The sequence below is a fragment of the Rhizobium sp. GR12 genome (genome assembly GCF_036596185.1).
Classification (GTDB): domain Bacteria; phylum Pseudomonadota; class Alphaproteobacteria; order Rhizobiales; family Rhizobiaceae; genus Agrobacterium; species Agrobacterium nepotum.
On sequence record NZ_JASXTH010000015.1, the window covers coordinates 1 to 55324 of the forward strand.

A 55324-nucleotide genomic window follows, 5' to 3' on the forward strand; every position below is an offset into this window, starting at 1 on the left:
CCATCAAACAATCCTCCGTCGATAAAGACAGTGAATCATAGTTCAACGGTTTTGCAACAGCCCCCGCCGGGGAGAAGGTCGCGGCAGCGGGATGAGGGGGCGAGGCCAGAGATATACGGAGGGCTTGCCCCCTCATCTACCCCTTCGGGGCATCTTCTCCCCGGCGGGGAGAAGAAAATAAGCGGCAACGTCTCATATCAAGCGTGAGGCTTGTCGTCCCGATCTTCGTCACGGATCGCGTCGTCGTGATACCAGGAGCCAAAGTCGATATGCGGCGCTTTCGCCTGTTCCTCGAGATCGCTCTTGCGGAACTTGGGAACGCCAGCGCGCCCGCCGACCGGGAATTGGTAGATCGTTGCCGTTTCGCGATGAAAGCCAGTTGCCATATCGAACATCTCACTTTGTTTGCATCGAAGCACTTTGGTCTTGAAGCAAACCCGCAAAGATCGGATTCGCTCCATCTGATTAAAAAAAAATCACGTTGCGAAAAATATAGGCATTAAATGGTCGTTCGGCAAGGAAAACCATTCCGGAAGCGCCGGTTTTTGGGGCAAATGCCGATCCGTCGCTCGCAATCGAAAACATTGCACCGCAACAGGGCATTTTAGGCGATGCTACCCGCTATCTGTTAGGAATCACTGACGAAACATTGGGGTTCGATTTGTCTGCCGCAGCGCAGCACGAGTGGACGACGGCCATATCGGCCCCATTGGCCCCACGCGCGCCTGAAAGATTTTTCGAAGAATTCGCAAAACATCGCCAATCTGGCACGCGGCATGCATCTCACCCGTCAGCCCTTGAACGCGAAAGCGCTTCCGGCGGCGAAAGCCACCGGGGCCTCAAGGCTTCGCATCTTTACCTATGAGAGGTTCGTAATGACTAAGTTCAAACTCGAGTACATCTGGCTTGACGGTTATAAGCCGGTCCCTAACCTGCGCGGCAAGACACAGGTCAAGGAATTCGACGAATTCCCGACGCTCGAGCAGCTGCCGCTTTGGGGTTTTGATGGCTCGTCCACCCAGCAGGCCGAAGGCCACTCGTCGGATTGCGTGCTGAAGCCCGTTGCGATCTATCCCGATCCGGCCCGCACCAACGGCGTTCTCGTTATGTGCGAAGTCATGATGCCTGACGGCGTCACCCCGCATGCATCGAACAGCCGCGCGACCATCCTCGACGACGAGGACGCATGGTTCGGTTTCGAACAGGAATATTTCTTCTACCAGGACGGCCGTCCGCTCGGCTTCCCCGAGCAGGGTTACCCGGCTCCCCAGGGTCCGTATTACACCGGCGTCGGCTTCAAGAACGTCGGCTCGGTTGCCCGCGAAATCGTTGAAGAACATCTCGACCTCTGCCTCGAAGCAGGCATCAACCACGAAGGCATCAACGCCGAAGTGGCCAAGGGTCAGTGGGAATTCCAGGTATTCGGCAAGGGCTCCAAGCGCGCCGCCGACCAGATCTGGATCGCCCGCTACCTGCTGGTACGTCTTTGCGAACAGTACGGCATCGATGTCGAATTCCATTGCAAGCCGCTCGGCGATACCGACTGGAACGGCTCCGGCATGCATTGCAACTTCTCCACCAAGTTCCTGCGTGAAGTTGGCGGCAAGGAATATTTCGAAGCCCTCATGGCCGCTTTCGCCAAGAACTGGCAGGAGCACATCGACGTTTACGGTCCGGACAACCATCTGCGCCTGACCGGCAAGCACGAAACCGCTCCGTGGAACAAGTTCTCCTACGGCGTTGCCGACCGTGGCGCTTCGATCCGCGTTCCGCACTCCTTCGTCAACAACGGTTACCGTGGTTACCTCGAAGACCGTCGTCCGAACTCGCAGGGTTGCCCTTACCAGATCGCTTCCGTCGTTCTGAAGACGATTGCAGAAGTGCCGCTCGCAAAGTCGGCTGCTGCCTGATAAACCAAGACATGGCGTCGCCCCGAGCCGGGCGACGCCATTTTTGTGTCCACCGAACCACCGGACCGGACAGGTGACCTTTCGCCATCTGCCCAGCGCGGCATAGTCTTCCCTGTGCGCAAATTCAAATGTTGCGTGGCTTTGAGCAACCGCATCGGCTTTTGCGAAAACCGCTACACGCTTTTCGATCCGATGCTCTAAAGCAAGAAGGTGAGCGATGGGCATTCTCAACAAGTTCTCTCTCGAAAACCGCATCGCCGTCATCACCGGCAGCGGCCGCGGCCTCGGTTTCGAAATCGCCAGCGCCTTTGCCGAAGCTGGCGCCCATGTGTGGCTGACCGGCCGTAATGCGCAGACGCTGGAACAGGCGGTCGGCATTCTTCGGCAAGCGGGCGGAAAGGCCGACTATGCGGCCTTCGATATCGCCGATACCGCCGCTGGAAGCGCCCTTGTCCGCCGCATCATGGACGAGTTCGGCCATCTCGACATTCTCGTCAACAATGTCGGCGCGCGCGACCGCCGCCCGCTTGCCGAATTTAATGACGAGGACGTGCTGGACCTCATCCGCACCGACCTCACCTCCTCCATCTCGCTGTCGCGCGACGCGGCTGAAGCGATGAACACCAACGGCTACGGCCGCATCATCACCATCACCTCCATTCTCGGCCATATCGTCCGCCCGGGCGACGCGATCTATCCCGTTGCCAAGCAGGGGCTGACCGGGCTGATGCGCGCCATCGCCGTGGAATATGGCGCGCGTGGCATCACCAGCAACGCAATCGCCCCCGGCATGTTCGCCACGGAAACCAACGCCGCCCTTTCCGAAAACCCTGAGATGGTCGCTTTTGCAAAGCTGCGCGTGCCGCTGGAGCGCTGGGGCAGGCCGGATGAAATCGCCGGTGCAGCCCTGTTTTTGGCCAGCGACGCGGCATCCTTCGTCAACGGCCATGTGCTGACGGTGGATGGCGGCATGTCGGTGCGGCTATGAGGATAACGAGACCCATTTTGCGGAAAGGCGCTGGATATTAGGCATGGCCGCACGGCAACGCATCATCCCCGTCAGGCGCGAATATAACCGCTGGGTCGCCAACCAGACGCTGGAAGATTATGCGCTGCGCTTCACCGCCAAAAGCGCCCGGCAATTTTCTTCGAACCGCATTTCCCACACCGCCATCGGCGCGATTTCCTTTCTGGCGCTGGAAGCCATCGGCGGTGCGATCACGCTGTCCTACGGCACCACCAACGCCTTTTACGCCATCATCGTCGCGGCCGTCGCCATGCTTGCCGTCGGCCTGCCGATCAGCCGCTATGCCATCCGCCATGGCGTCGATATCGATCTTCTGACGCGCGGCGCAAGTTTCGGTTACATCGGCTCCACCATCACATCGTTGATCTACGCCTCCTTCACCTTCATGCTCTTCGCCATCGAGGCGTCGATCATGTCCGGCGCGCTGGAACTGGCGCTCGGCATTCCCCTGTGGATCGGCTACATCATTTCCGCCGTCATGGTCATTCCGCTCGTCACCCATGGCGTGCGCCTCATCAGCCGCTTCCAGATCATCACCCAGCCCTTCTGGATCGTTCTGAACGTGCTGCCCTTCATCTTCATCGCTTTGATGGACTGGGAAAAATATGATCTCTGGCGGGCCTTTTCCGGCATTCATCATGCCTCCGGCCCGCCCGGCACGGTCGCGGATTTCAATCTGGTGGAGTTCGGCGCGGCTTCCGCCGTCATCCTCGCGCTGATGTCGCAGATCGGCGAACAGGTGGACTTCCTGCGCTTCCTGCCCGCCGAAGGCCAGAGCAGGCTTCGCCACCGCATCGCGGTCTTTCTGGCTGGTGCGGGCTGGGTCGTCGTCGGCGTGCCGAAGCTTCTGGCCGGCTCCTTCCTCGTGGTTCTGACCTTCAGTTCCGGCGTCTCGGTGGACCGCGCCGCCGATCCGGCGCAGATGTATCTGACCGCCTTCGGCTACATGATCCCCAACCACACGGCCGCCATGCTGCTGATGGTCGCCTTCGTGGTCGTGTCACAGCTGAAGATCAACGTCATGAACGCCTATGCGGGCTCGCTCGCCTGGTCCAACTTCTTCTCGCGCCTCACCCACAGCCACCCCGGCCGCGTCGTCTGGCTGGTCTTCAATGTGGCGATCGCGCTGCTGTTGATGGAACTCGGCATCTACCGCCTGCTGGAAGAAACGCTCGGCATCTTCTCCATCATCGCCATGGCGTGGCTCTGCACCATTTCCGCCGATCTTTTCATCAACAAGCCGTTAGGCCTTGCCCCACCCGGCATCGAGTTCAAACGCGCCCATCTCTACGATATCAATCCGGTCGGCGTCGGCTCCATGGCGCTTTCGGCCACCATCGCGCTGATGGCGCATTTCGGCACCTTCGGCGCACTCGCCGCCTCGCTCGCACCCTATCTGACCCTCATCGTCGCCTTCATCGCCTCGCCGCTGATCGCCTGGGGCACGAAGGGCAAGTTCTATCTGGCCCGCAAGCCGCGGCAGAAATGGCGCGAGCTGAGCGCCATCACCTGCTCGATCTGCGAACACCCGTTCGAACCGGAGGACATGGCATGGTGCCCGGCCTATGCCGCGCCGATCTGTTCGCTCTGCTGCTCGCTGGACAGCCGCTGCCATGACATGTGCAAGCCGAAAGCGAAGCTGAATTATCAGGTCGCGACCGTCGCGAAATCCTTCCTACCCCATCAACTGGTGGCGAAGCTCGCCACCCGGCTCGGGCGTTACGGCATGGCGGCGGCGATTGCCGTCACCGCCATCGGCGGCATATTGGCGCTGATCGCCCATCAGGTCGGCACCGCCTCGCCGGAAACCGCTGATGTGGTCAACCGCACCATCCTCGTCGTGTTTTTCGTCTTCGCCGTCATCGCCGGCATCGTCTGCTGGTTCCTCGTTCTTGCCCATGACAGCCGGGTGGTGGCGGAAGAGGAATCCTCGCGCCAGAATACGCTGCTCCTGAAAGAAATCGCGGCCCACAAGAAGACCGACGCCGCCCTTCAGGACGCCAAGGAAACGGCCGAGGCCGCCAACCGCGCCAAGAGCCGTTACGTGGTCGGCCTCAGCCACGAATTGCGCACCCCTCTCAATGCCGTGTTAGGTTACGCCCAGATCCTCGAACGCGACGAGACCATTCCGCCGCCCCGGCAATCGGCCATCAAGGTCATCCGCCGCTCCGCCGACCATCTCTCCGGCCTGATCGACGGGCTTCTGGATATCTCCAAGATCGAGGCGGGCCGGTTGCAGGTCTATTCCAACGAGATCAACATTCAGGATTTCCTCGACCAGATCGTCGACATGTTCCGCCCGCAGGCGCAGGCCAAGGGACTGGAATTCCGCCATGAGCGCACCCGCGCTTTGCCGCAATATGTGCGCACGGACGAGAAGCGCCTGCGCCAGATACTCGTCAACCTGCTTTCCAACGCCATCAAGTTTACCGATGAAGGCAGCGTCACCTTCGATGTCGCCTATCGCAGCCAGGTCGCGAGCTTCACCGTGTCCGACACCGGGCGCGGCATCGCCGAGAAGGACCTTCCCCGCATCTACGAGCCCTTCCAGCGCGGCGAGGCCGAAAGCGTGCGGCCCATGCCGGGTCTCGGCCTCGGGCTCACCATCACAAGGCTTCTGACCAATACGCTCGGCGGCGAGATTTCGGTCTCCAGCGAAAAGAACGAGGGTTCCACCTTCCGCGTCCGCCTCATGCTGTCCGCCATTCACCGGCCAAGCACCGCGCCCGCGCCGGAAAAGACCATCCGCTCCTATTCCGGCCCACGCCGCACCATCGTCGTGGTTGATGACAATGAGGATCACCGCGAGTTGATGCGGCAGGTACTGGTGCCTTTGGATTTCGTGGTGCTGACCGCCCAGAGCGCACCGGAATGCCTGACCCTGATCGAAGGCGTGAAGCCGGATCTCTTCCTCATCGATATTTCCATGCCCGGCATGACCGGCTGGCAGCTGGTGACGAAACTGCGCGAAGCCGGCCAGACGGCCCCGCTCATCATGCTCTCCGCCAATATCGGTGACGGCGCTGTTGCCAGTGGGAGTGGAAGTGCTGGCGAAGACAATCACAACGACGCCATCGCCAAACCGGTCGATATCCGCCAGCTTTGCGACAGGCTCGCCGTGCATCTCGGCCTGAAATGGATTTACGACACGGACCTGCCTCCGGCACCCCCACCGCAGCCACCGGCGCAGATCATCCATCCGGGCGTAATCCATATCAAGGATTTGCAGCGGCTCGGCGAAATAGGCTACATACGCGGCATAGAGGCGAAACTCGCCGATCTTGCCCGCAACACGGATAACCTACCCTTCACGCAAGAGCTTGGCGCCTATGTCCAGGCCTTCGATCTGGCCGGTTACGCCCATTTTCTCAAGCGGTTTGAAGATAGCGACAGGGGAGACGGCAAGGCATGAGCGGGCCAGGTGCGGCACTGCCGAGAGACATCGTATTGCTGGTGGATGACAGCCCCGAAACGCTCGGTTTCCTGACCGAAGCGCTGGAGCAATCCGGCTTTTCGGCGCTGATCGCCACCTCGGGTCAGGCCGCACTCAACATTGCCGAACGCATCACCCCCGATATCATCCTGCTCGACGCCGTCATGCCGGCCATGGACGGTTTCGAGACCTGCCGCCGCCTGAAGGCCAATGCGGCCGTGGCGCAGGTGCCGGTGATCTTCATGACCGGGCTGACGGAGACCGAACACGTAGTGCGGGCGCTGGAATCCGGCGGCGTGGATTATCTGACCAAGCCGATCAATATCGACGAGCTGCGCGCCCGCATCCGCGTCCACCTCTCCAATGCCCGCTCGGCGCAGAGCGCCCGCGTGGCGCTCGATGCCGCCGGCCGCCACCTGCTCGCCGTGCGCGCCAATGGCGCCATCCACTGGTCGACACCGCAGGCGACGAGGCTGGTCAACGCCGCCACCGGCCGCGATGATGGGCTGGAGATCGTCGTTGCCCATATTTCCGGCTGGCTTGCAGACAGGGCGTCGGTTGATGCCGTCCGTGACGCGCCGCTGACGATCACAGAGGCCGGGCGTCCCGCCCTGCAACTCTCCTTCCTCGGCGCGATGGGGCCGGACGAATACCTCTTCCGCCTGACCGCCGCCAACGAGAAATCCGACGACCATCTGCTCAAAAGCCATTTCGCCCTGACGACGCGGGAATCGGAAGTGCTGCTATGGATCGCCAAGGGCAAATCCAACCGTGATATCGGCGACATTCTCGGCCTTTCCGCCAGAACCGTGAACAAGCACCTGGAACAGATCTACGTCAAACTCGGCGTCGAAAACCGCGCTTCGGCCGCCGTCAAGGCCGCGCATATTTTGCATCAGGGGTGACGGCTGCATCTGATGTGATACGGTTCGGAAACATATATTTTCCGCTTCAGCGTAGAGCATCAACTTATTAGCGGAGCGAGTGCCGCATATTTCTTCTCCCCGTCGGGGAGAAGGTGGCCCGAAGGGTCGGATGAGGGGGCACCCTCACCGAATATCGCCGACCTCGCCCCCTCATCCCGCTGCCGCGACCTTCTCCCCCTCGGGGAGAAGAAACAAGCGGCGACGCCGCAGACCATTCCTCGAATATCCCCCTAAAACCCGACCAAGGAGGACGTCCCATGGACCGTTTCATCATTCTCTCCGGCTGTTCCGGCGGCGGCAAGTCCACCCTTCTTGCCGAGCTTGCCCGGCGCGGCTTTGCAACCATCGAGGAGCCGGGACGCCGCATCGTCGTTGACGAGACCCGAAATGGCGGCACCGCTCTGCCCTGGATCGACATCGAGGCCTTCGCCCGCCGGGCGATCGCCATGGCCCTCGAAGACCGGCAGAAAACACCATCAGACGGCCTCGTCTTTTTCGACCGCGGCCTGATCGACGCGGCCTCTGCGCTTCACCATGTCAGCGGTGATATTTTCATCGAGACGCTGCGACACACGCACCGCTACAACAGGCTGGTCTTCCTGACCCCGCCCTGGCCGGAAATCTACCGGGGCGACAGCGAACGCAAGCATGGTTTCGATGCTGCGGTCGAGGAATACCAACGTTTGGTCAGGGACTATGAAGAGCTTGACTACGACATTGCCACGCTTCCGAAATCCGGCACGGAGGAACGTGCGGACTTTATCTTGACGCGGATAGGCTGAATTGCATTCAGCAACGAGAATCGCTCTCAGCGATTTTCAAGCAATTGCGAAACGGTGACAAATTCAAACCCACGTTGGCGTAAACCGTCGATAATCAATGGCAGGGCCTGCCGGGATATTTCACGGCTTCGATACATGACGTGCATGATGATTATGGAGCCGTTTTTTGTTTGCTCGATCACATGCCTGGCAAAGGCAACCGTATCGGCGGCGACATCAGGAAACGATTCCGGCTCGACATCCCACATGATCGTTTTCCGGTCGTGCCGGGAAAGATACCAGGGCAAAGTGAGCAGCTTTTTGCCATAGGGCGGGCGGAACATGATCTCACCTTCATAGCCCGCAGTTCGGATAGCCATATCGGTGCGCTCGACTTCCTCCCTGACCCGCGCCGGCCCCATGAGCGTCATATTGGAATGCGCGTAGCTATGGTTACCGATCTGATGACCCTCGCGCACGATCATGCGTGCCTGCAGCAAGTTTTCTTCAGTCTCCTTACCCGTCAGAAAAAAAGTCGCTTTCACTCCGCGATCCTTCAGGATCGTCAAAACACTCTGCGTGAAGCCCGCCGAAGGCCCGTCATCGAATGTCAACGCCACCACCGGCCTGTCCGTTTCGACCCTTGCGATGATGGTCCCGAATAATTGCATCGTCCGGGACTTGCTGAAGAAATGCAGACCGAGGAGCACCCCCACCAGCACAGCGAGAATGAGGAATAGAGATATGACCCGCTTTATTGCCATTGCCACCCCTCATTGCAGTTTTCATGAAAGGCTTTTGTTTCCCGCTTTGTTGTCTCCATTGTGGCAAGACACAGCCGCAAAGCGTCGCCAAAAGTAAAAAAGCCCGGCATCGCTGCCGGGCTTCGATAAGTTGCGATCCAGTAAAACTTACGTCCCCTGCTGGATGTAGGTGAACTTGCCGTCCGGACCCTTCTTCCACTCGTACATAACGTAGCCGGGAAGCTTCGGGTCGCCCTTTTCGTCGAAGGAGATTTCGCCGAGCGCGGTCGGGAAGGAGCCCTTCTTCAGAGCTTCGGCAACCTTTTCCGGTTCAACGGAACCGGCAGCCTTTGCCGCACCTGCGATCGCCTGCAGCGCTGCATAGGAGTAGAGCGTGTAGGCTTCCGGGTTGAAGCCGGCGGCCTTGAACTTCTCTACCAGTTCCTTGTTTTCCGGACGCAGCGTCGGATCGGGACCGAAGGTGTTGAGCGTGCCTTCGACGGCGTCGCCAGCGATGGAGGCCAGTTCATTCGAGACGATACCGTCGCCCGAAACGAGCTTTGCCTTGAGGCCCTGATCGGCCGCCTGGCGGATGATCAGACCGGCTTCGGTGTGCAGGCCACCCCAATAGATGACCGTGACGCCGGCTTCCTTCATCTTCGAGATCAGCGCGGAGAAGTCCTTGTCGCCGACATTGACGCCTTCATACATGGCTTCCGTCACGCCGGCCGCATTGGCTGCCTTCTTGGTTTCATCGGCAAGGCCCTGACCATAAGGAGTCTTGTCGTGAATGATGGCGACCTTGGCGTCCTTGAAGTGGTCGGCCAGATACTTGCCGGCGATGCCGCCCTGCTGGTCGTCACGACCACAGGTGCGGAAGGTGTTCCACAGGCCGCGCTCGGTAAAGACCGGGTTGGTCGCGGCCGGCGTCACTTCCAGAATGCCGTTTTCCGCGTAAACTTCGGAAGCCGGAATGGAAACGCCGGAGTTGAAGTGACCGATGACGAATTTCACGCCGTCAGCAACGAATTTGTTGGCGACCGAGATACCCTGCTTGGGGTCGGATACGTCATCGCCGAGGACGATCTTGATCTGCTCGCCATTGATGCCGCCGGCGGCATTGATGTCTTTCGCAGCCTGTTCGGCACCCTTCTGGATCTGAGCGCCGAAAGCAGCATTCGGGCCGGTCAGCGGTGCGCCGACAGCGATCACGACGTCGGCCCAGGCCGAACCGCCAAACGCGACCATGGCGGTCAGCGCAACAGCGGAAAGAAGAGACTTCTTCATTATTTTACTCCCAGTTCCTTGGATGGGTTGATTGCAAGGACCTGTTCAGTACCCACCTTCACCGAACAGAAATCGTTCCACTTTAACGAGTATTTTGCAGCCGGAAGAATCCGCCTGTCAATCTTTCTTCTTGTAGGAGAATGCCGACGTCCTGTCGTAAAGCCAATAGTAGTTATTGACCATCTGGCTCGTCCGGCGCATGCGGAAACCGATGCTGGAAAAGGCCAGAAGAAGCACGACGTCAAACACGTAGTAAAAGCCGTTGATGAACGGCCCGTTGAAGAGCGCGTAATGCAGAAACCGCATGACGCACCCTAATGCCAGCGTGTAGATGACCACACGCGGATAATCGCCCCAGCTATCGGCCACGGATTTCCCCGTGCGCCACGCCGTCCAGAAACCCAGAAGAACAACCAGTGCGCGCAGAATATAACGCACGCCGCTATCTGTTTCGAAAAAAAGGCCCTGCATCGCTTTCCCCATCAGCGCCGGGCGTGAATGCCCAGACCCTGCCTTGTCTGTCGTCCCGCCGTTCTCCCGGCAGGCATTTTATTGTTTGCATCCCGCCACTTGCCCCCAGGGCCGACAGGACACCGTTTGCAGTCTTGCGCCGCAAAATCCCCGGCGCAAGTAAAATCTTTCAGTGCCGTCCGCCTTCCAGATAAGCGGCGCGCACCTGTGGATCGGCGAGCAGTTCCCTGCCCGAACCGCTCATCGTCACCTTGCCGTTGACCATCACGTAAGCGCGGTCGGAAAGCTTCAGCGCGGCAAAGGCGTTCTGCTCGACGAGGAAGACCGTCAGCCCCTCCTCCTGGTTGAGCTTCTTGATCGCCTCGAAGATGCCCTTGACGATCAGCGGCGCGAGACCCAGCGAGGGTTCGTCGAGCAGCAGAAGCTTCGGCCTTGCCATCAGCGCGCGGCCGATGGAGAGCATCTGCTGCTCGCCGCCGGAAAGCGTGCCGCCGCGCTGGCTCTGGCGTTCTTTCAGCCGCGGGAACATGACGAAGATTTTCTCGACGTCCTCTTTGAAATATTTGAGGTTGTCGAGATTGGCGCCCATCTGCAGGTTTTCCAGCACCGTCATGCGCGGGAAAATCCGGCGGCCTTCGGGAGACTGGGCGATGCGCCTGCGGGCGATGAGATGTGTCGGCAGATGGGTGATGTCCTCGCCATCGAAGGTCACCTGGCCCACCCGCGCCTGCGGGCTGCCGCAGATCGTCATCATCAGCGTCGACTTGCCGGCGCCGTTGGCGCCGATCAGGCTGACGATCTCGCCCTTGTTGACCTCGACATCGACACCGGCCAGCGCCCGGATGTTGCCATAATAGGTTTCGACACCCTGTACTTTGAGAAGCGGTTCACCGGACATCAGGCCGCTCCTCCGTCGAGTTCTTCCGCAATCACGTCTTCCACTTCATCATCCTCGACACCCAGATAGGCGGCGATGACCTTCGGGTCGTTCTTCACATGGTCCGGCGAGCCGTCGGAAATCTTCTGGCCGTATTCCAGAACCACGACGTGGTCGGAGATCTGCATCACCACCGACATGTCGTGCTCGATCAAAAGCAGCGACGTGCCTTCGTCGCGGATGCCGCGCAGCAGCGCGTTGAGCGCCAGCGATTCCTTCGGGTTGAGACCGGCCGCCGGTTCGTCGAGGCACAGAAGCTCCGGCCCCGTGCACATGGCGCGGGCGATTTCCAGACGGCGCTGGGCGCCATAGGGCAGATCGCCGGCCGGATCGTCGGCGCGGTCGGTCAGGTCGGCCTTGTCCAGCCAGTATTTGGCTTTCTCGATCGAGGCATCCACCGCCCGCCGGTAGGTGGGCAGGCCGAGAAGGCCGAGAATGGTGTAGCCGGAGGCCCTCATCAGCGCATTGTGCTGCGCCACCAGCAGGTTTTCCAGAACCGTCAGGCCTGAAAACAGGCGGATATTCTGGAAGGTGCGCGCCACCTTCGCCTTCTTGGTGATCTCGAAATCCGGCAGGCGCTCCAGAAGATGCGCCTCGCCAGTTTGCTGACGCATGGTGATCATGCCCATCGTCGGCTTGTAAAAGCCGGTGATGCAGTTGAAAACCGTGGTCTTTCCGGCCCCGTTCGGGCCGATCAGCGCGGTGATCTCGCCACGCTTCGCCTCGAAGGAGAAGTCGTTGATGGCCATCAGGCCGCCGAAGCGCATCGAGAGATGTTCAACCTTGAGGATCGTGTCAGTTGTCATTGTTGTCGTTCCGGAAGCCATCAACCGTGACCTTCCTTGGTAAAGCTGCCGGAAACGGCCTTGCGTTTCTTGAGGAAGGCCGTGGGTTCACGCGAGCCGACGAAACCGCGCGGCTTGAACAGCATGACGATGACCATGGCGAGGCCGAAGAGCAGCATGCGGTAGAGTTCCGGCGTGAAATCCGGTCCGAAGACATGTTTCAGGAACTCCATTTCGCGCAGAAGCTCCGTACCGCCGACCATGACGAGGGCGGCAATGGCGATACCCGTCAGCGACCCCATGCCGCCGAGAACGACGATGGCAAGGATGACGGCCGATTCCAGGAAGACGAAGCTTTCCGGCGACACGAAACCCTGGCGCGCGGCGAAGAACGAACCGGCGAAACCGCCGAACATCGCCCCCGTAGCAAAGGCGGTGAGCTTGGTGATGACGGTGTCGATGCCGAGCGAACGGCAGGCGATCTCATCCTCACGCAGCGCTTCCCACGCCCGGCCGATCGGCATGCGGCGCAGCTTGATGGTGACATAGGCCGTCAGCATGCAAAGAAGCAGGATCACGTAGAACAGGAATATCTTGTAATAGGCCGACGACATTGGCAGGCCGAAGGCCTTGGCGAAATTGTTCGGCGCGCTGACATCGAAGGACCAGATGCCGAAGACCGAGGCTTTGGCGATGCTGGAAATGCCGAAAGTGCCCTTGGTCACGGCCGTCCAGTTCAAAAGCACGAGACGGATGATTTCACCGAAGGCAAGCGTGACGATCGCCAGATAGTCACCGCGAAGCCGCAGCACGGGAAAACCGAGGATAACGCCCCAGAAGCCCGCCAGAATGCCGGCAAGCGGCAACAACACCCAGAAGGACAGGCCGAAATAGCTTGACAGCAGCGCATAGGAATAAGCGCCCACCGCGTAGAAGGCCACGTAACCCAGATCGAGCAGGCCGGCCAGACCGACGACGATGTTGAGGCCCCAGGCCAGCATCACGTAGATCAGGATCTGGATGCCGAAATTGTCGACGAATTTCAGGGAACCCTGAAAGCCGAACAGCTGAACGGCGATAATGGGATAAAGCAGCAGCAGAACCAGCGCGATTTTCAGGAAGTGCTTGTGGAAAAAGCCCTTTTCCTCGGAGATTTCCAGAATGCCGCTTTTTGCCTTGGCAAGCCGGCGACGATCCAGAGACGGCTTGATGAAGCCGACCACGAGGAAGCGGCCGATAGCGGCGATGGCGACGAAGATCGCCAGAAGCCCCCAGCGGGTGCCCCAGATGAGCTGGTTGTTGATATCCTGATAGGTGACGATGCCGACGTAAAGAATGAACATGCCGAACGAGACAACGCCCGCAATCAAGCCTTCTTTCACGGCCGCCGCCATCGGGCTTGGGCTGGAAGTATCGGTTTCGGAAGCGATATTGGTCATGGGATCACACCTTCTCGACTTCCGGACGACCGAGAATACCGGTCGGTTTGAAGACCAGCACGAAAGCCAGGATGCCGAATGCCGCAACATCCTTGTAGGCGATGGAGAAATAGGCCGACCACAGGGATTCGATGAGACCGATCAGCAGACCTCCGAGCACAGCGCCCGGAAGCGAGCCGATGCCGCCGAGAACGGCTGCGGTGAAGGCCTTGACGCCGGGGATGAAGCCGTCGCTGAACGAGGCCACGCCATAATACATCAGATACATCGAACCGGCCACGGCGGCGAGCGCCGCGCCCATGATGAAGGTAATGGAAATCGTCTTATCGACATCCACGCCCAGAAGCGCCGCCATCTTGCGGTCCTGTTCGGTGGCGCGCTGCGCCCGGCCGAGCGGGGTCTTGTTGACGATGTACCAGAAGGCGAAGAGCAGTACGGAGGTCACCACCATGATGATCAGCTGCTTCAGCGAGACCGTGACGGAGCCGAAATGATAGTTTTCCGTCACCATGGACGGGATCGGCTTGTTGCGCGGACCCTGCGTCACCTGGATGAAGTTGGACAGCGCGATCGACATGCCGATGGCGGTGATCAGCGGTGCGAGGCGGAACGAACCTCTCAGCGGACGGTAGGCGACGCGTTCGATGACCCAGTTCCACAGGCCGGTCATCAGCATGGCGACGACCATCATCAAAAGCAGGAGAAGCGCCACCGGAATACCGGCAAAAAACGATGTTGCGATCAGAAAAACGATCAGAGCGGCGAAACCGCCAAGCATGAAAATATCGCCATGGGCAAAGTTGATCATGCCGATGATGCCGTAGACCATCGTGTAGCCAATTGCGATGAGGCCGTAGATCGATCCAAGAGTCAGCCCGTTGATGAGCTGCTGGATAAAATACTCCATGTCTTTCCCCTGGGCATGACCTCAAATGAGCCACGCCTCGTTTATGTTAATTATAGAGGGAACCCTTTCAGGCAGCCCCCCACCTGCAAAATCCATATCGTGTTCGCTAAAAATGTGAAGTCAAAAACGGGCGATCCTGCACAAAATTTGGAATTTCCACATCCGCTGCCCTTTTCCCCATCAAATAAGCCATGATTTTAGCAGGAAGTGCTAAAAAAACGGCGTCCGAACCCTATTTAAGCATTGCCTGACGCATTGTACGCCGCATTGTTTGACGGACGGCGGGCAAAGGAGTAGCGACATTGAAGATCGCAATATTCCGTCACGGGATGACAACGGCACAGAGATGATCGACATATTGACGAAAGCGGCGCTGGACGCCGGACAGGCGATCATGGCGGTCCATCGCGCTGGCCCGCACGTGTCCTACAAGGATGATTGCTCGCCGGTGACAGAGGCCGATCAGCGCGCCGAGACGATCATTCTCGAGGCGCTGGCCGCCCATTTTCCCGAAATCCCGGTGATAGCCGAAGAAGCGGTCTCGAACGGCATCCTGCCGGAGACGGGCACGGAATTCTTTCTGGTCGATCCGCTTGACGGGACCAAGGAATTCATTTCCGGCAAGGATGATTTCACCGTCAACATCGCCCTGATCAGAAACGGCGTTCCTGTCGCCGGCGTCGTTTACGCCCCCTGTCGCGGGCAAGCCTGGACCGGCAAGGACGACAGCGCCGAAAAGCTCGCAATCTCCGGCGAAGGCGCGATCCTTGCGCGCCACCCCATCCGTGCACGCCGGCGCGGCGCATCTCCGGTGGCGCTGATCAGCCGCTCGCATTGCACCGCGAAAACGGAAGCCTTCGTGGCCGAACACGGCCTGAAGGACTGTATTTCCGTCGGTTCCTCGCTGAAATTCTGCATGCTGGCGGAAGGTGTCGCCGATATCTATCCCCGCTTCAGCCGCACCATGATGTGGGACACGGCGGCCGGCGACGCCGTGCTGCGCGCCGCCGGCGGCCGAACGCTCGATTGTGAAGGCCGTCCGCTTACCTATGAGGTGAGAGGCGACGGTGAGGACGCGCTGGCCAACCCGGATTTTATTGCCGAGGGTGCGATGGCGGCCGTGGAAATCGCGGGATAGGGCGGCGGCGACGCTGGGATGTTTGCTTGGGTGATTGGGCGTTTTTAGACGTTCGCCTCGGTGTATGCGGCTTACCCCCCTCTGCCCTGCCGGGCATCTCCCCCACAAGGAGGGAGATCAGCAAGATGCGCTACCACCGCTTCGTTCTCAAACGTCGAGATTGGCGGGACCTCGCCACGAGTCGATCTCCACCCTTGTGGGGGAGATGCCCGGCAGGGCAGAGGGGGGTGAAGCCGCATACACCGAAGCAAAGACATCGCCTCTCCCGCTCGCCCACAACCACTAAACACACTCCCGCCGAAGCCGCCAAAAATAATTTCATCCCCGCTCATCCCCGCCGCATCACAATCGCCGGCGAACAGCAAATCGAGCGCGGAAGAGACATCATGACGGAACAGACGGCGAGACTTCGGCTTCCTTACATCCTGCCCTCGCAGGCGCAGAAACACGTCACCCATAACGAGGCGCTGCAAAGGCTGGACGCGATCGTGCAACTGGTCATCAGGGACGCGGTCGCCGCACCGCCTGAAAATTCCCCGGAGGCCGACTGTTTCCTCCTGTCCGTGGACGCCGCCGGCGACTGGGCCGGCAAGGGCGGAAAGCTCGCCTTCCGGCAGGATGGCGCGTGGCTGCTGATCACGCCGCAGCCCGGCTGGACGGCGTGGTTTGCCGCTGAGAACAAACACCGCGTCCTGCGGGACGGCGCATGGCGGGACATGCCGCTGCCCGCCACAGGCGCGTTCGAAAGGCTCGGCATCGGCACGCAGGCCGATGCCGCCAACCGTCTGGCGCTTGCCTCCCCCGCCAGCCTCTTCAGCCACGGCGAGGACGATGGCAGCCACCGCATGACGATCAACAAGGCGGCGAAGGCCGATACCGCATCGCTGCTGTTCCAGTCCGGCTGGAGCGGACGCGCGGAAATGGGCCTTGCCGGCAATGACGGTTTTTCGATCAAGACCAGCACCGATGGCATTTCCTGGCGCACCGCCCTTGTCTGCGGCAGCGACGGCAGGGTCTCGATGCCCAACCGGCCCGTGGTTCTGGCGGGCCTGCCGGCGGGCACGACGAAGCCGGCGAACGGTTCGGCGGCTGGCTTTTCCCTGCTCTTCATCGATGAGGGTGGTTTTAGTCTGGGCGATCCGGTCGGAACCGGCGGTGGAAAGGAACTCGTCGTTCCCGCAAAGGGCCTCTATCTGGCCATCCTGTCGCTTGCCTTGGTGTCCTCTTCCGGCCACCGGGTATCGCTTGCCGTGAATGGCGCAGCAGGTGACCTCAGCGTGGCCGGCAACGCATCCAATGCCGGCGCCTCGCAGTCGGCCACCGTCATCCTTGCCCTCAATGCCGGCGACCGCCTGAGGCTGCTGCATGGGGGCGTGGCGGAATTTACCCAGGGCAGTGGAAAAACGTGCCTTTCGCTTGCGGCGCTGTGAGGCAAACAACCGATGGGCGATAAAAAATGCGATTTTTGGAAAAAAATTTTCCCGGCAAAATAAGGCGACTCGAACAAATCAGGCGAAACCGTTCAAATTCTTAATAAATTGTCACGAGCTGCTTAGTCAATTTTTAAAGGTACCGGGATAAAGTTCCCGTCATATGGTCTTGAGTTTGTATAGAGTGTCCAATGACCGAAATGATACGCCCACGAGTTAAATATGTCATCGGCCCCGATGGCAGCCCTCTGACGATTGCGGATCTTCCGCCTGCCAATACCCGTCGCTGGGTCATTCGCAGAAAGGCGGAGGTGGTTGCAGCGGTTCGCGGAGGACTGTTGAGCCTCGAGGAAGCCTGCGAGCGTTATACGCTTACTGTCGAAGAGTTCCTGTCCTGGCAGTCTTCGATTTCCGATCATGGCCTTGCCGGCCTGCGCACCACGCGCATCCAGCAATATCGTCACTGATATCGCACTCGCGCGCCAACGCGCCGAAGCCGGATTTTCAAAAACCCCGCCGGACCATCGACGGGGCTTTTGGATTGATGTCGGGTCTTCCCGAAAGAAGCATGTCCGCCCACTTTGGTAAAAACCATTGTCGCCGGTTTGTGTCCGCTGCGTTTACATTCCCGCTGTTTCAATTCAGGCGCGAGCCGTTACAGTGGCGAATACGAGCAGCAACAAGGAGGCGCAAACCATGGACATCCTCAGCACAGAAACCGGATCGCGCGGCGAATATTCGGCAACCGTCGACGGCCATACGGCGGAGATGACCTATTCCCGCACCTCCCCTTCCCTTGTTATCATCGACCATACCGGCGTGCCCGATGCCCTGCGCGGCAAGGGTGTCGGTCAGGCGCTCGCGGCCCACGCGATCGACGAGGCCCGCAAGGGCGGCTGGAAAATCATTCCGCTCTGCCCCTTCTTCAAGGCCCAGACACTGCGCCACCCCGAATGGGCGGATGTTATTCAGGGGTAACTCCCAGGCGAAGGGACGCTTGGGGCAGAACCTCACGAGTATTTTTGACGAAAACGGAGCACCCACACTCCGTCACCCCGGCCCTGAGCCGGGGTCCAGCCAGCTCAAGTCATTGAGCTGAAAAGACTCTTTTCGCCGCGCAGACGCGCGTCGGCTGGATGCCGGATCGGGTCCGGCATGACGGCGGAGAGCTTTTCCGGTTTACCAGCAATCACGCCGCCTTCAACGGCGGCATCCCGGCATGCATGCTCCTGCGGATTTCCTCGCGGAATTCAGGCGTATCCTCTGCGCCGTGCACCGTCATCGCATGTTGCACGGCCGCTTCCATAAGCTCCTCCGGCGTATCGGCGGAGATGGCGATCGAGCATTTGCTGTCGCTCGGGAATTCACGGCAATCGATATATTGGCGGGCCATTTGTTTTCCTCCCTGCGTCTGGCCCACCCGCGTTCGCGCGGAACGCGCGTGGGACAAGCCTCCGGCTCTCGGTCGGAACCCCGTTTAATTACGCCTTTCCCCAACCCCGGACAATCGAAATCCCGGATGCCCCCGGCCCCTTGTCACTCTGGGGAAAATCTTGCCTGGAAAAGGTTGGCGGTTCGCCAAAGTGAAAGGCCGCCACAAAGGGCGGCCTCTCAAAAAAACACATGGCATCCCGTCATTGAAAGACGCCTCCTGATCCACTGGCAGCCGTCAATGAGGACGATCATATCTGATCTTGCGCCGATATTCAGGCGCGGGCGCGGATTGCTCCGTCGCGGTTTTCCAGTGCCGCCGCCTTTTCATATTCGGCCTGCACCTCTTCCAGAGAAGCCTCCGCGGCCTCCTGCTGGGCCTTCAGTTCCCGGATCGAGACCTGAAGATTGTCCGCCCGCTGACGCGCGGCCTTGGCGAAGGTCGGATAGGCAAAGTGTGTCGGATCGGTAATTCCAGACTTGGTCTCCTCAAGAGAGATCTGATGCACCAGTTCCTTTGCCATCCGTTCAAACTCGGACATCATCTGCTGCAACTGCTGCAATTGCCGACGTTTTTCGTTGACCTGAAATTCCTTCAGGCGAACCAGGCTGTCACGCGACTTCATACGCAATACTCCATGGATAGCGAGACCCGGATCAAAAAGGCACTATGCCCCCTGATCGGCCCGTTTAACCCGCCCGTTCAACCGGCCGGGTTAACCCGTTGTGCCGGAATGATTCCCAAAAGTTACCGGGCGTTAATAAAAAAACGCCGCCGTTAACCTTTCGTTTACGGGCATCGTTAATGATAAACACGATCATTTAAGGGTCGGTAAATGCCAGGTCCAAAAAACGGGCCAGACGATGTAAGAGTCGATTGAATCACTTAGCGCGATATCCTCACGTTAAGCTTCAATTTTGGCGATGGTGGATTCACGTGCAAAAACAGCAAAATGCCTACTTTGCTTAATAAATTCGATACACCTTGCCAAAGGTAATTAGAATTTGTTAACCATTTGGTGGCAGCCTGCAAATCAGGCAACGTCTGGATCCGCATCGCGCGAGGCAATGATTTACCAATCTGCGGGCGGCAAAGGGGATAATTATGCGGGTTCTACTTATTGAAGACGACAGCGCAACAGCGCAGAGCATCGAACTGATGCTCAAGTCGGAAAGTTTTAACGTCTACACGACCGACCTCGGTGAGGAAGGCGTGGACCTCGGTAAGCTCTACGATTACGACATTATTCTTCTCGACCTCAACCTTCCCGACATGTCGGGTTACGAGGTCTTGAGAACCTTGCGTCTTTCCAAGGTCAAGACGCCGATCCTCATCCTCTCCGGCATGGCCGGCATCGAGGACAAGGTACGCGGCCTCGGCTTCGGCGCAGACGACTATATGACAAAGCCCTTCCATAAGGACGAGCTTGTTGCCCGCATTCACGCCATTGTCCGCCGTTCCAAGGGCCATGCGCAATCGGTCATCTCCACCGGCGAGCTGATCGTCAATCTCGATGCCAAGACGGTTGAAGTGGGTGGCCAGCGCGTTCACCTGACCGGCAAGGAATATCAGATGCTTGAGCTGCTTTCGCTGCGCAAGGGCACGACGCTGACCAAGGAAATGTTCCTGAACCACCTTTATGGCGGCATGGACGAACCGGAACTGAAGATCATCGACGTCTTCATCTGCAAGCTGCGCAAGAAGCTCGCAAACGCCGCAGGCGGCGCGAATTACATCGAAACCGTCTGGGGTCGTGGTTATGTGCTGCGCGAGCCGGATGGCGCTGCGGAATTTCTCGAAACCGCCTGATCCTTTTCAGGGTATGGCAGTTTTTAAAAAACCCGCTGGTGACAGCGGGTTTTTTCTTGCGATTTCATGATTGGGTAGTGCCATGGATCATTCTATCCCCACTCTCAGGACCGAACGCCTGACTTTGCGCCCGCAGGTCATGGCGGATTTCCCCGCCTATCGGGATTTCATGGCCTCCACCCGCTCCATCGGCGTCGGCGGGCCATACGATCTGCCCTCGACCTGGGGTGTTTTCTGTCACGATCTGGCCAACTGGCACTTTTTCGGCCACGGCGCGCTGATGATCGAACTTGGCGAAACAGGGCAATGCATTGGCCAGGTCGGCATCAATCACGGCCCGCTGTTCCCGGAAAAAGAACTGGGCTGGCTGCTTTACGACGGCCAGGAAGGCCACGGCTATGCTGCGGAGGCAGCATCAGCGCTGCGCGACTGGGCGTTTGAGACCCTGAAACTGCAAACGCTGGTCAGCTATGTCTCGCCGCACAACAGCAAATCGGCAGCAGTTGCGCAGCGCCTCGGCGGCATTCTCGACCCATCCGCACCACGTTCCGACCCCGAAGACCTTGCCTATCGGTATCATCAGATCAACGCAGCTTGAAGGATCGGGACGTCGCGCGACGTCTCAAACACCCATCTTAATGCATTTCCACTTTCAGGAAGCCGACAATCGCCTCCGCGATCTGCCGGTGGATGGTTGCGCGGTCCCTGCCGCCGCCATCACGGCAGACGAAACCTTCTCCCGGCGAAAGCTCCTCGACGATTTTTTCGCCGTTTGGCTTGCATATCTGCATGAAGCTGAAGTGGCTGGCATCCGGTATTTCCCGATAGACGGTCTTCGCCTTTGGCAGATGCCGGGCGATATATTCCGAATCGGCCTTGATGGCGGCAATCTCGGGCGTTTCCACACCGGCGGCCAGAACCAGAACCGGCACGCCCACCCGTTTTAGCGTTTCCGGCAGAAAACCGGCAGCCGGGCCAAGGTCGAGCGCAACCACCGCGTGGATGCGAACATCGCTCAAATCCATCGAAAGGCGTGGGTCGGCCTTGCCGTCGTTAACGATTCCGACCTTGCCCAGCATCCGCGGCGCCTTGCATTGCGGCGGAAGTTTTTCTCCATCGCAATCTTTTAGAGCGAGATCGGCGCTGTAGCGGGCGCCGGCCAGTTCCATCGCGGTCCAGCCTCCAAGGGAATGGCCAATCACGGCGATGCGCGTCCTGTCGATTGTGCCGGCGAGTTGGTCATTTTCAAGCAGCGCCGTCAGCGTTCTGCTGATATCGCGCGGCCGCTCCCACAACGGGACGATCTCCGCCGCATCCTCTTCGGTGAATGATTCGCCGGCGTGATCCGGCGCGGCCACGACATAACCCTGCTGCACAAGCTCTCCGGCAATCCAGTTCAGATTGCGCCAGCTTCCGCCGAAACCGTGAGACAGCAGCACGAGGGGGCGGGAACCGGCCAAAAACGACGCACCAGATTGGACCTCGAGACCATAAAAGGCCGCGTTTTCACCCACGATCTCGCTTTTCCCGGACGCCGCAGCCGGATACCACAATGACAGGTTCAGCTTTCTCGCCCCGGCATCATCGGGCAATTCAAGTTGTTTGAAACCAACGGCGGTTTCCGCCATTGCGGGCGCAGCGGTGGAGAGGATGGCGATTGCGACCAGAAAAATATAGCGCATGTGAAGCTCCAGGAGTTGATCTTGGACCAACCCTTGGTTCAAACCGCCACCGCCCGAGACCTCAAACAGGTTTCAGGTCGTCCTGAAACGCGATCGAGACGGCCGTCCGCGAGCCGCGCTAAATCTCCACCACCCGCTCGAAAAGCCGGACCGGACTGTCCCTGAACGTCGTGTCGCGAAACGGGCGAAAGCCGAAACGGGCAGCGATGGCGAGCGAAGGGGTGTTGAGCGGATCGATCATGCAGACGGTGCGCTGCGAAATCCCGCTGCCATCGAACCACTCCGTTGCTGCCGCCACCGCTTCCGTCGCCACGCCCTTGCCGGTCAGTTTCGCGTCGATTTTCCACATCGCCTCGGGCACGCCATCAAAATCGGTCCCGTTTCCACGGCGCATATGGGCGAAACCCACCTCACCCACGATACGTCCGGTGCTTGCCTCCTCCACGACAAAGGGGCCGAAGCCGAAAGCGGACCAATGGCCGATGAAGCGTAAAAGCCGGGCAAAAGCGAGTTCAGGGTCGAGCGGAGCAATCGATCTGACCCCTTCGATGGGGTGAACGTCCGCGCTCCAGAAAGCGCGATAAAGCGCTTCATCCGTGATGACGTGCGGCCGCAAGACGAGGCAAGCGGTTGTCAGACGTGTCATGAACCTGTTCCCCGGACAGAAAAGGTCGGCGCACCGACAGATGCGGGCCCGACCTTTCGAAAACTCACCTCTGCAATTGAACGATCACGCGGCAATCGTCTTTGCGGTAAACACGATGCGATCCTCATGCACCTTGTATTCCACCGCCATATCGGCCTCTTCCGCCAAGAGCAGCGTGTAATAGGGCTGCACGGAATGAGCGTCGACCGCCTCTTCCAGCCTGCCTTCGTAAATCTCGGCGAATTTCGCCGGAATACGCATCATCTTTCCCTTGACGGTGATTTCGAACTTGGCGTCACCCTCCGGGTTTTCCAGCACCACATCCACATTGCCGCCGCGCGGGATGGCGCTGTAGGAAACGAGAAAGAGGTTGAGCAAAAGTTTGACACGATTTTTCGCAACGATGGCGCGTGGGCCGTTCCAGCTCACTTCGGCCTTCTTTTCGGCGGCGGCGAAATCCTTGGCGGCCTTTTCGGCCTCGCCGGTGTCGATGGAAGCGCCGGCGGAACCGGAGGCGCCGAAAGCCAGCCGTGCGAACTTCAGCCGCACGGATGCGTTAAGGGCCGAAGTGCGGATGAGATCCATCGCATCGTCATCGGTGCCGCCCTCGTCCAGCAATTCGAGGCCGTTATTGATGGCGCCGACAGGAGAGATCACGTCATGGCACACACGACTGCACAGAAGAGCCGCCAGATCGGGACCGGACAGCGTGATATTGAGTTTGCTCGTCATAAAATTCTCTCCTGCGCAAGGGAGGCGCGGACGGTGTGGAAATTGTTAAGCCATAATGACACCATATTTGGTAAACCGATTGTTAATAGGATGGTTTCAAAATGCCAAATGCCTTAACAGGCCACCCTGGAGCGCCCCGCATCCGTTCGGACGGACAAGGAATGTTCCAGCACTTTGAATCTGCGCATCGGTCCTGTCGAAAATCGAATCCGGATTTTCGGACTGATGCACCAACGAACAGACGGACGGACATGACGATGCGCCTTACGAAAACCCGCACCATTGCACGCCTCGGACTGGGAAAGATTTTTGCGCTCCTTGCCAGCCTCCTGATGTGGGTCGCGCCGGCCTCGGCCCAGAACAGCGATCAATATTCTTTCCAGGAAGTCGTGGATGCAGGCCACGGATTCTTTGGGGAAACCACCGGCGGCCTCGCCAAGGTGGTGGAACGCGCCTTCCAGCAATACGGTCTTCCGAACGGTTATATTCTGGGTCAGGAAGGCTCCGGCGCTTTCGTCGCGGGCCTCACCTATGGCGAAGGCACGCTTTATACCAAGAATGCCGGCCAGCATCCGGTCTTCTGGCAAGGCCCTTCGCTCGGCCTCGATTATGGTGGCCAGGGCACCCGTGCCATGATGCTGGTCTACAACCTGCCTTCGGTCGATGCGCTTTACCGCCGTTATGGGGGCGTCAGCGGCTCCGCCTTCATCGTCGCCGGCGTCGGCATGACCTATCTCAAGAGCAGCGATGTCACGCTGGCGCCCATCCGCACCGGCATCGGCGCGCGCCTCGGCATCAATGTCGGTTACCTGAAGCTCACCCAGCAGCCGACCTGGAACCCCTTCTGATTGACCGGCACCTGAGGGATTTGACCTAGGGCAAGACGTCGCGGCATGTTTCTTCTCCCCGTGGGGGAGAAGGTGGCCCGAAGGGTCGGATGAGGGGGCACCCTCTCTGGATTTCGGAACGCTCGCCTCCTCATCCCGCTGCCCTCTATCAACGCCTTGGCGGAGCCCCCTCCCCACGGTTGCAATAATAGCGTAACGTGCGTTCGCGCCCTCTTTCCGAATGCGCGCGTATCTGAGTTTCGGAGACTGTCTCGCGTGATTGAATATGCCATTCTTTTCGGATTGGGTTTTCTCACCGCAACCCTGCTGGCCTTGCTGATCGCGCCCGCGATCCATCGCCGCATCGTCGCCTATACGGAAAACCGCCTGCGCGCGACGATGCCCATCAGCCCGCAGGAAGTCCGCGCCCAGAAGGACATGGCCCGCGCCCTCTACGCCGCCGAAAACGCCAAAGCCCGTCAGGAACTGGATACGGAGCGGGAAAAAAACACCTCGCTTCGCCTCGCCAACGAGGCCGCTTCCAGCGATGCCTACCGCCTCGGCGAACAGAACCGTGGCCTTTTGCTGAAAATCGAGGAGCTGACGCTGGAGATCGGCGACTTGCGCGCCGCCCTCGACACCAGCGAAGAACGCGCCGGCGTGATACAGGCAAGTCTTCTGGAACAGGAGAAGGCCGCAAACGAGCGCGCCGGCCAGATGTCGGAAATCACCGCCCGCCTCACCAATCTGACGCGCGAGCTGGATGATTCGAAAATCCTCGCCGCCACCCGCGATCTGGAGGCCGAGCAGGCAAAACAGAGCGCTTCCCGTTTCCGCAAGGAAGGCGAGACGGCAAGCCGCGAATTGCAGGACGTGGCAGCCCGCAACAAGGAAGCCATGACAGCGGTTGCACGCGAGAGCCGCAAGGTTACCCGGCTGGAGGACCAGCTCGCCGGTCTCATGGCGAAAAACGCCGATCTCGACACCATGCTGACGCTGCGCAATCAGGAAGTCGCCCGCCTGAAAGAACAGCTTGCGGCAACCGGCGGCCGCGCCAACGACATGATCATCCGCCTGCCGAACCCCGCCGTGCCGGTTGAAAAAACCGCAACGCCGCTGCAAAAGGCAGCCCCTGCCCCGGAAATCGCGCCCGTCGTTCCGGCAGACACCTCCCCCATCGTGGAACCGGCGACACCGCCGCCGGAAGGTCTGGCGCAGGAGATCGAGGATATCCGCAATCAGGGAACGGCGCTCACCGAACGCCTGCTGAACGTGCGCGGCACCGGCAATGACGAACCGATCCGCCGCGAAATCGCCCGCATCGCCGCCCAGATGATCGCCCTGACAGCCGCCCAGGAAGGCGACAAATCGCCGATTCCGGGGCTGCTTGCCAAAGCGTCTGCCGCATCCGGTCGTGAGAGCCTTGCGACGCGGGCTGGTGAGTTGATGGGCAAGCGGAAGGGGTGATCAGGCGGAAATTTTCCCTCTGCGTGTGAGGTTTACCCCCCTCTGCCCTGCCGGGCATCTCCCCCACAAGGAGGGAGATCGGCAAGAAGCTTTACCGTCACTTCATTCTCAAACGTCGAGATGGGCGGGACCCCGCCTCGGGTCGATCTCCCTCCTTGTGGGGGAGATGTCCGGCAGGACAGAGGGGGGTGAGCGGCATTCGCTAAGGGATAACCCCTCCCCCACAAACGCCGCAAGATTTACACCCGCCCGATCGCCCCCGCCATCTGATAAAGCGCCAGCCCCGAAGCCGTCCCCGCATTCAGACTGTCCAGCTGCGGCGACTGCGCAATCCGGGCGGTATGAAAACGCGACAGCACCGATTGCGGCAGCCCCTCGCCTTCCGTGCCGATGACCAGCGCCATGCGCTCGGAACGGGGAATGTCGCGTATCTCGGTCGTTCCGTTGGGCGAAAGGCTCCAGATCGCAAAACCGGCGGCAGCGAGCCGCTCCAGCATTTCCACCGCGCCGCCGCCGCGATGATAGGGAACCGACAGGACGGAACCGACGGACACCCTGAGCGCCTTGCGATACAGCGGATCGCATGAGGTCTCGTCCAGAAACACCGCATCGGCGTAAAAAGCCGCAGCATTGCGGAACATCGCACCCAGATTGTCGTGGTTGGAAATGCCGCAGCCTACCAGCACCAGCGACGAGACGGGAAGCGTGTCCGTCAATCCGTCCAGCGTCATGTCACGCACCCGGCGGCCGTGCGCCAGAATGCCGCGATGCAGGTGAAAACCGACGATACCATCAAGCACCTGTGCTTCCGCCACATAGACCGGGACATCGGGTGGAAAATCAGCAAGGATATCGGCCACACCGGAAAGCCGGTTTTTGAGGATGAGGATGCTTTCCGCCGCAAAGGCGCCGCCCGTTTTGTGGGCGGCGGCCAGCATGCGCAGCACGACCGTGCCTTCCGCGATGAAGCGGCCCTGCCGGCCGGTCAGGTCACGCTCGCGAATGTCGCGAAAGGCGGCAATGCGCGGATCGGCCGGGTCTTCGACCGGGATCAGCGTCCGCCCGTCGAGCAGCGCCGGAGCGCCCGCCGGATTAATACCCTCACTGGGCATCGACCGTCACATCGGCCAGGAACCGGCCGGTCGCGACGTTGAAGACCAGCGCCTTGCGGGTGCCGTTGGCAAGCTTGCCGTAAAACAGCATGTCGCCGCCGGAATAGCTGACATTGTCGATCGTAAAGCCCTGTGGCAGGCTGGCGGTCACGGCAAGCGGTCCATTGCCGGTGGGAACGCCCAGATTTTGCGGTACGCTCTGCGTCGCAACGGTTTTCGACGGCCCCACCGCCTTGTAGACAACCGCGCCGAACACGGCCATAAGGCTGATAAACATCACGGAGCCAGACACGATCTGCAAACGGATCATCTTGCGGCGAACTTTATCCATGGCCGGATCAAGCGGCTTGTCTTCCTGTTCGTCTTGCTCGATCTGCGTCATCGGGTTCCCTGAAATGCTGATTGATCGGAAAATAAGAATGAACGACCCCTTTAAACAAGGCGGAGACGCAAGGAAAGTCCTGATTGCCGGGGAAGACGCCGAAGGCCGCCTCGATTCCTGGCTGGCGGGCGAAGTTGGCGGCGACCTGTCGCGCAGCCGCCTGAAGGCGCTGATCGAGCAGGGCGCGGTTTTCCTGAACGGGACGCCGGTGACCGAACCGAAAAAGAAGGTGCACCCGCAGGACCGCATCGAAATCGTGATGCCGGAACCGGAAGACCCCGAACCCAAGGGCGAGGATATCCCGCTCGACGTGGAATACGAGGACGAGGACCTGATCGTGCTCATCAAGCCCGCCGGTCTCGTCGTGCATCCGGGTGCCGGCAACTGGACGGGAACGCTGGTCAATGCCCTCATTCACCATTGCGGCGACAGCCTCTCCGGCATCGGCGGCGTGAAGCGGCCGGGCATCGTGCACCGGCTGGACAAGGAAACCTCCGGCGTCATGGTCGTGGCCAAGAACGACAACGCCCATCGCCATCTCGCCGCGCAATTTGCCGACCATGGCCGCACCGGCCCGCTGGAACGCGCCTACAAAGCCGTGGTCTGGGGCCGCCCGCGCACGCTGCGCGGCACTATCGACGCAGCACTCGGCCGCGGTGCCGACCGCACCAAACGTGCCGTCAAGCGCGAGGATACCTACGATGCCCGCGAGGCGATCACCCATTACGAGGTGATGGAGCGCTTCCATGAAAGGCCGGATGCATCCTGCCTCGCCTCCATGGTGGAATGCCGCCTGGAAACCGGCCGCACCCACCAGATCCGCGTGCACATGGCCCATATCGGCCACCCGCTGATCGGCGATCCGGAATATGGCGCGGCCTTCCGCACCAAGGCGAACCTGCTGGAAGAACCGGCCAGAAGCACCGTCAACGCCTTCCCGCGACAGGCGCTGCATGCCTATCTGCTCGCCTTCGAACATCCCCGCACCGGCGAGGTGATGGAGTTCGAAACCGACATGCCTGATGACATGCAGGAACTGATCACCGCCCTGCGCGGCTGAAAAAGCCGCATGGCGCAGCAAAAAAACCGCGCCATGCATCTTGCCGGAAGCCCCGGATAATAAAAAAAGATTAGCGGATAGCGATATTCCGCGAATGGTCCTTTTTGTAGACCGCCCCAATTCCGCTTCAATCATCTCACCTCCTCGACCCCCGGCCCGCTTGAAATCGTCCCCGCAAATACCGTGGCCGCACAACGAGCTTGCCGAATACAAACGCCGCAAGGGATGCTTTTCGTTCGATCCGCAGAGCTGAACGAAACCGGCATGATGACGGGATCTATCGCGCATGAATATCGATGAACGCCGTTTTATATTTCAGGATCTACGCAGCGTCGAAGGCTATATCGACCCGCCCGACGCCCTCGTCTTCAAGGCGCTGCTGCAGGCGCAGACGAGAGACGGCCTTGAGGGCGGCATGGCGGAAATCGGCGTCTATTATGGCCGCTCCTATTTTCTGCTGCGTAAATTCGCGCATTTGCAGGAGAAGGTACTTGGCGTCGACCTGTTCGAAATGGACCCGCCGGAGGATGGCAGCCTCGACCAGTATGACCGTCTGATGGAAAACGGTCGGCGGCTGGGTTTTGCCATGGACAAGGACCTGATCATCAAGGCTGACAGCACCCGGCTCGCACCCGCCGACATCACCTCGAAGATCGGCCCGGTTCGGTTCTTCAGCATCGATGGCGGGCACCACCTGCATCATGTGCTGGCCGATGCGAAACTGGCGATGGAGGCGATCGCCCCGCACGGCGTCATCGTCTTCGACGACACCTTCAACCCTGCCTGGCCGGAAGTGACTGTTGGCGTCGCCGATTTTCTGCGCACGCATGGCCACAGCCTCGCCTGCTTCGCCATGACCAAATACAAGACCTATGTCTGCCACCGCGAATTTCACGCGGTTTACGCCGGCGCCATCGCCGACGAACCCGATTTGCAGGCGCTTGGCCATGTCGAAACGCAATTTCTCGGCTCCACCGTCGTGCGCCTGCACAATCCCATGCGCAGGCGGGTGATGTATGAGCTGATGGTGCGCTCCGGCCTCGGCGGATTTTCGGAACGAATCTACCGCTCGAAAGTTAAACAGGTCAGAGACAGTGTCGCCGGAACATAACGCATGTGTGAACGCCCCCTTCGCTTGAAACGCGGCGGGCGCATACATATTTGTTACATGGGTTCGTGCGGGGTCGGTAACGACCCGCCACTAGCGGTGTGCCTCGGGCGAGTAATCGTCAATTCAGGAGGGTGCCGTTCCAGACCATAGATAAGGGGGTGCTTTATGGCCCGCAATAGTTTGCCTACGATTACGGCCGGTGAAGCCGGTCTCAATAGATATCTCGACGACATCCGCAAATTTCCGATGCTGGAGCCGCAGGAAGAGTACATGCTTGGCAAGCGTTACGCCGAGCATGGCGACCGCGACGCCGCCCATAAGCTCGTCACCAGCCATTTGCGTCTCGTCGCCAAGATCGCCATGGGTTACCGCGGTTACGGCCTGCCAATCGGCGAAGTCGTGTCCGAAGGCAATGTCGGCCTGATGCAGGCGGTGAAGAAGTTCGATCCTGAACGCGGTTTCCGTCTTGCCACCTATGCCATGTGGTGGATCAAGGCCTCGATCCAGGAATACATCCTGCGTTCGTGGTCGCTGGTGAAGATGGGCACGACGGCCAACCAGAAGCGCCTGTTCTTCAACCTGCGCCGGCTGAAAGGCCGCATCCAGGCGATCGACGAGGGCGATCTGAAGCCGGAACACGTCAAGGAAATCGCTACCAAGCTGCAGGTTTCCGAGGAAGAAGTCATCTCGATGAACCGCCGCCTGCATGGCGACGCATCGCTGAATGCGCCGATCAAGGCATCCGAGGGCGAATCCGGCCAATGGCAGGACTGGCTCGTGGACGGCCATGAAAGCCAGGAAGCCGTGCTGATCGAGCAGGACGAGCTGGAAACCCGCCGCCGCATGCTGGCCAAGGCCATGGGCGTGCTGAACGAACGCGAACGCCGCATCTTCGAGGCTCGCCGCCTCGCCGAAGACCCGGTAACGCTGGAAGAACTCTCCTCCGAATTCGACATCAGCCGCGAACGCGTGCGCCAGATCGAGGTTCGCGCCTTCGAGAAGGTGCAGGAAGCCGTTCAGAAGGAAGCCCTCGAAGCCGCCCGCGCGCTGCGCGTGGTGGATGCTTAAGGAAGCCTTCTGGCGGTATGGATCCCCGGGTCAAGCCCGGGGATGACGTCGAATTCAGGAATGAGCTAGTCCCGCAGATCGCAAGGTCTGCGGGTTTTTTGTTAGACGCACCCTTGCGAAGAAACGGGAGCGCTCCCCCTCATCGCCTCGCTACGGCTCCGGCACTTCTCCCCGACCGGGGAGAAGAAGCTGGAGCACTGTCTCATTCCGCATGAAACTTCAGGGTTGCGCGTTGAGAGGTCGAGAGGGCGCGGCAAATTCTTCTCCCCGCCGGGGAGAAGTGCCAGAGCGTAGCGAGGCGATGAGGGGACCAGCCTTAAGCCGGTCCCCACAAACCATCACTGTCCGGTTGCGGGCTTTGCAGCCGCCCATTCGCGCAGCGCCGTATCGAAGGCGGCGATGCCGTCGGTACCCTTTTGCAGGGTCAGAAGCGCACGGCGGCCGTTGCGATAGGAGACCGGAATATCGATCCAGTTGCGGCTCTTCAGCAGCTCCAGATTGGTCTTCATCGCATCCGGGAAGTCATTGAGCGCGATCATGTGGAAATCGTCGGTGATCTTGGCCGGAACCGCGATCAGGGCGTTGCCGCGATCCTGTTCCGTGCTCTTCATCGCGATGCGCTGGACGCTGTCGATAGCGCCGCCTTCGAAGCCGGGCGAAACCGAGAAGACGATTTCGATCAGATGGCTTGCCGGCAGGGACGGATCGGTGTTGCGCTTGAAGGTGATGAGCGCGCTGAGGCCACGGCCGGGAACCGTGATCTGGCCCTGCACCGTCGGAGACGGGCGGCCCTCATTGTCGTTTTCCTGCTGCAACGACCAGGAAACGCTGCCCTGAATGGCGGTCGGAACCGTCTGACCCAGCACTTCCTCGTAAAGGAACATGCGGTCGCCGGTGGCGGCAGCGGCAGGCTGCTGGGCGGGCGGCGTACCGGCAGGCGTTCCCGTGGGCGCACCGGCGGGCGCGGGCGCAGTGTTGGCCGGAGCCTCGCCCGCAGGCGGTGCCGCAACATTCTGTTCGTAGACCGACTGGCCTTCCGCCGTGACAGGCTGGCCGTTGGCGCCCGGTGCAGGCCCCTCGTCACGTTCGGTCCCGTCGGCCAGAAGCCGCTGGGTGAACTTCGTGCCGGTGACGGAACCGTCATCGCCATGGGGCTGGGCCTGGTGATTGGTCGGGTTTGTTGCCGGCTGCTGCCCGGCCGCAGGCGGCTGCTGGCCAGCGGGCGGCGTGGATGTCTGCGGCTGCGTCGTATCGGTCGAAGGCGTCTGGGTTCCCCCGCCATTCTGCGCCGATTGCACCAGTCCGCCGACCATGTCGTTCAGTGCATCGCGATTCTGCCAGAGCGCGTAACCGCCACCGGCGAGAAGCCCGGCACCGACAAGGGCAAGCACCAGCGACGCATAATTGCGGCGCGGCTTCTTCTTGACCATGTAAGCCGGCGTCGCAGCCGCAGTACCCAAAGCAGGCGTTTCATCCGCAGTTGCCCGGTTGGAAGACGACGCGCCGTCATAACCGATCAGCTCGTCCAGATCGTCCCAGGGCGTGCGTTCCTTGTTGTCCTTGACTGCGGTCCGGTCACCGAAGGGATCGTTATCGGCGCGCGGAAGCGCCGGAGCATCCTTCGCGGGAATGGCGAGATCCGTGTCCTCGAAATAGGACGAGAAATCCTCGACGACAGCCGCCTTTTTCGGGGCTGTGTCTTCCGTCTGGCGAGGTTCGGAAAAATCGTCACGTCCGCCAAAAACCGGATCGACGCTGGCGCGGTGGTCGGCATGGTCGTCCTCGTCGCGCCTTTCCGGCTCGAAGCTGACATCCGGCGCCTGATAATGCTGCGCGGAATAACCGGCAACGACGGAATGGTCGCCCGCCTCGTTGCGCACTTCGGCGTATTCCTCGGCGGCCGGGCGGACATCTTCGTCATCGGCCTTGTCGAGCTTGCGCCAGTCGTCCTCGTCTACCGGCTGCGCCCAATGAGGCGGAACGGAATCGTCGGCATGGGGCTCCACATCGCCAACACGCTCGTCTTCCGACTGATGAGCCGGCTCTTCATCCGCGCGGGTGAAATAGGTGCCAACCTCTTCGTGAGAAGGGGCGGTATGAACAGGTTCCGGCGCGTCGTAAAGCTCTTCCGGCTGGTGCTGCCCGTAACGCTGCTCCTCATGCGGGATGACAGCGGAAACGTGCGCCTCGTGCAGAGGCTCTTCCTCACGGGCAGGCTCTTCGTAAACCGGCTCAGGCTCTGCGGGTTCAACCGGAGCAGGTTCTTCTTCAACCGGCTCGTGCCGCTCATCCTGCTCCCCGGCATGGACCGTGGGCTCGTCGGCAATGTCCTGCTGGTGCGGCGCTGCCGCCTCTTCCGCAGCGGGGGAGAAGGCTTCATCCTCCTCCAGCGCTGGCAAGGCCTCGGCATATTCGCTGTCCACCTCGGCGATTGCGGCATCGAGCTTGGCGATCTGCCGGCGCAACAATTCTTCCGGCGGACGTGGCTTCATATTCTCGAGCTGGCGCACAACCGCACTGCGCGCCTTGTCGTAAACCTTCGCCCGGTTTTCGGGAGTATTGTTCGCCAAGCCATCCACGGCCTTGCGAATGACTGCTACAAAATCCGCCATAAGCACTTTCTCGTCGTGACCGGCGACGTACCGGCCCGATATGGTTTATGAATCTAGATCGTCGAGGACATTAGTCCTCAAACGGATCAGTCACAAGTATGGTGTCGTCACGCTCCGGACTTGTCGACAGAAGCGCGACAGGCGCCCCGATCAATTCCTCGACCTGACGGACATATTTGATTGCCTGAGCAGGCAAATCCGCCCATTTTCGGGCACCGACGGTAGATTCTTTCCAGCCTTCGAGCGTGACGTAAATCGGCTCGACGCGCGCCTGAGCGCCCTGGCTTGCGGGAAGGTGATCGATTTCCTGGCCGTCGAGCTTGTAGCCGACGCAGATTTTCAGCTCGTCCAGACCGTCGAGAACGTCAAGCTTGGTCAGCGCGATGCCGGTAATACCGTTGGTGGCGACCGACTGGCGCACCAGTGCCGCATCGAACCAGCCGCAGCGGCGCTTGCGGCCGGTGACGGTGCCGAATTCATGGCCCTTTTCGCCCAGAAACCGGCCGATCTCGTCATGCAGCTCGGTCGGGAACGGGCCTTCGCCCACACGGGTCGTATAGGCCTTGGTGATGCCGAGAATATAGCCGAGCGAACCCGGACCCATGCCCGAACCGGCAGCGGCCTGGCCGGCAACCGTGTTGGAAGAGGTCACGTAAGGATAGGTGCCGTGGTCGATATCGAGCAGCGAACCCTGTGCGCCTTCGAACAGGATGCGTGCACCGGCCCGGCGCTTCTTGTCGAGCAGCAGCCACACGGTTTCGCTGAACGGCAGGATGCGCTCAGCAACCGAGCTCAACTCTTCCATGATGGTCTCATGCGAGACTTCAGCGGCGCTGAAACCACGGCGAAGGGCGTTGTGATGTGTCAGGATGCGATCGACCTTGGCGGAAAGCGCCTCCATGTCGGCAAGATCCATGACGCGGATGGCGCGGCGGCCGACCTTGTCTTCGTAAGCCGGGCCGATGCCGCGACGCGTGGTGCCGATCTTGGTGCCGCTGTTGGAGGCGGCGTCTTCACGCATGCCGTCCAGCTCGCGATGCAGGGAAAGAATGAGCGTGGCATTGTCGGCAATGCGCAGGTTTTCAGGCGTTACCGTGACGCCCTGCACTTCCAGACGGCCGATTTCAGCAATCAGCGCATGCGGATCGACCACGACGCCATTACCGATGACGGCGAGTTTGCCGGGACGCACGACGCCGGAAGGCAGAAGCGAAAGCTTGTAGCTGATGCCATCGATGACAAGCGTATGGCCGGCATTGTGGCCGCCCTGATACCGCACGACGACATCTGCCCGCTCGGACAGCCAGTCGACAATCTTGCCTTTGCCTTCGTCGCCCCATTGCGAGCCGACCACCACAACATTCGTCATTTCTTGCTTTCCTGCTCATGGCGCTTGCGCGCCCGATAACCCGATGGGAAACCCAAACCCGCGAATGTATACTGTGTTGTTTTACGGAAAGCGACCCTGTTTCTTATGGTGAATTTTGCTTTTTCCGTGACAAAATGCCGAATTCCGCATTATCTCGCCCCGTGGGGAGGACAAGCGCGGGCGCGAGGCCGCCGTTCACCCCCTCTCGTTTTTCCGCCCCCCCTTGAAGAAGCGAAACATCAGCGTGCCTTCGAAAGCCTATATCGCCCTCATCATCGCCACGCTCTGCTGGGGCGGCAACACCGTTGCCGGAAAGCTCGCCGTCGGCCACATCAGCCCCATGGCCTTCACCTTCCTGCGGTGGGTCTTCGCCGTCGCCATCATCTTCGCCATTTCCGTGCCGCAGCTCATCAAGGACTGGCCGGTGGTGAAAAAACGCCTGCCCTATTTCTTCGTGCTCGGCAGCGTCGGCTACACCGCCTTCAACGTCTTTCTCTACACGGCGCTGCAACACACCTCCGCCATCAATGCCGCCGTCATCCAGGCGGGCATTCCCATGGTCATATTCGTGCTGAACTTCGTCCTGTTCCGCACCCGCGTGCTGTTCGGCCAGATCGCCGGTTTCTGTCTCACCATTGCCGGCGTGGCGCTTCTCGCCTCGCATGGCGATCCCGTATCGCTGCTGCAGCTGGAAATGAATGCGGGCGACGCCATCATGCTGCTCGCCGTGCTGGTCTATGCCATCTACACCGTCATCCTGCGCTGGAAACCCGCCGTTGACTGGCGCACGCTGATGGCGATCCCCGCCTTTTTCGCGCTCGTCAGCTCGGTGCCGCTGATTTTCTGGGAGATGTCGCAGGATAATGTGATCTGGCCGGATCAAAAAGGCTGGGTGCTGGTGTTTTATGCCGCCATCTTCGCCTCGTTGGTGGCGCAGATCTTCTTCATCAAGGGCGTGGAGCAGATCGGCGCCAACCGTGCCGGCCTTTTCATAAATCTCGTACCCGTCTTCGGCACGCTGCTTTCCGTCGTCGTGCTCAGCGAGACCCTGCATACCTACCAGATCGCGGCGCTGGTCATGGCGCTGGCCGGCATTGCCGTGGCGGAACGAAAAAAATCGCCGGCTCCATGATCCCGTGAGGGTCTGGAAAACCGGCGCAGTCTGGCAGGCATGAAAAGGTTCGGGTTAGAGCGCGGTTTCGCGCTTAACCGGAGAGAAAGCGGCATTGCCGAGTACGATATCGCCCTTGTCGGTGGTGACAACAAGCACTTTTTCGAGCGATCCGTCATCATCAAGCGCGAAGGCGAGGCGCAGCGCTGCGGAAGACCAGCCGGCGCCGGCAAGCGCCGTGCGCTTGATCGCGGCGCAATCGCCGCAATCCTCAGCGCTCATCGCAGGCGTTGCCGGAACATCGGTTGCAAAACCGGAGAAATAGTCATCAAGCGCGCCCATGGTGGCGTTCACTTCGCGGTTGACGCGCAGCAGTTCCTCGCGGCGTTCGCCGGTCAGCGGTGCAGCAATCGTCGAAACGCATTGGCCGGCGGAAAGAACACAACCATCAAAACCGCCGGGCGCGGAAATGGCGATCTGCGCGACCGTCGTTTTTTCGACGGCGGCAAAGCTGCGGGCAAAACCGGCGGCGCCAGCCGCATCGGCATGAGTGGACATGGAAGCAATGGCGATTCCGCAGATGGCGGCAGCAATGATCTTCTTCAGCATTTTCATACCCCGTTTGGCGATCCGCCGGCTTGTGCCGGTCTCGATTTCTGCTTTCGGAGCGCCCTGTCTTTGCAGGATGTCCGCTCCTTGTCTGTGATCCCACAATGGCACACCACTGTTTTCAGCCGCTTTAAGCCGATTGCTACAATTTTATCGGTTTTCATTTTGTACAGCGGGCGCTTTTTTCGAGTATGCGCAAATACCGTCGCCCCGAAACCGAGGCAACGCTTGAGAAGCGATAAAGGGGCCGCATCGCTGCGGGGGTATAAGATGGTGTGTTAAGGGTTTGCAGTCGATGCGGCCCCGGCTTCAACATATGACCCGCCCGCCAAACCGGTTCCTGTTTGGAAGGTGGGCATATGCCGGCCGCCTCAACCGTGACATCGGGAAACTCCCCGGTTTCGGCCGCCTGCCCCGTCCACCTTGCGCCGCGCGCACGCTTGATGACCGGGATGGGATCATCATAAGCGGCTTTGAAAGACCGGGGACGCGCGAGGATGCGGCAAATGCCATTTCCGGAAAAAAGCGCCACTCAGCCCATGGTTTCGCCGCATCCCGGACACAGGAATTTTCAGTGGGTTAACAAGCGCTTGATCGGCGGCATTTGAATTAACCTTGTCTTAAAACCCGGCGTTAATGGTTAGCAATTTAAGAATAGCGGAACGAAAGGGTTCCGCGATGCGTGGCGTATTTGCCGTTGTTTTTCTGATGACTGTTCTGGCCGGCTGTGCGACCGCACCGTCGCAAGTGACCAATGCCTGTGCGATTTTCGAGCAGCGGAACGGCGTCTTCAACAATTGGCGGCGCGACGCCAAGGCGGCAGAGCGCGAATTCGGCGTGCCGGTGCCTGTCATGATGGCGACGATCTACACCGAATCCGCCTTCCGCCCCTATGCTCGCCCGCCGCGCACCAAGCTTCTCGGCTTCATTCCCTGGACGCGCCAGTCGACCGCCTACGGTTATGCCCAGGCGCTGGACGGCACATGGGAGGTCTATAAGCGCGAAACCGGCCGCTGGTCGGCAAGCCGCACGGACTTCACCGATGCAATCCACTTCGTCGGCTGGTACCACGCCAAGAGCCGGCGCGAAAACGGCATTTCGCTGAACGACCCCTATAATCTCTACCTTGCCTATTATTCCGGCCATGCCGGTTACGCGAAGGGAAGCTGGCGCAACAATTCCGCCGTTCAGAAAGCCGCCCGCCGCTCCGCCAACATGGCGCTGCGTTACGAGGGGCAATTGCAGCAATGCGGGTATCGCTGAGGCTGGGTTGGAGCAACCCGACCCCACAATGCCCGACGAAGGTGTCGAAACCTCTCCTCCGTCATCCTCGGGCTTGACCCGAGGATCCATTGATTTCAACGGTTGTGGGTCCTCGGGTCAAGCCCGAGGATGACGTCGAGTTGGTGCAACCCTTTGCCAAAACCCTTACGTGGCATCGTAACGGTAACGCCTGACGTAGAAGGCCACGCCGACAATCGCGGGCACGCCTTATTCCCCGTAAGCCGCCAGAAAGCCCCTGACCGCATCGATCTCGTTCGAGCGGATTTCATGGCCGCCCGGATGCCACACCGTTTCCGCCGTGCCGCCCTGCGCCACGAGGCTCTGTTCCAGCGCCTTGGTCAGCGGCACCGGGCAGATCGGATCACGCTCGCCCGCCGTGATCAGCACCCGGCGCGAGGATTTGGCCGCAGCCGCCTCCGGCTCGAACGGGATGAGCGGATGCATCAGCACGGCGGCGTCGAACAGATCGGGCTGCTCGATCAGCACATTGGCGAGAATATTCGCGCCATTGGAAAAGCCGAGGCCGATAACCGGCCCAGCCTGATAATGCTCCCGGTTGGCTTTCACGAAATCCGCCATCTTGACCGTTGCCCGGTGGAGATCGACCATGTCGTAGACACCCTCACCGGTGCGCCGGAAAAACCGCGCCGCGCCATGTTCGGAGACATCGCCCTGTGGCGAGAGGACGGTGGCCTGCGGCAACAGCCGCGCACCAAAATCGAAGAACTGGTTCTCATCGCCGCCGGTGCCGTGCAGCACCACGAAGAGCGGCGCACCCGCGACGCCGGGGCGGGATTTGTGGAAATATGTATCCTTGTTCATCGGATAATCCTTTCTGGAAGGAAGGGTTAAACGGCTTCCGCACGACTTCTTCAGCCAAGCGGAGTCCCATATGGAGCGAGCGAGCGCCGCTGGTTTCTTCTCCCCGCCGGGGAGAAGAAACCAGCGGGATGAGGGGGCAAGCTTGCGGTCTATCGCTGATGTTGCCCCCTCATCCGACCCTTCGGGCCACCTTCTCCCCGGCGGGGAGAAGAAAAGAGTGGCAAACGTCCTGCCAAACGATGGCCAGGTCAGAGTGGGTTAAGCCGTTTTCTCGTCACCCAGCGGCTCCAGCTGCTTTTCAAGCTGGGCGCGCAGATGCGCGTGCTGGGAAGGCAGTTTCAGCGCCTCGCCGAGATGGGCCGTATCCTCGTCACGGTCGAAACCCGGCTCGTTGGTGGCCACTTCGAACAGCACACCTCCGGGCGTGCGGAAATAGATCGCCCAGAAATAATCGCGGTCGATCACCGGGGTTACCTGATAACCCGTATCCATCAGCGCCTTGCGGACTTCGAGCTGCTTTTCGCGGTTCTCGACCGCGAAGGCGATGTGGTGCACCGAACCCGCGCCGAGGCGCGCGCCGGAGATATCAGGCATGGTTTCGATATCGATGACGTCTGCGCCGTTGCCGCCAGCAATGCCGAGGCGCAGCACGCCGTCCTGGCGATCCACTTCCTCATAACCCATGAATTTCAAAAGCTCGGCGGTCGCCCCTTCGTCGCGGAGACGCAAGGAAGCGCCCTGAAAGCCGTGGATCGCTTGATCCGCGCCAACGCCATTGCCGGTCCATTGCGCGCGGGCGTCATCCTTGACCTCGACCAGTGCGAAACCATCGCCATCAGGCCCGGCGAAGTGCAGGCGGCTGTTGCCGAATGCCTCGTCGGTCTTCAGACCATCGACGCCCGCCTTGGAGAGGCGATCCTGCCAATAGGCGAGCGAGCCTTCCGGGACTGAAAACAGCGTGGCGCCCACCTCGCCGGTGCCGGGACGGCCACGGGCGATATGCGGGAACGGAAAATAGGTCATGACGGAGCCGGGCGTACCGGCCTCATCGCCATAATAAAGATGATAGACATCAGGCGCGTCGAAATTGACGGTCTTCTTCACCCGGCGCAGGCCGAGCGTATCGGTGAAAAACCCGTTATTCTGGCGCGCGCTGGCGGCCATGGACGTGACGTGGTGCAGGCCCTTGATCTGGTTCAGCATGATAAACCCCTTTTCGCCTTGGCGGCCCATCGATCGGGCCAGCCGTGTTCATGGCGTGAAGATGGGGTAAGAGGCGGAAAAGGCATAGACCAGACAAGCGGAACGGATTGTTCCCAAATGGTGAACGATAAAATTTACTGTTCACTTGCCTGCCGGAAAACAGTCCGGGCCTCAATGATCGTCGGCGAGACCCATCGTCCAGTAACCGACCGCGCGCAGCGACGCTTTCGGGAAAGCGATTTCGTCGGTGAGGAAGGATTTCGCCGCCCTCGCTTCGGTCTTCTCACAGGCGACGAAAACATGCAGGCCCTCGTGATTGTCGCTCCAGGCGTGGCCGCGCAGCGCCTGTTCGATGAGGCCAGCGGTGCCGGCGGGCTTGCCGCGACGATAAAGCCATGTCCATTCGACATCGGCGGCGCAGGCGATTTCCTGCCGTTCCGCCTCGTCGTCGATTTCGGCATAGACGCTGAGCTTCTTGCCAACAGGCATTTCCGCCGCCATGCGCAACATCACCGGCAGCGCCGTCTCGTCGCCGGCAAAGACATAACGCTCCGCTTCCGGGCAGACGCCGCTGGCGCCGATAATGCCGAGGACGTCACCCGGTTTTGCCGTGGCTCCGAAATTCGCGCCCGGCATGCGATCGCCCTCATGCATGACGAAATCGATATCCACCTCACCGCGACCGACATCGCCGGAACGGATGGTATAGACGCGGCGCGTCAGGAGATCCTCGTCCGCCGGCCAGACGATGGCGCCAGTCGGCGCAAGGTAAGGCCAGACCGGCGCGCGGGCCTGATCCGGCACCAGCAGCAGGCGAACATGCATGCCGCTGGTGAGCAGTCTTTCGATGCCGCTTTCGACGGAAACCACCAGACGGCGCATATGCGGCGTCAGATTATAGGCGCGGGCAACCCTGCCGACGAAGAGATTGGGCAATTCGCGCTGGTGAGCCCCGTGGCCGCTCCAGCGGAAATCCAGCCCCGTCTCGCCGGAAAACTCGACGATATGTTCGGCCACCATGGCCTTGACCGACATCAAAATGTGTTCGGTCGTACAGCTTACCCGGGCGGCAAACCGGCCGCCTTCGGCGCTGAAACTGCCATGGCCGTATTCCGTCTTGAAACGCACCGTCGGCCCCTCGCGCTCCATCTCCATGTGCTCGGAAAAATGATCCTCGAATGCGTCGACTATCGACAGCGGATCGGGCAGCGAGACGGAGGTTTCAGCAGACAGGAGAGACACGGGTATAAATCCTTCACTTTGTAGTCGAGTATTCTTAAACCGGACACAACTGCGCTGTAAAGGTGTTTGCTGCACTCCCCGTCATTCCGGCCTTGAGCCGGAATGACGGAGTGGGCTGGCAAGGCTGCTTAAGCCGTTTCAGGCAATTGCCAGTCGATCGGCTCGCGGCCATGCGAGGCGAGAAGAGCGTTTGCCTTGGAGAAATGACCATTGCCGAAAAAGCCGTTATGGGCCGAGAGCGGCGAAGGGTGCGGCGAGCGCAGCACCAGATGTTTTTTCTGGTCCACGAAGGCGGCCTTCTTCTGGGCGTAGGAACCCCAGAGCAGAAACACCACATGGTCACATTCGTCATTGACGACGCGGATGACGGCATCGGTGAATTTTTCCCAGCCCTGGCCCTGATGCGAGGCGGCGCGCGACTGTTCCACCGTCAGCACGCTGTTGAGCAGCAGCACGCCCTGCTTCGCCCAGCTTTCCAGAAAGCCGTGATTGACCGGACGAATGCCGAGATCGGCCTGCAATTCCTTGTAGATATTGACAAGCGAAGGCGGGATACGCACGCCGGGCTGCACCGAAAAGCACAGCCCGTGTGCCTGCCCAACCCCATGATAGGGATCCTGCCCCAGAATGACGACCTTGACCTTGTCGAGCGGGGTCAGATCCAGCGCCCGGAAATATTCGGCGCCCTTGGGAAAGATCTGCTTGCCGGCGGTCTTTTCGGCACGCAGGAAATCTTTCAGCTTCTGCATGTAGGGGCTGGCGAATTCGGCGGAAAGAACGCGTTTCCAGCTGTCTTCGAGTTTGACGCCTGCCTCTGCCATGATGTGCCTCTTTGTTACTTGAACCGGTTGCCGCGCTGCAGCACTTCGATCTTGTAGCCATCAGGATCGCAGATAAAGAAATATTTCGCGAAAGGCTGACCCTTGTGTTCAGATTCGATGATCTTGCCCGGAGACAGGCCAAGCTCGATGAGGCGCTGATGCTCGGCATCCACATCGGCAACGCTGACGGCCAGATGGCCGTAGCCGTCGCCCAGCGCGTAGGGCACTTCGCGACCCCGGTTGACGGTCAGTTCCAGCTCGAAATCGCCTTCGGCATTGCTGAGATAGATCAGCGTGAAGTTTTCGAACTCGACGCGTTCAGCAATCTCCAGTCCTAAAACCTGCGTGTAAAATTCTACCGAACGCTTTTCTTCCAGCACCCGGACCATCGAGTGGATCAGCTTGGCCATGGTGTATCCTTCTTCTTCTTAAATCTTGTGGTCACCCGGTTAGGTCCCGGACATCGCGGACCAACGGGATAAAGACAGAGCGCCGCGCTTTCAACCCTAAAGCCGGATTTAGGACCGGGGGAAACCGCCCGATCACGGCAAATGTGATGGCGCAAGGACCGGTGGGTTGCCCCTAAATCCGGGATTTCCGGTGAAACCGGCGGACAGTTTTCGCCCTGCCGCTCTATCATGAGTAGAGAACTCATGATACCGGCATATCCCATGCGCCTTCTATACCTCTGTCTTGGCTGGCTTATGGTCGCGACCGGCATCGTCGGCGCGTTTCTTCCCGTTTTGCCCACCACGCCATTTCTGCTCCTGGCGCTCTGGTGCTTTTCCCGCTCGTCACCGAAACTGGAGGCATGGCTTCTGGCCCACCCCAGATTCGGCCCTTCGCTTCGGCAGTGGCGCGAACGCGGCGCAATCGCCCGCAAGGCGAAGATCGCCGCTTTGTCGGCCATGTGTGTGAGTTACGCCGCCTTCTGGTTTCTGAGCGACCCGCCGGCTCTGCGGGCCGCAATCGTCGCCGCCGTCATGCTCGGCTCTGCACTCTTCATCGTGACCCGGCCGGAAAGTTGAAGCCGGCCGGTCTCAGCGGTGGCGCGACTGCGGCAGCACATAAGGAATGTGCCGCGCCGGCAACCGGCCGACGACGCCGCCAATGCCATAGACCCTTGCGATCGTCTCGTCGCTGATCGTCTCAAGCGATGGACCGCTGGCCGTCACCCGGCCGCCATGCATGACGATAAGTTGATCGGCAAATTCCGCCGCAAGATTGAGATCGTGCAGGATGGCAAGCACCAGACCGCCGCCTGCCGCGAAATCGCGCGCCGTTTCCAGCACCGCGATCTGGTGGCCGATATCGAGGCTGGCCGTCGGCTCGTCAAGAAACAGCGCCCGCACCTCGCCGTTTTCCACCGGATGCGGCACTTGCGCCAGCGCACGGGCAAACTGCACACGCTGTTGCTCGCCGCCCGACAGCATGTTGTAGGAACGCTGCTCGAACCCGCGAAGCCCGGCCCTCGCAAGCGCCCGGCGGGCCTGCTCTTCCGGCGCGCGCGATCCTTGCGCAACTGCGCCCATGCGTACGATTTCAAGCGCGGTGAAAGGAAAGGCAAGCTGGGTATTCTGTGGCAGCACGGCCCTGATGCGCGCAAGCTGGACCGGCGTGAAAAGCGGCAGGGCGACATCATTATAGGTCACCGAACCGCCCTCCTCGGCACGCATCTCCCCCGAAAGCACCTTCATCAGCGTGGATTTTCCGGCACCGTTCGGGCCGATGATCACATTGACCTTGCCGGGCTTTAGATCAACGCTGACCTCGTCGAGCAGGCGGCGGCCGGAGCGGATGAGGGTGAGGTTTTCAGCCCGGATCATGGCATGTTCCGCATCGAAAAGCCGCCACGACCGAGCAGCAGGAACAGAAAGACCGGCGCGCCGATCAGCGCCGTGACAACGCCGATGGGCAATTCCGCCGGGGAAGCGACCGTGCGGGCGAAACTGTCGGCAAACAGCAGAAGCGCCGCACCGCCGAGCGCTGAGGCCGGCAGCAGGAACCGGTGCGACGGCCCGATGGCGAGCCGCAGCAGATGCGGCACGACGATGCCGACAAAACCGATGGAACCGGCAGCCGCCACGCTTGCCCCGCAGGCGGCGGCAACGGCCAGAATGACGACCCGTTTCAGCCGCTGCACGGGAATGCCCATGTGGAAAGCGGCGGCATCGCCAAGGATCAGCGCATCCAGCCCCCTTGCGACGAAGGGAATGATGGCGAGCACGACGACGATAAACGGCAAGGTGGCAAGCACCTTGGCGGGCGTCGCCCCACCGAGCGAGCCGAGAGACCAGAAGGTGATGTCACGAAGCGCCCTGTCGTCGGCCATGAAGATCATCAGGCCGGTCAGCGCGCCGCTGATCGCCGCAACCGCGATGCCAGCGAGAATGAGTGTGGTGGTGGAGGTAGCGCCATCCCTTGTTGCGATGACGTAAAGCAGCCAGGTGTTCAAAAGCCCGCCGAAAAACGCCATTATCGGCAGAAAATGCGGGCCGAAAAATACGGCGACCGTGGCCAGCGCGCCTTCCCCGAGAGAAATGGCGGCAACCGCGAAAAGTGCCGCACCCGACGTGACGCCGACAATGCCGGGGTCGGCCAGCGGATTGCGGAAAAGGCCCTGCATCATGGCCCCCGAGACGCCAAGCCCCGCGCCGATCAATATGCCGAGCGCCGTGCGTGGCAGGCGCACCGCTTCGAGAATGACTTTGTCGCGCACGCCGAGTTGATCCGCGCCGCCGGTGAGATAGGCCCAGAGTTCGGACATGCCGACGCCCGTGGGTCCGCTGACGAGCGAGACGCCACAGGCGAAAAGCAGGATGCCGACAAGCACCAAGAGGGTGACGGCCCCCTGGCGCGATCTGTCGCCCGGAGCGTTGCCCTCAGTGGAACTCAAGGCGGCAAGGCTCACGGCTTCACCACGTCAGGGTAAAGCTTGGCCGCCAGATCGCGGCCGGCAGCCGGCGTGCGTGGGCCAAAACCGATGAGATAAAGCCCGTCCATGCTGATCAGCGCCTTGTTTGCGGCAGCCGGTGTGGACTGGAAAGCGGGCAGCGCAAAAATCTCTTTCGCCTTGCCGACGTGATCGCCGCGATCCATGGTCAGCACCACATCGGGTGCTGCCGCGATGACCGCTTCGTCGCTCAACGGCTTGTAACCGCTGATCTCCTGCGCGGCATTGATGCCGCCGGCCATTTCGATGATCGCCGCAGCTTCGGTGTCCTTGCCCGCCGCCATGATGCGGCCGCCGGCGCTGGACAGCACGAAGAGCACACGCTTCCTGTCCTTTTCCGGCACGGCAGAGACATCCCTGGCAAGCGCATCAAGCCCCGCCTTGGTTTCCGCAGCCAATGTCTTGGCCTTGTCTGAAAGACCGACTGCCGCGCCGACATCCTCGATTTTCTTCGGGATGGCGTCGCCGCTCGGCGGCGTATCGACGGTGACGAAAGGAACAGCGCTTGCTTTCAGAATGGCGATGACATCCGCCGGACCGGACCCGTCTTCCGACAGAATGAGATCGGGCTGCTGCGACAGGATACCTTCCGACGACAGCGCCCGCATATAGCCAATATCCGGCTTGGAAAGCGCATCCGCCGGATAGCTGCTGGTGCTGTCGCGCGCCACGATGCGGTCTTTCGCGCCCAGCGCATAGAGGATTTCCGTCACCGTTCCGCCCACAGCGACAATGCGTTTCGCTTCCGGATTGCCCTTGTCCGAGGCTTGCGCACCGGGCGCGGCAATGGCGATTGCGGCGGGCACGAGGGCGGCGAAAACGAACGGGCGAAGGCGAAAATTCAACATGGCGCTATCCTGAAACACAAGCTGGCGCGGGTTTGCCACGCCGAATAACTTGAGTTATTTGCACATGTTTATAAAAGGCGCAATCGATAAGTGGAGTAAAATTGTTCGCTTTATCGCCTGCCTCTTTCCAACCATGCTTCGGCTGGATATCCTGACTGCAACTGTAAACTTAAAGGGAGACTTCCATGTTTATCGCAATGAACCGTTTTCGCGTCGTTCCGGGTTATGAAGAAACCTTCGAATCCATCTGGCGCGAGCGCAAATCGCACTTGAGCGAATTGCCGGGCTATATCGAATTCCACATGCTGAAAGGCCCGAAGGCGGATGACCACACGCTTTACGCCTCGCACACCGTCTGGGCCACCAAGGAAGATTTCCTGAGCTGGACGAAGTCCGAACAGTTCCGCGCCGCCCACGCCAGAGCCGGTGATAACCGCGGCAAGGTGGAATATCTTTCCGGCCCGCATTTCGAAGGTTTCGACGTCATCATCCACGAAGACAAGAACGGCGAACGCCGCTCGATTGCCGCCTGAGGCCTGCCCATGAGCATTGCAGCCCAAACTATCGATGACCGGCAGGCTCGCGCCGTGGCCGCCCTTGCCGAAAAGCCTGATGGTATCGTCGAAACCATTGCCGCCAAGGCCGAGGTGACGCCTGCCGAAATTCTGGCAATCCTGCCCGAAGGCGCCGCCATCTCTGCTTCCGCCGACCGGTTCGGCGATATCTGGAACGAGATACGCGGCTGGGGCGAAATCCTGATGATCGTGCAAACGCAGGACATCGTGCTGGAAGTACCGGGCGACCTGTCGGAAGGCAGCGAAAGCCACGGCTGGTTCAACGTCCACGGCGACAGCCCCATCGGCGGTCACATCAAGAAGGACAATTGCACCGCAATCACCTTCGTCGATCGCGGCTTCCACGGCCGCCGCTCCTGTTCCGTCTGGTTCATGAATGCAGCCGGCAGCGCCATGTTCAAGATTTTCGTCCGCCGCGACGAAAACAAGGAACTGCGTGGCGATCAGCTGGCGAAGTTCGAAGCGCTGCGCAACGGTTTCCGCGGCTGAGCGAACGGGAAACCGCCGCTGCCGGGAGATTGCTTCCGGCGGCGGTTTCCCTCTCTTACCTACCCCCGGATGCCTCCGCCTGCACCAGCCGCCAAAAATCCGGTTCATCGCCCGTTCAGTGCCGGTTTCTATCATCCGCCGAAATTCGATCGGGATCAGCACGGAGCAAGCACCATGAACGACCGCCAGCCTCTTCTTTCGCGCCGGAATTTCGCCGGGCTTGTCGCGCTTGCGCCGCTTTTTGTGGCGGGTGGCGCTGCGGCCGCACCGGCAAGCCTGCGCGGCAGCGTCTCCTATCGCGAGCGCATCGCCATGCCGCCGGGCGCGACCGTGACGGTGCGCCTGATCGATGTTTCGCTGGCGGATGCGCCGTCGCAGACGATTGCCGAAACCACCATCCGCCCGCGTGGGCAGGTGCCTGTGCCCTTCGTTCTGCGTTATGACGACCGCGATATCCGCGCCCGCCGCTCCTATGCGCTGAGCGCGGAAATCCGCGACGGCGACCGGCTGCTCTTCACCACCACTCGCCGTTATTCCGTTTTGGCCGGCGGGCGTGACGATACCGACCTCGTGCTGGAGCGCGTGGCGGCGGGTCCGGGCAGGCCGGAGCCGGAAGCTGGCCTCGATGGCCGCTGGGTGGTGCAGGAAATTCGCGGCGAACGGGTTCGCGGCCGCCGTGAAGCCACGCTGGAAATCTCCCGCGAGGGCCGCGTTTCCGGCAATGCCGGCTGCAACGGCATCGGCGGCGAGGTGAAGATCAGCCGTAACCGCGTCGATTTCGGCCGGATGATTTCCACCCAGATGGCCTGTGCGCCCGATATCATGCGCCGGGAACGGCAGTTCATCGAAGCGCTGGAAGGCGCCCGTTCCTTCCGGCTGGAGCCGCGCCGCGGCACGCTGGAACTGATCGACGGCCGTGGCCGCCCGGCCATGCGCCTGCGCCGCGCCTGAGGCCGGTAACGACCCCACTGTGACACCTGCCGCCGCCGTGCTGGCCGTGGAACATTCCATGTCGCTTCCGGCACGGCGCGGGGCCTTTTCCCACCTTAAGACTTTGGCTGCGTTCGTCTTGGCGCTTTGCTCCGCCACGGAGCTGCGCTATGGAACGCGCCAACTGCGCCGGTTCATCCGGCTGCGAAGTCTTTGAGGGAAAACGATGACATCCTATGTTCTGACAGTAGCCTGCAAATCGACCCGCGGCATCGTCGCCGCGATTTCCGGTTATCTGGCGGAAAAAGGCTGCAACATCGTCGACAGTTCCCAGTTCGACGACCTCGAGACCGGCAAGTTCTTCATGCGCGTCTCCTTCATCTCCGAAGAGGGCGCGACGATGCAGGCCATCACCGAGGGCTTCCAGCCGGTGGCAGAAAAATTCGGCATGGAAACAAGCATCTATAGCGACGGCCAGCGCATGAAGACGCTTCTGATGGTGTCGCGCTTCGGCCATTGCCTCAACGACCTGCTCTACCGCTGGAAGATCGGAGCGCTGCCTATCGATATCGTCGGCGTCGTCTCCAACCACTTCGAATATCAGAAAGTGGTGGTCAACCACGACATCCCCTTCCACCACATCAAGGTGACAAAGGAGAACAAGCCGAAGGCCGAAGGGCAGCTGATGGATCTCATCGAGACGAGTGGCACGGAACTGGTGGTGCTGGCGCGTTACATGCAGGTGCTGTCCGACGACATGTGCCGCAAGATGTCGGGAAAGATCATCAATATCCATCATTCCTTCCTGCCGTCCTTCAAGGGCGCCAACCCCTACAAGCAGGCCTATGATCGCGGCGTGAAGCTGATCGGCGCAACCGCGCATTACGTCACCGGCGATCTCGATGAAGGCCCGATCATCGAGCAGGACACCGTGCGCGTCACCCACGCGCAATCGGCCGAGGACTACGTCTCTCTCGGCCGCGACGTGGAAAGCCAGGTGCTGGCCCGTGCCATCCATGCCCATATCCACCACCGCACCTTCATCAACGGCAACCGCACCGTGGTCTTCCCGCCAAGCCCGGGCAGCTATGCCTCCGAGCGGATGGGGTGACGGGTCCGTCATTGACGAAACGACAACCATAGTTTACATTCTGCCATGTTCACGATCCGGGAAACAATCGAGTTTGCCGATTGGCTGGCGGGTCTGCGCGATGTGCAGACGCGTGCCCGCATCGCACGACGTATTTACCGGCTCGCAGATGGAAATCCCGGTGATGTGAAGCCGGTCGGCGAAGGCGTCAGCGAGCTCAAGATCGATCTTGGACCCGGATATCGGGTCTATTTCGTCCGGCACGGCGATGTCGTCATCATATTGCTTTGTGGTGGCGACAAGGCGTCTCAGGCACGCGATATTGCCAAGGCCAAAAAACTGGCCAGGGCGCTCAAGGAGTAATATCATGCCACTTGTGACACGCGACTACGATGCGGCCCGCTACCTCGATAGTAACGAAGCGCTTGCGGTTTACATCGCGGACGCCACCGAGAGCGGCGACGCACAGGAACTTGCGCATGCCTTGGGCGTCGTGGCGCGCGCCAAGGGCATGACCGACCTTTCAAGACAAACCGGCCTTCCGCGCCAGACTTTATACAAGGCACTGAGCGGCGAAGGAAATCCGGAACTGGCGACAATTGCCAAGGTGGCCGATGCGCTTGGCTACAGGCTCGCTCTTATTGCGAAATCGCAAACCGAGACGGCCGCCTGATCCGACGGCAAGCTACCCCGCCGCCTTTTCCGCGATGGCAAACACCACCCGCGCCCTCAGCCCGCGTCCGCCCGCGCCATCCTCCAGCGTGAGCCGCCCGCCGAACAGGCCCGCTATCTCCTCGACGATGGCAAGGCCGAGGCCTGCACCGGGGGCGGCGTTGGTTTCGCCGCGCGCGAAGCGCTGGCGCACCATGGCGCGTTTGTCGGTGGGGATGCCGGGGCCGTTGTCTTCCACCTCGAGCCAGGTGTCGCCCGCCTCCGCGCCGACGCGCACGGTGACTTCTGCGCCGCGCCCGGCATAGTTGACGGCATTGCCGACGAGATTGCCGATCAGCTCGCCGATCAGAAGCGGTTCAGCGAGAATGGTGGCCTCACCTTCGCCTTCGAAACCGAGGTCGATGCCGGCGTCTGCCGCACGCGGCACGAAGTCGGCCGTCACGTTCTGCGCCACCGCCACAAGATCGATTGCGGAAAAATCGTGCTTTTCGCTGGAACCCGCCGCATCGATATTGGCCATGCGCAGCAGCTGGGCGAGAATATGTTCGGCGTGGGCCACCGAAGCGCCGCCCTTCAGCGCCGCCGCCTGCGCCTCCTCAAGACTTGCAGCGCGGGCGGAAAGTGCAAGCTGGGTGCTGATGATGGCAAGCGGCGTGCGCAATTGATGGCTGGCATTGCCGGTGAAATGCCGGAGCGCATCAAGCGCCGATTGCAGCCGCACCATGAAGGAATTGACCGTTTCCACCAGGTTTTCCACCTCAACCGGCACGGATTGCCGGATCGGATGCAGGTCGTTGGGGCTGCGCTCGGCAATGGCTTCGCTGAGGCGGTAAAGCGGCCGCAGCGAAATCGTCACCGCGATCCAGACGATGATCGCCGCGCCCAAGATCATCAGCAGCAGCCGCAGCGCGGAGCGCAGGATGATGGCCTGCGCGAGCTGGCTGCGAGCTATCGTGGTCTCGGCAACCGTGACGGAAAACGGCACGGAATTGATGCCGGTGGAGGCAAAACGGCGGATGGCGGCGATGCGGATAGGCTCGTCGCGAAACACCGCATCCCTGTAGGCGGGCGTGTCGCCGGCCGGGTTCTCCACCGTCGGCAGGTTCTGGTAGCCGGTGAGGAATTGCCCATTCGGCCCATCGACGCGGTAAAACACCCGGTCCTGTGCGGCGGAGGTGAGCATTTCCAGCGCGACATAGGGAATGTCGACCTCCAGCGAACCGTCCTCGGCCACCACCACCCGCTCGGCGATGGCGAGTGCGGAACCGGACAGCACCCGGTCGGAGACGACATTGGCGGTATTGACCGCCTCGCGCCAGGTATCGGTCAGCGCGACGCAGCCGATGATGGCAGTGGAGATGAGAAGCCAGCCGAGCAGCCGTCGCCGCAGCGAATAGGCGGCCTGTCTCATTCAGCCATCTCCGGCAGCTTTTCCAGATAATAACCGATGCCGCGCGCCGTCTTCACCGTCAGCCCGTGGGGGCCGAGCCGCTTGCGCAACCGGCTGACATATTGCTCGATGGCGTTGCCCGAAATCTCGTCGTCGAAACCGGTCAGCGATTGCACGATCGCCTCCTTGGCGACGACCTTGCCCGCCCGCATGAACAGCACTTCGAGCAGCGCCACCTCACGCGCCGGAATATCAAGCGGGCGGCCGTCGGCCGAAAAGGTGCGCGATGTCAGATCGAACAGGACCTTGCCAAAACTGAGCGCAGACGAGCGCAGGCCGGCATTGCGGCGCAGCAGCACCCGCACCCTCGCCTCGAATTCGGTGATGTCGAAAGGCTTGATCATGTAGTCGTCGGCGCCGAGATCGAGCCCCTTGACCTTTTCCTCCGGCGTGCCGCGCGCCGTCAGGATCAGCACCGCCGCCTTGTCCTGCCGCGAACGCATGGAGCGCAGCACCTCGATGCCATCCATTTCCGGCAGGTTGAGATCGAGTATCACGAGATCGAAATTTTCCGCCGCAATCGCCGCATCGGCGGAAGCGCCGTCTGAAACGACGTCCACCGCGTAGCCGCTGCCGCGCAGAAGTGCGCACAGCCCTTCCGACAGCACCTGATTGTCCTCGACCAGCAAAATCCGCAATTCTTCCTCCCGCAACATTGCCGAGCTTATCCAAGCCCTTGGCGCTTGTGAATGGCAAGCGCGTGCGGCATGATCTTTTCCATGCGTATCGCCGTTTTTCTCTGTCTCTGTCTTTGCATGGCCTCACCGGCGCTTGCACAAGTCGCCGTTTTTCCGGCCCCATCAGGCAAGGCGGATGCGGAAACACTGGTGGTCTATTCCTCGCTGGACGAACCGCTGGCGACGCCGATGATCGAGGGTTTCCAGAAGGCCAATCCCGATATCACCGTCCACTACGAGGATATGCTGACGGGCGAAATCTACGACCGCATCGTCAAGGAAACCGATGCCGGCAAAAAGACCGCCGATTTCGCCTTTTCCTCCGCCATGGATTTGCAGGTGAAGCTGAGCAATGACGGTTACGCCCAGCGCTCCGATCTTGCCATGAGCGCCCGCTGGCCGGCCTGGGCGAACTGGCGCAACACCGCCTATGCGCTGACTTTCGAGCCTGCGGTTTTCGTCTATCACAAGCCAAGCTTCACCACCGAAACACCGCCCGCCACCCGCGCCGAATTCGTCGACTACCTCGAACGCCATGCGAAAGAGGTGCATGGCCGCATCGCCACCTATGATATCGAGCGTTCCGGCGTCGGCTTCCTGTTCATGTCGCGGGATCAGGAGCAGTTCGGCGATATATGGAGCGTCATCAAGGCCATGGGTGCGGCGGGCGTGAAGGTCTATTCCACCTCCTCGGCCATTCTGGAGCGCGTCTCCGACGGACGCTTCGTGCTGGGCTACAATATTCTCGGCTCCTATGCCGCCGACTGGGCCTCGCGCCACCCGGATGTCGGCATCGTTCTGCCCAAAGACTATACCGTGGTCATGTCGCGCATCGGGCTGGTGCCGGAAGCCGCCGCCAACCCGGCGCTTGGCCGCCGTTACCTCGAATTCTTCATGTCCAAGGACGGCCAGACGATCATGGCTCGGCAATTGCAGATCCCGGCCGTCAGCCCGGAAGTGGCGGGCGAAAACACCGCCAACACCATGCAGGCCATCCACGGCGCACAGTTGCGCCCCGTTCCCGTCAGCCCCGGCCTGATGGTCTATCTGGATCAGGTCAAGCGCAGCCGCCTGATCGAACGCTGGAACGAGGCGTTGCGCTCGCAATAACGCCAATACTGGACGCCCGACACAAATTAATAGAGAGTAAATGCGCAAGGACTTGCGCAGCGTCAGTTAGATGACAGCTTTTTATGATGCTCTGCAATCCTTCTTCATTCCGTGGAGGCGGAAGAAGATGCGGGAGGAAATCCAGGACGATCACCAAGGCCCCGCGCTGACTTCAGCGCCGGAAAAGATGCGTCCTGCAGGCCCCCCGCATAAACGAAAAACGACGCCCAAAAGGGCATCCTGAGGAGGGTTTTCTAAGTGAAACATTTTCTTATCGGCACATTTCTGGCGGGCGTGATCGCGCTTCCCGCAGTTGCAGCGGATTACACCATCATTGCGCCGGCCAATCCCGGCGGCGGCTGGGACCAGACCGCGCGTTCGTTGCAGACCGTGCTGCAGGAAGAAGGCATTTCCAAGAGCGTTCAGGTGCAGAACGTACCGGGCGCCGGCGGCACCATCGGCCTTGCGCAGTTCGCCAGCCAGCAGAAGGGCAACCCGAACGCCCTCATCGTCGGCGGTTACGTCATGGTCGGCGCGATCCTCACCAACAAGGCGCCCGTTACCCTCAACGAAGTAACGCCGATTGCCCGCCTGACCGGCGAATATGAGGCGATCGTCGTTCCGGCATCCTCGCCGCTGAAGACCATCGGCGACCTCGTTGACCAGCTCAAGAAGGACCCGGGCAGCGTTTCCTGGGGCGGCGGCTCGGCCGGCGGCACCGACCATATCGCTGTTGGCCTGATCGCCAAGGCGGCCGGCGTCGATCCGACCAAGATCAACTACATCGCCTATTCCGGCGGCGGCGAAGCGCTTGCCTCGATCCTCGGCTCGCAGGTCACAGCCGGCATTTCGAGCTACGGCGAATTCGAAAGCCAGGTCAAGGCCGGCACGCTGCGCCTGCTGGCCGTTTCCAGCGAAGAGAAGCTGGAAGGCATCGACGCGCCGACGCTGAAGGAAAGCGGCCTTGATGTCGTCGTCCAGAACTGGCGCATGGTCGCCGCTCCTCCCGGCCTGACGCCGGAACAGGAAAAGGCCGTCAGCGCCGACATCGAGAAGCTGGCGAAATCCGCCAAGTGGCAGGAAACCCTGAAGACCAAGAGCTGGATGGACACCTATCTTTCCGGTGACGAGTTCAAGGCGCAGCTTGCCAAAGACACTGCCGCCACCGAAACGATCCTCAAAGACATCGGGCTGGTAAAATGAGCCAGGGTTCCAACCCTTCACAACCTCAAAAGCGCCGCCCTGACTGGGCGGCGCTGGCGATTGCCGTCTTCCTCGTCCTCATTGCCTGCGTGATCTTCTGGGACAGCGCCCGTCTGGCCAGCGTCACCGGTTATTCGCCGGTCGGTCCGGCGACGGTGCCTTACGCCATCGGCTTCTGTCTTGTCGGCCTGGCGCTCTGGACCGCTGTCGAAGCGTGGCGCGGCGATTTTCCCGAACGCGACAGGCAGGAAATCGCCCCGGTCATTTGGGTCGTAGCCGGCCTTGCCGCGCAGATGCTGCTGCTCAAGGTAGCCGGTTTCTCCATTGCCACCGGCCTGCTTTTTGCCTTTACGGCGCGCGCCTTCGGCAAACGCAAGCTCTGGTATTCGATCCCCATCGGCATCGTCCTGAGCTTCGCCATCTGGATCATCTTCGCGCGGCTGCTGCAGCTTTCGTTGCCCGCCGGGCCTCTGGAACGGCTGTTTTTCTAACAGCCATTCCGACCAAAATTCGAGATCACAGAACCGCCGGCACGCGATGACGCCCACGCCAGCCGTTCCGCCCGACAGGGGGAAATCTGTCCATGAGTACCTTTGAATTCCTGCTGCACGGTCTTGAGGTTGCCGCCCAACCCATGAACCTGCTCTATGCGCTGATCGGCGTCACACTAGGCACGGCCGTCGGCGTTCTGCCCGGCATCGGGCCGGCGCTCACCGTGGCGCTGCTTCTGCCCGTCACCTACAGGCTCGATCCCGCCGGTTCGCTCATCATGTTCGCCGGCATCTATTATGGCGGCATGTATGGCGGATCGACCACCTCGATCCTGCTCAATACCCCGGGCGAAAGCGCCTCTATCGTCACCGCGCTCGAAGGCAACAAGATGGCCCGTGCGGGCCGCGGCGGCCCGGCATTGGCCACCGCCGCCATCGGTTCCTTTGTGGCGGGCCTCATCGCCACCATCGCGCTTGCCTTTGTTGCACCCTTTATCGTCAAGCTGGCGCTGGTTTTCGGCCCGCGTGAATATTTCGCGCTGATGGTGCTCGCCTTCGTCACCGTGTCCTCCGCTTTCGGGGATTCGGCGCTGCGCGGCCTCACCTCGCTGTTCATCGGCTTTGCCCTTGCCATCGTCGGCATCGACCAGCTGACCGGCCAGACGCGCATGAGCTTCGGCATTCCGGACCTGCTCGATGGCGTTGAGGTGACCACGCTTGCCGTCGCCATGTTCGCTATCGGCGAAACCCTGTTCATTGTCGCGCAGGGCCAGAGCGGCGACGAGAAGGTCGAAGCCGTCAAGGGATCGGTCTGGATGAGTGCGCAGGACTGGGCGCGCTCCTGGAAACCCTGGCTGCGCGGCACATTGATCGGCTTTCCCATCGGCGCCATGCCTGCCGGCGGCGCTGAAATCGGCACCTTCCTTTCCTATGCCACCGAAAAGCGGCTCAGCAAGCACCCGGAAGAATTCGGCCACGGCGCCATCGAAGGTGTGGCCGGACCGGAAGCCGCCAACAATGCGTCCGCTGCCGGTACGCTCGTGCCGCTCTTGACGCTCGGCCTGCCGACGACGGCAACCGCTGCCATCATGCTCGCAGGCTTCCAGCAGTTCGGCCTTCAGCCCGGCCCGCTGCTGTTCGCCACCAATCCGCAGCTCGTCTGGGGCCTGATCGCCAGCCTGTTCATCGCCAATCTGATGCTGCTGGTGCTCAACCTGCCGCTCGTCGGCCTTTGGGTAAAG

57 protein-coding genes (1 of these 57 cut by a window edge) are annotated in these 55324 nt (G+C 60.8%); 29 read left to right on the forward strand and 28 right to left on the reverse strand.

Annotated elements, in window-relative coordinates; translation table 11 throughout:
• Positions 1–197: 197 nt before the first annotated feature.
• Positions 198–395, reverse strand: coding sequence for a DUF2735 domain-containing protein (locus QSK43_RS22350; RefSeq protein WP_052679715.1), 198 nt, complete (start codon positions 393–395; stop codon positions 198–200).
• Positions 396–875: 480 nt separating this feature from the next.
• Here QSK43_RS22350 and QSK43_RS22355 point away from each other — a divergent pair, with 480 nt between their 5' ends.
• The 5 genes from QSK43_RS22355 to QSK43_RS22375 all read left to right on the forward strand — a co-directional run bounded on the left by QSK43_RS22355 (position 876) and on the right by QSK43_RS22375 (position 8078).
• A complete protein-coding gene (locus QSK43_RS22355) occupies positions 876–1910 on the forward strand; it encodes a glutamine synthetase beta-grasp domain-containing protein (RefSeq protein WP_045017676.1) in 1035 nt (344 codons plus the stop codon).
• Positions 1911–2127: 217 nt separating this feature from the next.
• Positions 2128–2898, forward strand: a complete 771-nt coding sequence (locus QSK43_RS22360) for an SDR family oxidoreductase (protein WP_332305334.1) — start codon at positions 2128–2130, stop codon at positions 2896–2898.
• Between the two features lie 43 nt (positions 2899–2941).
• Positions 2942–6349 (forward strand): hybrid sensor histidine kinase/response regulator, encoded by a 3408-nt coding sequence (locus QSK43_RS22365; protein ID WP_332305335.1) that lies wholly within the window; start codon positions 2942–2944, stop codon positions 6347–6349.
• Positions 6346–7275, forward strand: a complete 930-nt coding sequence (locus tag QSK43_RS22370; protein ID WP_045023511.1) for a response regulator — start codon at positions 6346–6348, stop codon at positions 7273–7275. Before QSK43_RS22365 ends, QSK43_RS22370 begins: the two co-directional genes overlap by 4 nt.
• A gap of 278 nt (positions 7276–7553) precedes the next feature.
• Positions 7554–8078 carry an AAA family ATPase gene (locus tag QSK43_RS22375; RefSeq protein WP_332305336.1) on the forward strand — a complete coding sequence of 175 codons (525 nt, stop codon included), beginning with the start codon at positions 7554–7556 and terminating at the stop codon, positions 8076–8078.
• Positions 8079–8104: 26 nt separating this feature from the next.
• Here the strand turns inward: QSK43_RS22375 and QSK43_RS22380 are convergent, their stop codons facing one another.
• From QSK43_RS22380 to QSK43_RS22410, 7 genes are all read right to left on the reverse strand, one after another.
• Complete coding sequence (locus tag QSK43_RS22380) at positions 8105–8821, reverse strand: polysaccharide deacetylase family protein (RefSeq protein WP_332305337.1); 717 nt, start codon at positions 8819–8821, stop codon at positions 8105–8107.
• Positions 8822–8968: 147 nt separating this feature from the next.
• Complete coding sequence (locus tag QSK43_RS22385) at positions 8969–10087, reverse strand: branched-chain amino acid ABC transporter substrate-binding protein (protein ID WP_045023507.1); 1119 nt, start codon at positions 10085–10087, stop codon at positions 8969–8971.
• A gap of 117 nt (positions 10088–10204) precedes the next feature.
• On the reverse strand, positions 10205–10558 hold the full coding sequence (locus QSK43_RS22390) for a DUF6867 family protein (RefSeq protein WP_045023506.1): 354 nt from the start codon (positions 10556–10558) through the stop codon (positions 10205–10207).
• A gap of 169 nt (positions 10559–10727) precedes the next feature.
• Complete coding sequence (locus QSK43_RS22395) at positions 10728–11456, reverse strand: ABC transporter ATP-binding protein (protein WP_045023504.1); 729 nt, start codon at positions 11454–11456, stop codon at positions 10728–10730.
• Complete coding sequence (locus QSK43_RS22400) at positions 11456–12322, reverse strand: ABC transporter ATP-binding protein (protein WP_332305338.1); 867 nt, start codon at positions 12320–12322, stop codon at positions 11456–11458. Before QSK43_RS22400 ends, QSK43_RS22395 begins: the two co-directional genes overlap by 1 nt.
• Positions 12322–13674 carry a high-affinity branched-chain amino acid ABC transporter permease LivM gene (gene livM / locus QSK43_RS22405; protein ID WP_407691575.1) on the reverse strand — a complete coding sequence of 451 codons (1353 nt, stop codon included), beginning with the start codon at positions 13672–13674 and terminating at the stop codon, positions 12322–12324. Before livM ends, QSK43_RS22400 begins: the two co-directional genes overlap by 1 nt.
• Positions 13675–13723: 49 nt before the next feature.
• The gene (locus QSK43_RS22410; protein ID WP_045023499.1) at positions 13724–14626 is read right to left on the reverse strand and encodes a branched-chain amino acid ABC transporter permease; all 903 of its coding nucleotides are present in this window, start codon (positions 14624–14626) and stop codon (positions 13724–13726) included.
• 346 nt (positions 14627–14972) lie between these two features.
• On the opposite strand from QSK43_RS22410, the gene cysQ reads away from it, so the two are divergent.
• The 4 genes from cysQ to QSK43_RS22430 all read left to right on the forward strand — a co-directional run bounded on the left by cysQ (position 14973) and on the right by QSK43_RS22430 (position 18172).
• Positions 14973–15764: a 3'(2'),5'-bisphosphate nucleotidase CysQ gene (cysQ, locus tag QSK43_RS22415; RefSeq protein ID WP_332305339.1), complete on the forward strand. Its 792-nt coding sequence runs from the start codon at positions 14973–14975 to the stop codon at positions 15762–15764.
• Between the two features lie 386 nt (positions 15765–16150).
• Complete coding sequence (locus tag QSK43_RS22420) at positions 16151–17194, forward strand: DUF2793 domain-containing protein (protein ID WP_332305340.1); 1044 nt, start codon at positions 16151–16153, stop codon at positions 17192–17194.
• A 191-nt stretch (positions 17195–17385) separates the two neighbouring features.
• Positions 17386–17661 carry a CtrA inhibitor SciP gene (gene sciP / locus QSK43_RS22425; RefSeq protein ID WP_004430042.1) on the forward strand — a complete coding sequence of 92 codons (276 nt, stop codon included), beginning with the start codon at positions 17386–17388 and terminating at the stop codon, positions 17659–17661.
• Positions 17662–17890: 229 nt separating this feature from the next.
• Positions 17891–18172 carry a GNAT family N-acetyltransferase gene (locus QSK43_RS22430; protein ID WP_045023489.1) on the forward strand — a complete coding sequence of 94 codons (282 nt, stop codon included), beginning with the start codon at positions 17891–17893 and terminating at the stop codon, positions 18170–18172.
• A 211-nt stretch (positions 18173–18383) separates the two neighbouring features.
• On the opposite strand, the gene QSK43_RS22435 is transcribed toward QSK43_RS22430, so the two are convergent.
• Positions 18384–18587 (reverse strand): DUF1059 domain-containing protein, encoded by a 204-nt coding sequence (locus QSK43_RS22435; RefSeq protein WP_332305341.1) that lies wholly within the window; start codon positions 18585–18587, stop codon positions 18384–18386.
• Positions 18588–18900: 313 nt separating this feature from the next.
• Entirely contained in the window at positions 18901–19251 is a 351-nt protein-coding gene (locus QSK43_RS22440) for a flagellar export protein FliJ (protein ID WP_045023487.1), read from the reverse strand.
• A 479-nt stretch (positions 19252–19730) separates the two neighbouring features.
• On the opposite strand from QSK43_RS22440, the gene ctrA reads away from it, so the two are divergent.
• Together ctrA and QSK43_RS22450 are read left to right on the forward strand one after the other, a co-directional pair.
• Positions 19731–20435, forward strand: a complete 705-nt coding sequence (gene ctrA / locus QSK43_RS22445) for a response regulator transcription factor CtrA (protein ID WP_006314973.1) — start codon at positions 19731–19733, stop codon at positions 20433–20435.
• Positions 20436–20517: 82 nt separating this feature from the next.
• The gene (locus QSK43_RS22450) at positions 20518–21033 is read left to right on the forward strand and encodes a GNAT family N-acetyltransferase (RefSeq protein ID WP_332305342.1); all 516 of its coding nucleotides are present in this window, start codon (positions 20518–20520) and stop codon (positions 21031–21033) included.
• A 37-nt stretch (positions 21034–21070) separates the two neighbouring features.
• Here the strand turns inward: QSK43_RS22450 and QSK43_RS22455 are convergent, their stop codons facing one another.
• The 3 genes from QSK43_RS22455 to chpT form a co-directional block, all read right to left on the reverse strand.
• A complete protein-coding gene (locus QSK43_RS22455; RefSeq protein WP_332305343.1) occupies positions 21071–22117 on the reverse strand; it encodes an alpha/beta hydrolase family protein in 1047 nt (348 codons plus the stop codon).
• A gap of 118 nt (positions 22118–22235) precedes the next feature.
• Positions 22236–22763 (reverse strand): GNAT family N-acetyltransferase, encoded by a 528-nt coding sequence (locus QSK43_RS22460; protein ID WP_332305344.1) that lies wholly within the window; start codon positions 22761–22763, stop codon positions 22236–22238.
• A gap of 84 nt (positions 22764–22847) precedes the next feature.
• A complete protein-coding gene (gene chpT / locus QSK43_RS22465) occupies positions 22848–23495 on the reverse strand; it encodes a histidine phosphotransferase ChpT (protein WP_045023481.1) in 648 nt (215 codons plus the stop codon).
• 251 nt (positions 23496–23746) lie between these two features.
• Here chpT and QSK43_RS22470 point away from each other — a divergent pair, with 251 nt between their 5' ends.
• Together QSK43_RS22470 and QSK43_RS22475 are read left to right on the forward strand one after the other, a co-directional pair.
• Complete coding sequence (locus tag QSK43_RS22470; RefSeq protein WP_045023479.1) at positions 23747–24343, forward strand: DUF1134 domain-containing protein; 597 nt, start codon at positions 23747–23749, stop codon at positions 24341–24343.
• 255 nt (positions 24344–24598) lie between these two features.
• Positions 24599–25789 (forward strand): hypothetical protein, encoded by a 1191-nt coding sequence (locus tag QSK43_RS22475; protein WP_332305345.1) that lies wholly within the window; start codon positions 24599–24601, stop codon positions 25787–25789.
• A 239-nt stretch (positions 25790–26028) separates the two neighbouring features.
• Here the strand turns inward: QSK43_RS22475 and QSK43_RS22480 are convergent, their stop codons facing one another.
• The gene (locus QSK43_RS22480) at positions 26029–26901 is read right to left on the reverse strand and encodes a TrmH family RNA methyltransferase (protein WP_332305346.1); all 873 of its coding nucleotides are present in this window, start codon (positions 26899–26901) and stop codon (positions 26029–26031) included.
• Entirely contained in the window at positions 26891–27283 is a 393-nt protein-coding gene (locus QSK43_RS22485) for a hypothetical protein (protein ID WP_045023474.1), read from the reverse strand. The genes QSK43_RS22480 and QSK43_RS22485 overlap by 11 nt, the downstream gene beginning before the upstream one ends.
• 37 nt (positions 27284–27320) lie before the next feature.
• Between QSK43_RS22485 and QSK43_RS22490 the strand changes: the two genes are divergently transcribed.
• The 3 genes from QSK43_RS22490 (at position 27321) to rpoH (ending at position 30522) form a co-directional block, all read left to right on the forward strand.
• On the forward strand, positions 27321–28343 hold the full coding sequence (locus QSK43_RS22490; protein WP_332305347.1) for an RluA family pseudouridine synthase: 1023 nt from the start codon (positions 27321–27323) through the stop codon (positions 28341–28343).
• 286 nt (positions 28344–28629) lie between these two features.
• Complete coding sequence (locus tag QSK43_RS22495; RefSeq protein WP_332305348.1) at positions 28630–29454, forward strand: class I SAM-dependent methyltransferase; 825 nt, start codon at positions 28630–28632, stop codon at positions 29452–29454.
• A 165-nt stretch (positions 29455–29619) separates the two neighbouring features.
• Positions 29620–30522, forward strand: a complete 903-nt coding sequence (gene rpoH, locus QSK43_RS22500; RefSeq protein WP_045023467.1) for an RNA polymerase sigma factor RpoH — start codon at positions 29620–29622, stop codon at positions 30520–30522.
• A 338-nt stretch (positions 30523–30860) separates the two neighbouring features.
• Here the strand turns inward: rpoH and QSK43_RS22505 are convergent, their stop codons facing one another.
• Both QSK43_RS22505 and QSK43_RS22510 read right to left on the reverse strand, forming a co-directional pair.
• Positions 30861–33134, reverse strand: coding sequence for a hypothetical protein (locus tag QSK43_RS22505; protein ID WP_332305349.1), 2274 nt, complete (start codon positions 33132–33134; stop codon positions 30861–30863).
• Positions 33135–33204: 70 nt separating this feature from the next.
• Positions 33205–34503: an adenylosuccinate synthase gene (locus QSK43_RS22510; protein WP_332305350.1), complete on the reverse strand. Its 1299-nt coding sequence runs from the start codon at positions 34501–34503 to the stop codon at positions 33205–33207.
• Positions 34504–34747: 244 nt separating this feature from the next.
• On the opposite strand from QSK43_RS22510, the gene QSK43_RS22515 reads away from it, so the two are divergent.
• Positions 34748–35635: a DMT family transporter gene (locus QSK43_RS22515; protein ID WP_045023461.1), complete on the forward strand. Its 888-nt coding sequence runs from the start codon at positions 34748–34750 to the stop codon at positions 35633–35635.
• Between the two features lie 54 nt (positions 35636–35689).
• Here QSK43_RS22515 and QSK43_RS22520 read toward each other — a convergent pair whose 3' ends face one another.
• Positions 35690–36223, reverse strand: a complete 534-nt coding sequence (locus QSK43_RS22520) for a transglutaminase-like cysteine peptidase (RefSeq protein WP_332305351.1) — start codon at positions 36221–36223, stop codon at positions 35690–35692.
• 678 nt (positions 36224–36901) lie between these two features.
• Between QSK43_RS22520 and QSK43_RS22525 the strand changes: the two genes are divergently transcribed.
• Entirely contained in the window at positions 36902–37486 is a 585-nt protein-coding gene (locus tag QSK43_RS22525; protein WP_045023460.1) for a transglycosylase SLT domain-containing protein, read from the forward strand.
• A 228-nt stretch (positions 37487–37714) separates the two neighbouring features.
• Here QSK43_RS22525 and QSK43_RS22530 read toward each other — a convergent pair whose 3' ends face one another.
• From QSK43_RS22530 to QSK43_RS22550, 5 genes are all read right to left on the reverse strand, one after another.
• On the reverse strand, positions 37715–38329 hold the full coding sequence (locus tag QSK43_RS22530; protein WP_332305352.1) for an alpha/beta hydrolase: 615 nt from the start codon (positions 38327–38329) through the stop codon (positions 37715–37717).
• 258 nt (positions 38330–38587) lie between these two features.
• The gene (locus QSK43_RS22535; RefSeq protein ID WP_332305353.1) at positions 38588–39532 is read right to left on the reverse strand and encodes a VOC family protein; all 945 of its coding nucleotides are present in this window, start codon (positions 39530–39532) and stop codon (positions 38588–38590) included.
• Between the two features lie 171 nt (positions 39533–39703).
• Entirely contained in the window at positions 39704–40780 is a 1077-nt protein-coding gene (locus tag QSK43_RS22540; RefSeq protein ID WP_332305419.1) for a siderophore-interacting protein, read from the reverse strand.
• Positions 40781–40902: 122 nt separating this feature from the next.
• Positions 40903–41595, reverse strand: a complete 693-nt coding sequence (gene ung / locus QSK43_RS22545; protein ID WP_332305354.1) for a uracil-DNA glycosylase — start codon at positions 41593–41595, stop codon at positions 40903–40905.
• A 14-nt stretch (positions 41596–41609) separates the two neighbouring features.
• Positions 41610–42005 (reverse strand): VOC family protein, encoded by a 396-nt coding sequence (locus QSK43_RS22550; protein ID WP_045023455.1) that lies wholly within the window; start codon positions 42003–42005, stop codon positions 41610–41612.
• A 261-nt stretch (positions 42006–42266) separates the two neighbouring features.
• Between QSK43_RS22550 and QSK43_RS22555 the strand changes: the two genes are divergently transcribed.
• Positions 42267–42623 (forward strand): YbaN family protein, encoded by a 357-nt coding sequence (locus tag QSK43_RS22555; RefSeq protein WP_332305355.1) that lies wholly within the window; start codon positions 42267–42269, stop codon positions 42621–42623.
• A gap of 12 nt (positions 42624–42635) precedes the next feature.
• On the opposite strand, the gene QSK43_RS22560 is transcribed toward QSK43_RS22555, so the two are convergent.
• From QSK43_RS22560 to QSK43_RS22570, 3 genes are read right to left on the reverse strand one after another with little or no spacing between them, the layout of a single operon-like run.
• Positions 42636–43421, reverse strand: a complete 786-nt coding sequence (locus tag QSK43_RS22560) for a heme ABC transporter ATP-binding protein (RefSeq protein WP_332305356.1) — start codon at positions 43419–43421, stop codon at positions 42636–42638.
• The gene (locus tag QSK43_RS22565; protein WP_332305357.1) at positions 43418–44506 is read right to left on the reverse strand and encodes a FecCD family ABC transporter permease; all 1089 of its coding nucleotides are present in this window, start codon (positions 44504–44506) and stop codon (positions 43418–43420) included. The genes QSK43_RS22560 and QSK43_RS22565 overlap by 4 nt, the downstream gene beginning before the upstream one ends.
• On the reverse strand, positions 44503–45396 hold the full coding sequence (locus QSK43_RS22570) for a heme/hemin ABC transporter substrate-binding protein (protein ID WP_332305358.1): 894 nt from the start codon (positions 45394–45396) through the stop codon (positions 44503–44505). The genes QSK43_RS22565 and QSK43_RS22570 overlap by 4 nt, the downstream gene beginning before the upstream one ends.
• 185 nt (positions 45397–45581) lie before the next feature.
• Between QSK43_RS22570 and QSK43_RS22575 the strand changes: the two genes are divergently transcribed.
• The 6 genes from QSK43_RS22575 to QSK43_RS22600 all read left to right on the forward strand — a co-directional run bounded on the left by QSK43_RS22575 (position 45582) and on the right by QSK43_RS22600 (position 49153).
• Positions 45582–45929 carry an antibiotic biosynthesis monooxygenase family protein gene (locus QSK43_RS22575; protein WP_045017746.1) on the forward strand — a complete coding sequence of 116 codons (348 nt, stop codon included), beginning with the start codon at positions 45582–45584 and terminating at the stop codon, positions 45927–45929.
• A gap of 9 nt (positions 45930–45938) precedes the next feature.
• Positions 45939–46460 carry a heme utilization cystosolic carrier protein HutX gene (gene hutX / locus QSK43_RS22580; RefSeq protein WP_332305359.1) on the forward strand — a complete coding sequence of 174 codons (522 nt, stop codon included), beginning with the start codon at positions 45939–45941 and terminating at the stop codon, positions 46458–46460.
• Between the two features lie 174 nt (positions 46461–46634).
• Complete coding sequence (locus tag QSK43_RS22585; protein WP_332305360.1) at positions 46635–47411, forward strand: YbaY family lipoprotein; 777 nt, start codon at positions 46635–46637, stop codon at positions 47409–47411.
• 205 nt (positions 47412–47616) lie between these two features.
• Entirely contained in the window at positions 47617–48501 is an 885-nt protein-coding gene (gene purU / locus QSK43_RS22590) for a formyltetrahydrofolate deformylase (RefSeq protein ID WP_045023447.1), read from the forward strand.
• A gap of 45 nt (positions 48502–48546) precedes the next feature.
• Positions 48547–48843: a type II toxin-antitoxin system RelE/ParE family toxin gene (locus tag QSK43_RS22595; protein ID WP_332305361.1), complete on the forward strand. Its 297-nt coding sequence runs from the start codon at positions 48547–48549 to the stop codon at positions 48841–48843.
• 4 nt (positions 48844–48847) lie between these two features.
• On the forward strand, positions 48848–49153 hold the full coding sequence (locus QSK43_RS22600) for an addiction module antidote protein (protein WP_332305362.1): 306 nt from the start codon (positions 48848–48850) through the stop codon (positions 49151–49153).
• Between the two features lie 12 nt (positions 49154–49165).
• Here the strand turns inward: QSK43_RS22600 and QSK43_RS22605 are convergent, their stop codons facing one another.
• Both QSK43_RS22605 and QSK43_RS22610 read right to left on the reverse strand, forming a co-directional pair.
• Entirely contained in the window at positions 49166–50563 is a 1398-nt protein-coding gene (locus QSK43_RS22605; protein WP_332305363.1) for a sensor histidine kinase, read from the reverse strand.
• Positions 50560–51240, reverse strand: a complete 681-nt coding sequence (locus QSK43_RS22610; protein ID WP_045023627.1) for a response regulator — start codon at positions 51238–51240, stop codon at positions 50560–50562. The genes QSK43_RS22605 and QSK43_RS22610 overlap by 4 nt, the downstream gene beginning before the upstream one ends.
• A gap of 69 nt (positions 51241–51309) precedes the next feature.
• On the opposite strand from QSK43_RS22610, the gene QSK43_RS22615 reads away from it, so the two are divergent.
• The 4 genes from QSK43_RS22615 to QSK43_RS22630 form a co-directional block, all read left to right on the forward strand.
• The gene (locus QSK43_RS22615) at positions 51310–52389 is read left to right on the forward strand and encodes an ABC transporter substrate-binding protein (RefSeq protein WP_332305420.1); all 1080 of its coding nucleotides are present in this window, start codon (positions 51310–51312) and stop codon (positions 52387–52389) included.
• A gap of 258 nt (positions 52390–52647) precedes the next feature.
• Complete coding sequence (locus QSK43_RS22620; RefSeq protein ID WP_045023441.1) at positions 52648–53592, forward strand: Bug family tripartite tricarboxylate transporter substrate binding protein; 945 nt, start codon at positions 52648–52650, stop codon at positions 53590–53592.
• Positions 53589–54083, forward strand: coding sequence for a tripartite tricarboxylate transporter TctB family protein (locus tag QSK43_RS22625; RefSeq protein WP_332305364.1), 495 nt, complete (start codon positions 53589–53591; stop codon positions 54081–54083). Before QSK43_RS22620 ends, QSK43_RS22625 begins: the two co-directional genes overlap by 4 nt.
• A 92-nt stretch (positions 54084–54175) precedes the next feature.
• On the forward strand, positions 54176–55324 hold the 5' portion of the coding sequence (locus QSK43_RS22630; protein ID WP_332305365.1) for a tripartite tricarboxylate transporter permease. It continues 369 nt past the right edge of the window; 1149 of the gene's 1518 nt are visible here — the first part of the coding sequence; the start codon lies at positions 54176–54178; its stop codon lies beyond the right edge, outside the window.

Excerpts from the sequence above, each read along its gene's own strand:
- QSK43_RS22350 (WP_052679715.1), bottom strand. The coding sequence starts at position 395 with ATGTTCGATATGGCAACTGGCTTTCATCGCGAAACGGCAACGATCTAC.
- QSK43_RS22355 (WP_045017676.1), top strand. The coding sequence starts at position 876 with ATGACTAAGTTCAAACTCGAGTACATCTGGCTTGACGGTTATAAGCCG.
- QSK43_RS22360 (WP_332305334.1), top strand. The coding sequence starts at position 2,128 with ATGGGCATTCTCAACAAGTTCTCTCTCGAAAACCGCATCGCCGTCATC.
- QSK43_RS22365 (WP_332305335.1), top strand. The coding sequence starts at position 2,942 with ATGGCCGCACGGCAACGCATCATCCCCGTCAGGCGCGAATATAACCGC.
- QSK43_RS22370 (WP_045023511.1), top strand. The coding sequence starts at position 6,346 with ATGAGCGGGCCAGGTGCGGCACTGCCGAGAGACATCGTATTGCTGGTG.
- QSK43_RS22375 (WP_332305336.1), top strand. The coding sequence starts at position 7,554 with ATGGACCGTTTCATCATTCTCTCCGGCTGTTCCGGCGGCGGCAAGTCC.
- QSK43_RS22380 (WP_332305337.1), bottom strand. The coding sequence starts at position 8,821 with ATGGCAATAAAGCGGGTCATATCTCTATTCCTCATTCTCGCTGTGCTG.
- QSK43_RS22385 (WP_045023507.1), bottom strand. The coding sequence starts at position 10,087 with ATGAAGAAGTCTCTTCTTTCCGCTGTTGCGCTGACCGCCATGGTCGCG.
- QSK43_RS22390 (WP_045023506.1), bottom strand. The coding sequence starts at position 10,558 with ATGCAGGGCCTTTTTTTCGAAACAGATAGCGGCGTGCGTTATATTCTG.
- QSK43_RS22395 (WP_045023504.1), bottom strand. The coding sequence starts at position 11,456 with ATGTCCGGTGAACCGCTTCTCAAAGTACAGGGTGTCGAAACCTATTAT.
- QSK43_RS22400 (WP_332305338.1), bottom strand. The coding sequence starts at position 12,322 with ATGGCTTCCGGAACGACAACAATGACAACTGACACGATCCTCAAGGTT.
- livM (WP_407691575.1), bottom strand. The coding sequence starts at position 13,674 with ATGGCGGCGGCCGTGAAAGAAGGCTTGATTGCGGGCGTTGTCTCGTTC.
- QSK43_RS22410 (WP_045023499.1), bottom strand. The coding sequence starts at position 14,626 with ATGGAGTATTTTATCCAGCAGCTCATCAACGGGCTGACTCTTGGATCG.
- cysQ (WP_332305339.1), top strand. The coding sequence starts at position 14,973 with ATGATCGACATATTGACGAAAGCGGCGCTGGACGCCGGACAGGCGATC.
- QSK43_RS22420 (WP_332305340.1), top strand. The coding sequence starts at position 16,151 with ATGACGGAACAGACGGCGAGACTTCGGCTTCCTTACATCCTGCCCTCG.
- sciP (WP_004430042.1), top strand. The coding sequence starts at position 17,386 with ATGACCGAAATGATACGCCCACGAGTTAAATATGTCATCGGCCCCGAT.
- QSK43_RS22430 (WP_045023489.1), top strand. The coding sequence starts at position 17,891 with ATGGACATCCTCAGCACAGAAACCGGATCGCGCGGCGAATATTCGGCA.
- QSK43_RS22435 (WP_332305341.1), bottom strand. The coding sequence starts at position 18,587 with ATGGCCCGCCAATATATCGATTGCCGTGAATTCCCGAGCGACAGCAAA.
- QSK43_RS22440 (WP_045023487.1), bottom strand. The coding sequence starts at position 19,251 with ATGAAGTCGCGTGACAGCCTGGTTCGCCTGAAGGAATTTCAGGTCAAC.
- ctrA (WP_006314973.1), top strand. The coding sequence starts at position 19,731 with ATGCGGGTTCTACTTATTGAAGACGACAGCGCAACAGCGCAGAGCATC.
- QSK43_RS22450 (WP_332305342.1), top strand. The coding sequence starts at position 20,518 with ATGGATCATTCTATCCCCACTCTCAGGACCGAACGCCTGACTTTGCGC.
- QSK43_RS22455 (WP_332305343.1), bottom strand. The coding sequence starts at position 22,117 with ATGCGCTATATTTTTCTGGTCGCAATCGCCATCCTCTCCACCGCTGCG.
- QSK43_RS22460 (WP_332305344.1), bottom strand. The coding sequence starts at position 22,763 with ATGACACGTCTGACAACCGCTTGCCTCGTCTTGCGGCCGCACGTCATC.
- chpT (WP_045023481.1), bottom strand. The coding sequence starts at position 23,495 with ATGACGAGCAAACTCAATATCACGCTGTCCGGTCCCGATCTGGCGGCT.
- QSK43_RS22470 (WP_045023479.1), top strand. The coding sequence starts at position 23,747 with ATGACGATGCGCCTTACGAAAACCCGCACCATTGCACGCCTCGGACTG.
- QSK43_RS22480 (WP_332305346.1), bottom strand. The coding sequence starts at position 26,901 with ATGCCCAGTGAGGGTATTAATCCGGCGGGCGCTCCGGCGCTGCTCGAC.
- QSK43_RS22485 (WP_045023474.1), bottom strand. The coding sequence starts at position 27,283 with ATGACGCAGATCGAGCAAGACGAACAGGAAGACAAGCCGCTTGATCCG.
- QSK43_RS22490 (WP_332305347.1), top strand. The coding sequence starts at position 27,321 with ATGAACGACCCCTTTAAACAAGGCGGAGACGCAAGGAAAGTCCTGATT.
- QSK43_RS22495 (WP_332305348.1), top strand. The coding sequence starts at position 28,630 with ATGAATATCGATGAACGCCGTTTTATATTTCAGGATCTACGCAGCGTC.
- rpoH (WP_045023467.1), top strand. The coding sequence starts at position 29,620 with ATGGCCCGCAATAGTTTGCCTACGATTACGGCCGGTGAAGCCGGTCTC.
- QSK43_RS22505 (WP_332305349.1), bottom strand. The coding sequence starts at position 33,134 with ATGGCGGATTTTGTAGCAGTCATTCGCAAGGCCGTGGATGGCTTGGCG.
- QSK43_RS22510 (WP_332305350.1), bottom strand. The coding sequence starts at position 34,503 with ATGACGAATGTTGTGGTGGTCGGCTCGCAATGGGGCGACGAAGGCAAA.
- QSK43_RS22520 (WP_332305351.1), bottom strand. The coding sequence starts at position 36,223 with ATGCTGAAGAAGATCATTGCTGCCGCCATCTGCGGAATCGCCATTGCT.
- QSK43_RS22525 (WP_045023460.1), top strand. The coding sequence starts at position 36,902 with ATGCGTGGCGTATTTGCCGTTGTTTTTCTGATGACTGTTCTGGCCGGC.
- QSK43_RS22530 (WP_332305352.1), bottom strand. The coding sequence starts at position 38,329 with ATGAACAAGGATACATATTTCCACAAATCCCGCCCCGGCGTCGCGGGT.
- QSK43_RS22535 (WP_332305353.1), bottom strand. The coding sequence starts at position 39,532 with ATGCTGAACCAGATCAAGGGCCTGCACCACGTCACGTCCATGGCCGCC.
- ung (WP_332305354.1), bottom strand. The coding sequence starts at position 41,595 with ATGGCAGAGGCAGGCGTCAAACTCGAAGACAGCTGGAAACGCGTTCTT.
- QSK43_RS22550 (WP_045023455.1), bottom strand. The coding sequence starts at position 42,005 with ATGGCCAAGCTGATCCACTCGATGGTCCGGGTGCTGGAAGAAAAGCGT.
- QSK43_RS22555 (WP_332305355.1), top strand. The coding sequence starts at position 42,267 with ATGCGCCTTCTATACCTCTGTCTTGGCTGGCTTATGGTCGCGACCGGC.
- QSK43_RS22560 (WP_332305356.1), bottom strand. The coding sequence starts at position 43,421 with ATGATCCGGGCTGAAAACCTCACCCTCATCCGCTCCGGCCGCCGCCTG.
- QSK43_RS22570 (WP_332305358.1), bottom strand. The coding sequence starts at position 45,396 with ATGTTGAATTTTCGCCTTCGCCCGTTCGTTTTCGCCGCCCTCGTGCCC.
- QSK43_RS22575 (WP_045017746.1), top strand. The coding sequence starts at position 45,582 with ATGTTTATCGCAATGAACCGTTTTCGCGTCGTTCCGGGTTATGAAGAA.
- hutX (WP_332305359.1), top strand. The coding sequence starts at position 45,939 with ATGAGCATTGCAGCCCAAACTATCGATGACCGGCAGGCTCGCGCCGTG.
- QSK43_RS22585 (WP_332305360.1), top strand. The coding sequence starts at position 46,635 with ATGAACGACCGCCAGCCTCTTCTTTCGCGCCGGAATTTCGCCGGGCTT.
- purU (WP_045023447.1), top strand. The coding sequence starts at position 47,617 with ATGACATCCTATGTTCTGACAGTAGCCTGCAAATCGACCCGCGGCATC.
- QSK43_RS22595 (WP_332305361.1), top strand. The coding sequence starts at position 48,547 with ATGTTCACGATCCGGGAAACAATCGAGTTTGCCGATTGGCTGGCGGGT.
- QSK43_RS22600 (WP_332305362.1), top strand. The coding sequence starts at position 48,848 with ATGCCACTTGTGACACGCGACTACGATGCGGCCCGCTACCTCGATAGT.
- QSK43_RS22605 (WP_332305363.1), bottom strand. The coding sequence starts at position 50,563 with ATGAGACAGGCCGCCTATTCGCTGCGGCGACGGCTGCTCGGCTGGCTT.
- QSK43_RS22615 (WP_332305420.1), top strand. The coding sequence starts at position 51,310 with ATGATCTTTTCCATGCGTATCGCCGTTTTTCTCTGTCTCTGTCTTTGC.
- QSK43_RS22625 (WP_332305364.1), top strand. The coding sequence starts at position 53,589 with ATGAGCCAGGGTTCCAACCCTTCACAACCTCAAAAGCGCCGCCCTGAC.